This is a genomic window from Olleya sediminilitoris (genome assembly GCF_016785945.1).
GTDB lineage: Bacteria > Bacteroidota > Bacteroidia > Flavobacteriales > Flavobacteriaceae > Olleya > Olleya sediminilitoris.
Genome location: NZ_JAEMEF010000011.1, coordinates 57672 through 115342 on the forward strand (window position 1 = coordinate 57672; position 57671 = coordinate 115342).

General features: G+C 32.0%; 45 protein-coding genes and 1 tRNA gene (2 of these 46 cut by a window edge). 15 read left to right on the plus strand and 31 right to left on the minus strand.

What is annotated here, in order from left to right; genetic code table 11:
* The 11 genes from JAO71_RS12175 to JAO71_RS12225 all read right to left on the minus strand — a co-directional run.
* Positions 1–185, minus strand: partial view of a DUF1801 domain-containing protein gene (locus JAO71_RS12175; protein WP_203001047.1) — the 5' portion only. Its footprint begins 271 nt before the window's first position; the window shows 185 of its 456 coding nt (coding positions 1–185); its start codon is at positions 183–185; the stop codon falls past the left edge of the window.
* A gap of 13 nt (positions 186–198) precedes the next feature.
* Positions 199–1140, minus strand: coding sequence for a 2-hydroxyacid dehydrogenase (locus JAO71_RS12180; protein ID WP_203001049.1), 942 nt, complete (start codon positions 1138–1140; stop codon positions 199–201).
* 232 nt (positions 1141–1372) lie between these two features.
* Entirely contained in the window at positions 1373–2743 is a 1371-nt protein-coding gene (mgtE, locus tag JAO71_RS12185; protein ID WP_240324222.1) for a magnesium transporter, read from the minus strand.
* 7 nt (positions 2744–2750) lie between these two features.
* A complete protein-coding gene (rsmA, locus tag JAO71_RS12190; protein WP_028289704.1) occupies positions 2751–3551 on the minus strand; it encodes a 16S rRNA (adenine(1518)-N(6)/adenine(1519)-N(6))-dimethyltransferase RsmA in 801 nt (266 codons plus the stop codon).
* A gap of 31 nt (positions 3552–3582) precedes the next feature.
* Positions 3583–3906, minus strand: a complete 324-nt coding sequence (locus JAO71_RS12195; RefSeq protein ID WP_028289705.1) for a DUF4286 family protein — start codon at positions 3904–3906, stop codon at positions 3583–3585.
* Between the two features lie 3 nt (positions 3907–3909).
* A complete protein-coding gene (locus JAO71_RS12200) occupies positions 3910–4422 on the minus strand; it encodes a GNAT family N-acetyltransferase (RefSeq protein WP_116823979.1) in 513 nt (170 codons plus the stop codon).
* 5 nt (positions 4423–4427) lie between these two features.
* Positions 4428–6212 (minus strand): tetratricopeptide repeat protein, encoded by a 1785-nt coding sequence (locus tag JAO71_RS12205; RefSeq protein WP_317193481.1) that lies wholly within the window; start codon positions 6210–6212, stop codon positions 4428–4430.
* A 306-nt stretch (positions 6213–6518) separates the two neighbouring features.
* Positions 6519–7790, minus strand: coding sequence for a serine--tRNA ligase (gene serS / locus JAO71_RS12210; protein ID WP_054852084.1), 1272 nt, complete (start codon positions 7788–7790; stop codon positions 6519–6521).
* 199 nt (positions 7791–7989) lie between these two features.
* On the minus strand, positions 7990–9309 hold the full coding sequence (locus JAO71_RS12215; protein ID WP_203001051.1) for an HTTM domain-containing protein: 1320 nt from the start codon (positions 9307–9309) through the stop codon (positions 7990–7992).
* The gene (locus JAO71_RS12220) at positions 9299–10213 is read right to left on the minus strand and encodes a bifunctional riboflavin kinase/FAD synthetase (RefSeq protein ID WP_116823982.1); all 915 of its coding nucleotides are present in this window, start codon (positions 10211–10213) and stop codon (positions 9299–9301) included. The genes JAO71_RS12215 and JAO71_RS12220 overlap by 11 nt, the downstream gene beginning before the upstream one ends.
* Before the next feature lie 83 nt (positions 10214–10296).
* Positions 10297–13101 (minus strand): M43 family zinc metalloprotease, encoded by a 2805-nt coding sequence (locus tag JAO71_RS12225; protein ID WP_203001053.1) that lies wholly within the window; start codon positions 13099–13101, stop codon positions 10297–10299.
* Positions 13102–13238: 137 nt separating this feature from the next.
* Between JAO71_RS12225 and JAO71_RS12230 the strand changes: the two genes are divergently transcribed.
* Positions 13239–16262 carry a reprolysin-like metallopeptidase gene (locus JAO71_RS12230; RefSeq protein ID WP_203001055.1) on the plus strand — a complete coding sequence of 1008 codons (3024 nt, stop codon included), beginning with the start codon at positions 13239–13241 and terminating at the stop codon, positions 16260–16262.
* A gap of 52 nt (positions 16263–16314) precedes the next feature.
* On the opposite strand, the gene pth is transcribed toward JAO71_RS12230, so the two are convergent.
* The 3 genes from pth to JAO71_RS12245 form a co-directional block, all read right to left on the minus strand.
* Positions 16315–16881 (minus strand): aminoacyl-tRNA hydrolase, encoded by a 567-nt coding sequence (gene pth / locus JAO71_RS12235; protein WP_236011271.1) that lies wholly within the window; start codon positions 16879–16881, stop codon positions 16315–16317.
* Positions 16882–17027: 146 nt separating this feature from the next.
* The gene (locus JAO71_RS12240) at positions 17028–17651 is read right to left on the minus strand and encodes a 50S ribosomal protein L25/general stress protein Ctc (protein WP_028289714.1); all 624 of its coding nucleotides are present in this window, start codon (positions 17649–17651) and stop codon (positions 17028–17030) included.
* Between the two features lie 46 nt (positions 17652–17697).
* A complete protein-coding gene (locus JAO71_RS12245) occupies positions 17698–18639 on the minus strand; it encodes a ribose-phosphate pyrophosphokinase (RefSeq protein ID WP_054852078.1) in 942 nt (313 codons plus the stop codon).
* A 143-nt stretch (positions 18640–18782) separates the two neighbouring features.
* Here JAO71_RS12245 and JAO71_RS12250 point away from each other — a divergent pair.
* Positions 18783–18864: transfer RNA gene (locus JAO71_RS12250), tRNA-Leu, on the plus strand.
* Between the two features lie 35 nt (positions 18865–18899).
* Here the strand turns inward: JAO71_RS12250 and JAO71_RS12255 are convergent.
* Complete coding sequence (locus JAO71_RS12255) at positions 18900–19910, minus strand: LacI family DNA-binding transcriptional regulator (RefSeq protein ID WP_116823986.1); 1011 nt, start codon at positions 19908–19910, stop codon at positions 18900–18902.
* A 190-nt stretch (positions 19911–20100) separates the two neighbouring features.
* Between JAO71_RS12255 and JAO71_RS12260 the strand changes: the two genes are divergently transcribed.
* The 3 genes from JAO71_RS12260 to JAO71_RS12270 all read left to right on the plus strand — a co-directional run bounded on the left by JAO71_RS12260 (position 20101) and on the right by JAO71_RS12270 (position 22836).
* Positions 20101–20691 carry a HupE/UreJ family protein gene (locus tag JAO71_RS12260; RefSeq protein ID WP_203001057.1) on the plus strand — a complete coding sequence of 197 codons (591 nt, stop codon included), beginning with the start codon at positions 20101–20103 and terminating at the stop codon, positions 20689–20691.
* Positions 20692–20809: 118 nt separating this feature from the next.
* A complete protein-coding gene (locus tag JAO71_RS12265) occupies positions 20810–21241 on the plus strand; it encodes a deoxycytidylate deaminase (protein ID WP_028289718.1) in 432 nt (143 codons plus the stop codon).
* Positions 21241–22836, plus strand: coding sequence for a S41 family peptidase (locus JAO71_RS12270; RefSeq protein WP_116823987.1), 1596 nt, complete (start codon positions 21241–21243; stop codon positions 22834–22836). Before JAO71_RS12265 ends, JAO71_RS12270 begins: the two co-directional genes overlap by 1 nt.
* A 1-nt stretch (position 22837) precedes the next feature.
* Here JAO71_RS12270 and JAO71_RS12275 read toward each other — a convergent pair whose 3' ends face one another.
* From JAO71_RS12275 to JAO71_RS12285, 3 genes are read right to left on the minus strand one after another with little or no spacing between them, the layout of a single operon-like run.
* On the minus strand, positions 22838–23449 hold the full coding sequence (locus tag JAO71_RS12275) for an FAD-dependent oxidoreductase (protein WP_116823988.1): 612 nt from the start codon (positions 23447–23449) through the stop codon (positions 22838–22840).
* The gene (locus JAO71_RS12280; RefSeq protein ID WP_028289721.1) at positions 23449–23646 is read right to left on the minus strand and encodes a hypothetical protein; all 198 of its coding nucleotides are present in this window, start codon (positions 23644–23646) and stop codon (positions 23449–23451) included. The genes JAO71_RS12275 and JAO71_RS12280 overlap by 1 nt, the downstream gene beginning before the upstream one ends.
* 30 nt (positions 23647–23676) lie before the next feature.
* A complete protein-coding gene (locus JAO71_RS12285) occupies positions 23677–24258 on the minus strand; it encodes a MarC family protein (protein WP_028289722.1) in 582 nt (193 codons plus the stop codon).
* A 149-nt stretch (positions 24259–24407) separates the two neighbouring features.
* Here JAO71_RS12285 and JAO71_RS12290 point away from each other — a divergent pair, with 149 nt between their 5' ends.
* From JAO71_RS12290 to JAO71_RS12310, 5 genes are all read left to right on the plus strand, one after another.
* The gene (locus JAO71_RS12290; RefSeq protein ID WP_028289723.1) at positions 24408–24977 is read left to right on the plus strand and encodes a DUF3109 family protein; all 570 of its coding nucleotides are present in this window, start codon (positions 24408–24410) and stop codon (positions 24975–24977) included.
* Positions 24978–25660: 683 nt separating this feature from the next.
* Positions 25661–26935 carry a ribonucleotide-diphosphate reductase subunit beta gene (locus JAO71_RS12295; RefSeq protein ID WP_028289724.1) on the plus strand — a complete coding sequence of 425 codons (1275 nt, stop codon included), beginning with the start codon at positions 25661–25663 and terminating at the stop codon, positions 26933–26935.
* Between the two features lies 1 nt (position 26936).
* Positions 26937–28733 carry a ribonucleoside-diphosphate reductase subunit alpha gene (locus tag JAO71_RS12300; RefSeq protein WP_203001059.1) on the plus strand — a complete coding sequence of 599 codons (1797 nt, stop codon included), beginning with the start codon at positions 26937–26939 and terminating at the stop codon, positions 28731–28733.
* 156 nt (positions 28734–28889) lie between these two features.
* Positions 28890–29399 (plus strand): zinc ribbon domain-containing protein, encoded by a 510-nt coding sequence (locus tag JAO71_RS12305; RefSeq protein WP_203001061.1) that lies wholly within the window; start codon positions 28890–28892, stop codon positions 29397–29399.
* A complete protein-coding gene (locus JAO71_RS12310; protein WP_203001062.1) occupies positions 29399–30145 on the plus strand; it encodes a CPBP family intramembrane glutamic endopeptidase in 747 nt (248 codons plus the stop codon). Before JAO71_RS12305 ends, JAO71_RS12310 begins: the two co-directional genes overlap by 1 nt.
* 53 nt (positions 30146–30198) lie before the next feature.
* Here the strand turns inward: JAO71_RS12310 and JAO71_RS12315 are convergent, their stop codons facing one another.
* The 3 genes from JAO71_RS12315 to JAO71_RS12325 all read right to left on the minus strand — a co-directional run bounded on the left by JAO71_RS12315 (position 30199) and on the right by JAO71_RS12325 (position 34216).
* A complete protein-coding gene (locus tag JAO71_RS12315; RefSeq protein WP_054852071.1) occupies positions 30199–31050 on the minus strand; it encodes an OmpA/MotB family protein in 852 nt (283 codons plus the stop codon).
* Between the two features lie 65 nt (positions 31051–31115).
* Positions 31116–31835, minus strand: a complete 720-nt coding sequence (locus tag JAO71_RS12320) for a DUF6503 family protein (RefSeq protein WP_203001064.1) — start codon at positions 31833–31835, stop codon at positions 31116–31118.
* Between the two features lie 83 nt (positions 31836–31918).
* A complete protein-coding gene (locus JAO71_RS12325; protein ID WP_028607510.1) occupies positions 31919–34216 on the minus strand; it encodes an inorganic phosphate transporter in 2298 nt (765 codons plus the stop codon).
* 284 nt (positions 34217–34500) lie between these two features.
* Between JAO71_RS12325 and JAO71_RS12330 the strand changes: the two genes are divergently transcribed.
* Positions 34501–34857 carry a toxin-antitoxin system YwqK family antitoxin gene (locus JAO71_RS12330; RefSeq protein ID WP_203001066.1) on the plus strand — a complete coding sequence of 119 codons (357 nt, stop codon included), beginning with the start codon at positions 34501–34503 and terminating at the stop codon, positions 34855–34857.
* An 85-nt stretch (positions 34858–34942) separates the two neighbouring features.
* Here JAO71_RS12330 and JAO71_RS12335 read toward each other — a convergent pair whose 3' ends face one another.
* Entirely contained in the window at positions 34943–37795 is a 2853-nt protein-coding gene (locus JAO71_RS12335; RefSeq protein WP_203001068.1) for a TonB-dependent receptor, read from the minus strand.
* 85 nt (positions 37796–37880) lie between these two features.
* Positions 37881–39158 (minus strand): hypothetical protein, encoded by a 1278-nt coding sequence (locus JAO71_RS12340; protein WP_203001070.1) that lies wholly within the window; start codon positions 39156–39158, stop codon positions 37881–37883.
* A 221-nt stretch (positions 39159–39379) separates the two neighbouring features.
* Here JAO71_RS12340 and dgt point away from each other — a divergent pair, with 221 nt between their 5' ends.
* From dgt to JAO71_RS12355, 3 genes are all read left to right on the plus strand, one after another.
* Positions 39380–40723 (plus strand): dGTP triphosphohydrolase, encoded by a 1344-nt coding sequence (dgt, locus tag JAO71_RS12345; RefSeq protein WP_054852068.1) that lies wholly within the window; start codon positions 39380–39382, stop codon positions 40721–40723.
* A 90-nt stretch (positions 40724–40813) separates the two neighbouring features.
* Positions 40814–44812, plus strand: a complete 3999-nt coding sequence (locus tag JAO71_RS12350; RefSeq protein ID WP_203001072.1) for a thrombospondin type 3 repeat-containing protein — start codon at positions 40814–40816, stop codon at positions 44810–44812.
* Positions 44813–44818: 6 nt separating this feature from the next.
* Entirely contained in the window at positions 44819–45520 is a 702-nt protein-coding gene (locus JAO71_RS12355) for a hypothetical protein (RefSeq protein WP_203001074.1), read from the plus strand.
* A gap of 40 nt (positions 45521–45560) precedes the next feature.
* On the opposite strand, the gene JAO71_RS12360 is transcribed toward JAO71_RS12355, so the two are convergent.
* From JAO71_RS12360 to JAO71_RS12370, 3 genes are all read right to left on the minus strand, one after another.
* The gene (locus JAO71_RS12360) at positions 45561–47333 is read right to left on the minus strand and encodes a 1-deoxy-D-xylulose-5-phosphate synthase (protein WP_203001076.1); all 1773 of its coding nucleotides are present in this window, start codon (positions 47331–47333) and stop codon (positions 45561–45563) included.
* A gap of 22 nt (positions 47334–47355) precedes the next feature.
* On the minus strand, positions 47356–48336 hold the full coding sequence (locus JAO71_RS12365) for an energy transducer TonB (protein WP_203001078.1): 981 nt from the start codon (positions 48334–48336) through the stop codon (positions 47356–47358).
* Between the two features lie 128 nt (positions 48337–48464).
* The gene (locus JAO71_RS12370) at positions 48465–48794 is read right to left on the minus strand and encodes a hypothetical protein (RefSeq protein ID WP_028289739.1); all 330 of its coding nucleotides are present in this window, start codon (positions 48792–48794) and stop codon (positions 48465–48467) included.
* 64 nt (positions 48795–48858) lie between these two features.
* On the opposite strand from JAO71_RS12370, the gene JAO71_RS12375 reads away from it, so the two are divergent.
* A complete protein-coding gene (locus JAO71_RS12375) occupies positions 48859–49308 on the plus strand; it encodes a nucleoside deaminase (RefSeq protein WP_054852062.1) in 450 nt (149 codons plus the stop codon).
* A 140-nt stretch (positions 49309–49448) separates the two neighbouring features.
* Here JAO71_RS12375 and JAO71_RS12380 read toward each other — a convergent pair whose 3' ends face one another.
* The 5 genes from JAO71_RS12380 to JAO71_RS12400 all read right to left on the minus strand — a co-directional run.
* Positions 49449–49688, minus strand: coding sequence for a hypothetical protein (locus JAO71_RS12380; RefSeq protein ID WP_203001080.1), 240 nt, complete (start codon positions 49686–49688; stop codon positions 49449–49451).
* A 42-nt stretch (positions 49689–49730) separates the two neighbouring features.
* Positions 49731–51512: a chloride channel protein gene (locus JAO71_RS12385; protein WP_203001082.1), complete on the minus strand. Its 1782-nt coding sequence runs from the start codon at positions 51510–51512 to the stop codon at positions 49731–49733.
* A gap of 47 nt (positions 51513–51559) precedes the next feature.
* Positions 51560–53314, minus strand: a complete 1755-nt coding sequence (aspS, locus tag JAO71_RS12390; protein WP_203001084.1) for an aspartate--tRNA ligase — start codon at positions 53312–53314, stop codon at positions 51560–51562.
* 93 nt (positions 53315–53407) lie between these two features.
* A complete protein-coding gene (locus JAO71_RS12395; protein ID WP_054852058.1) occupies positions 53408–56920 on the minus strand; it encodes an efflux RND transporter permease subunit in 3513 nt (1170 codons plus the stop codon).
* Positions 56921–56932: 12 nt separating this feature from the next.
* Positions 56933–57671, minus strand: partial view of an efflux RND transporter periplasmic adaptor subunit gene (locus JAO71_RS12400; protein WP_203001086.1) — the 3' portion only. Its footprint extends 431 nt past the window's final position; 739 of the gene's 1170 nt are visible here — the last part of the coding sequence; its start codon lies beyond the right edge, outside the window — the gene reads right to left on this strand; it ends in the stop codon at positions 56933–56935.

Genomic DNA, 57671 nt, shown 5'->3' on the forward strand with positions numbered 1-57671 from the left:
CAGTGGTATCCTGCAGGATAAATAGATTTTGGTACATAATACGCTAACATACTATAACCCATACCAGCCTCTAAACCTTCAGGCATATTCTTAACAATTAAGTTATGCAGTTTTGTTATAGGTGTTTTTCTATCTTCAGGAAGTTGGCTAATATATTCTTCTGCTGTTTTTGCTTTTGATGTCATTTAAATTTGGAATTTAATTAACAAATTGTGCTTTTATTTTGTCCACTATGGTTTGTGCTAGTTTAATTTTACTTTCTACAGTCCAACCAGCAACATGTGGTGATAAAATAACTTGATCTGATTGTATTAAATACTTAAAAGCTTCAGGCATGTTATTATCGCTAAAAAGATTTTCAAAAGATGATTTTTCATACTCTAACACGTCCAAACCTGCACCTAATATTTGTCCAGATTTTAAAGCCGACACCAAGTCTTTTGTAACAACACTTTTACCACGTGCAGTATTAATTAACCAAAAGGGTTTTTTAAATGCATTAATAAATGCTGTATCTAGCATGTTAATTGTTGTTGGATTTTCTGGTGTGTGTAAACTTAAGACATCTGCTTTTTCTTGAAGTTGTGTTAAGCTTACTTGAGTTGCATTTTGATCTTCTTGGTTAGGTTTTAAATCGTAGCACAAAACATTTACATCAAAACCACGTAACTTTTTAGCAAACGCTTTACCCATATTACCATAACCAATCAAGCCCACTGTTTTTCCGTCTAATTCTAAACCACGATTAGCTTCGCGCAACCATTTACCAGCTCTAACTTCTTTGTCTGCTTTATTAAGTTTATTAAATAAAGACAACAGCATTGCTAAGCTATGCTCTCCAACAGCATTTCGATTACCTTCTGGCGCTGCTATTAATGTGATGTTTTTGCTTTGTGCATAATTACAATCAATATTTTCTAATCCTGCACCAACACGTCCAATAAATTTTAGGTTTGTTGCTGCATCTATAAAATCTTTATCTATACTAAACCTACTTCTGATAATGAATCCATCATAGTCTTTAATTTTTTGCTGAATATCTGCTTTAGAAGAGGCGTAATCTTCATGATTAGTAAAGCCTAAATCGTTTAACTGATTAAGTAATAATGGATGATTGGAGTCTATATGAAGTATTTTCATAAATGTAGAGTCGTATTTAATTGTTTGATTTTGATTTAAATGTACGGATTTTAAGCGTTAGTGGTAGTAGTGGCATCCTTTTTTGCTTACTTTTTTGAAAGTATAATGTTTACTTAAAAGCGTACTTTTAAACAAAAACAGAAGGGTAGCTAGATAGAAGCAAAAAAGATATAACTGATGACACGACGCTTATTTACTTAGTAAAAAAGTAAATAAGAGTAACGCCCAAATTTTAAAATCCTAAAATAGATTTAGCTATTACAAAGTATAGTAATATACCAAATACGTCATTACTTGTGGTAATAAAAGGACCTGTTGCTACTGCTGGATCTATGCCTCTTTTATCTAAAAAAATAGGTATAAATGTACCAATTAATGCAGCCATTATTATTACAGCAACCAATGCAATGGATATGGTTATTGATATAATATATGGTGTTTTAAAAGCAAAATGTGTAATGGCTATTGCGACTAGGGCTAGCGCTAGACCATTGACTAAACCTAGAATAGACTCTTTTAATAAGCGTTTTAAAATGTTGCCATCTATACTATTATTGGCTAGACCTTGAACAACAATTGCAGAGGATTGTACACCTACATTACCTGCTGTGGCTTGAATTAAAGGGACAAAACTAAGTAGGACTATAAACTCACCCATTGAGCCATTAAAACCCTCAATAATACTTGCAGCACCTAAACCACCAAACATCCCAATAAATAACCATGGTAATCTTGCTTTGGTAAGTTTTATAATACTATCATCTGCCTCTACATCTTGAGATATACCAGCAGCCATTTGGTAATCTTTATCTGCTTCTTCACGAATTACATCGACGATGTCATCAATAGTAATACGTCCTAAAAGTGTTTTGTTTTGGTCTACAACAGGTATGGCTTCTAGGTCATATTTTTGCATGACTTTTGCGACTTCTTCTGCATCTTCGTCTACATAAACATAGTCTACGTTTGAGTTAGAGAGTTCGGCTATTTTTTGTTCGCTTTTTGCGGTAAGTAAATCTTTTAAAGATAAACGACCAAGTAGTTTTTCTTGCTTATCTACTACGTAAATGGAATGTACACGACTGACGTGTTGTGCTTGACCACGTATGCGACGTAAACATCCAGCAACTGTCCAAGTTTCATAAACTTTAACAAGCTCTTTAGCCATAAGTCCTCCAGCTGTATCTTCATCATAGGCTAAAAGCTCTTGGATTTCGGCTTTATGCTCTTGGTCTTCTATTTGTGATATTACTTCTGCTTGACGAGACTCTGGTAGCTCTGCAATAATATCTGCAGCATCATCTGTGTCAAGTTCTTCAATTTCTTCTGCAATTTCTTTAGCAGAAAGATTTTTAAGCACTTTTTCTCGGTTATCCTCATCTAATTCCATTAAGACATCAGACGTGGTTTCAGAATCCAAGAGTTTGATAACATACATAGCGTCATCTAGATTAACTTCATCTAAGATTTCTGCAATATCTGCGTAATGAAACTCTTCTAAAACTTTACGTAATGCTTTATCGTCTTGTTGCTCGATAAGCAATTCTACTTGTTCTATAAGTGCATCTGTAAGCTGAAACTGTATGTTTTTATTGTCTTCCACTAATGCTTTATTTGTCGTTTTCTATTAGACTAGTTAACTCTAAAAATTGTGCTACTGAGATTTGTTCTGGTCGCTTGTCAAAGATACTATTTGCTTTTAGATTATCAGACAAATCAAATGTTTTTAAACTGTTACGCATGGTTTTGCGACGTTGTTGAAAAGCTTGTTTTACAACCCTAAAAAACAACTTTTCATCACAAGGTAATGTGTAGTTTTCTTTACGTATTAAACGCAATACTCCAGAGTCTACTTTTGGTGGTGGATTAAACACTGTTGGAGGAACTGTAAATAAATATTCGGCATCATAAAAGGCTTGCGTTAAAACCGATAAAATACCATACACCTTACTGCCTTCTTTAGAGCAAATACGTTTTGCTACCTCTTTTTGGAACATTCCAGAGAACTCAGGTATTTGGTCACGAAGCTCTAAGGTTTTAAATACTATTTGCGTCGAAATATTATATGGAAAATTACCAATTATTGCAAAAGGCTCTTGGTTAAAAGTTTGACTTAAATCATACTTTAAAAAGTCTTTTTCTATGATTCTTGATGCTAAATTTAAATAGTTGTTTTGTAGGTATTCTACACTTTCTGTATCAATCTCAATCACATAAGTTGTGATCGGTTTTTTTAGTAAGTACTTTGTTAAAACACCCATTCCTGGACCAATTTCTAGGACGTTTTTATAACCGTTTAAAGTTAAGGCATCAGCAATGTCTTGAGCAATGCTTTCATCTTCAAGAAAATGTTGTCCTAAAAACTTTTTTGCTTTGACTTGATGGTCATTATTTTGTTTATGTTTTGCCATGATACTGAGGTTTTTTCGGCTTAAGCCGAAATTATTTAAAGGTTACAGAATACTCATCTACAATTTGAAGCTCTGTCCTGAAGGCTAACATTTTGTCAGCGAATTTTTTTAATCCTTCTGATCTTAATTTTTCTGCATCTTCTCTGTAATATGCATCTAGTGCTTCTCTTGAATATGATTTGTATTGTATAGAGTAGGTTTGTCCACCCATTTCCTCTTCCACTAACACTTTTGTTAGTGTTGCTTTTTCAAACTTACCAGTTGCTAAAACTGTTGGAATGTGCTGCTTTATCCAAATTAACCACTCGTCATGAGCACTATCATCTATATTTACTGTGACGTTATATATGTACATTGTCTATAAGTTTTTTGCAAATAACATAAGTTCTGAGTCGTCCTCAAAGGGTTTTACCTTTTTTGTGAAGCTAAAACCTAATTTTTCTATTAATTTTATTGATGCTTTGTTGTTAGGTTTTGTTATAGCTCCAACTTTTTTGAGATTAAACGTGTTTTTGGCTAAATCTAATATTGCTAATGACGATTCTAATCCGTAGCCTTTACCTTCATATTCTGGTAACATTGCAAATCCAATATCAGGTAACTCTAAGGTAGCCCTTTTTGTTAGTCCATTTGTACCTATAAGCTTATTGTTTTCTGCTTTTAAATGCAGTTTATAAAAACCATAACCTAATTGTGCGTAATTTTTAAGGTGTCCATTTTTTATACGCTCTTGCGCTTGCTCAATAGTCTGGACTTTACGATCACCAATAAATTTTTTGAATTTTGGAGTGTTAACTAACTCTATAAAAAACTGAGCATCGTCCAATGTAAATTTAGAAATTAAAAGACGTTGGGTTTCTGCTACTATCATAATTTTTAATTTATTGCATCACCACGAAGTGCTCTAAACTTTTTTCTTGCGTCAACAGCATAAATACTATCAGAATAATTGAATAACAAATTTTCATACAGTGCTTTTGCTTCTTCTGGGAGTGCTAATTTATTTGCAAATATTTCGGCTAAATAATATAATGCATTATCTATAAGGATACTGTCTTTATAGTCTGAAATTATACGTTGATAATTAGCTTTGGCTTTTTGGTAATTATGTTGTTTTTCAAATAATAAGGCTTGTTTAAGTAAGGCCTGAGGTATAATAACTTCGGTTTTATGGTCGTCTAAAATCTGATTTAAAAGTTGTATAGCTTCAACATTTTTGTTTTGAAATGCTAATAGGTCTGCTTTTGCATATTTTGCTAAAGCTATTTGTAATGAGTCTTCAGCTTTGTTATCGCTAATTAATAGTTTTAAATCTAAGGCATCATTAGCTGTAAGTTGTGATGTAGATGATTTAAGGATTTTTAACTGAGATTCTGCCCATTTAAAATCACCTTTATAATAACTTGTTTTAGCTACTCTAAACCTTGCTTCTTGAGCAAGTGTACTGTTTTTTAAATTACGTTCTATTTGTGTGTAGTAAATCAAGGCTTCGTTAAATTTTTCTTGAAGCACTAAAATGTCTCCTAATTCTAGTTTTACGTTAGCTAGTTGTAATCTTGATGCATTATATTTTAAAGTGTCCTTAAGTAGTTTAATAGCTTCTGTTTCTTGATTTAAATAAAAAGCTAAAAAATGAGCGTAATTAATCTGTAAATCTAATGTTTGGGGTGTTTTACCAAAAGTGTCAAGTACTTCAATATATTTATTATTAATAGATTGATAGTCTTTAGCTGTAGCAATTTCAGTTTTAATTTCTAATACTTTTTTTAATGCAGATAACTGCATAGACATATCTTGTGTGGTTTCTGTTATGTAGTCAAATACTGTTAGTGCGTCTTGATATTGTTTTTGGTCTTGAGCAATCAACCCTAATTCAACTAATCTTGAGAGGCTTTTTTGTTCACGTTTATAAATAGCCTTTTCTTGTACAAAAGCCTTATAGTAGTCTTTTTGCTGTATAAATAGCCAACTTAACATTTCATTCCAAATGACATCTTGTGTAGTTTGGATTTTTTTTAAGAGAATTTTCCTTAATAATATGTTGTATTCATTATTACTATCTTCAGTAATAAATTCGCTTACGTTTCTTTTAATAGTATTGAGGTAGGCATAACTGTCTTCTACTAGACTGATGTAACTATTAAACATTTTTTCTACATCACCTTGTGCACCATAAATTTTTGCTAATTGAAAATTAAAATTTAGTGATGGTTTTAGTTCCATTGCTTTAGTATAAGTCGTAATGGCTTGATTTAACAAGGAATGTTTTTCAAAAGCCTGACCAACACGAAAAGCATAGATAGGTTTTGTATCTAGGCTAGTGATTGCTTTATTATAATATAAATTAGCATTTATAGTGTCTTTTTTTAATTGATAATTAAATCCTAATTCGACTAAAAAATCTGGCTTATTGTTGTTTTCAAGATATTTTAATATGCGGTTTTCTGCACTATTGTATAACTCTAATTGCTGTTCGATTGCAATAATTTTTAATAAGTAGCTTTCGGAATTTTGATTTTTTATGTATAATTTTTTGTAACTAGATAAAGCTTTTTCAAACTGGCCTTCTTTGAAATATTGTTTAGCAAGAAATTCTTCTTGAGCTTGTGTGGACCAAGCTAAAAAAAAGAGAAATAATATAATTAGGCGTTTAAGCATCATAACTGTAAATATAAAAATACAAAATCTACTATTTGTAAATATTATGCAAAAAAAATGCCTAAACAAAGTTTAGGCATTGAGCCAATCTAATAAATGTGCTATTAATCATATATATTCAATATAAGATTCAATTACTTGATTGGAGTTTATCTACAATAATTTATTTATTGTAAACAAATTATATCTAAAATAAAGGTTGTTTTAAAATGGAAACAAAATTACAATGCAAAAAAGACGTTAAACAACGTCTTTTTTAAATTTTTGTCGGTAAACTAGCGTTTTTAGTAAGTGATAATTTAATTAAGTTTAGTTAATGTAATCAAAACCAGTGTATGGCACTAAAACTTCTGGTATTTTAATTCCGTCTTCAGTTTGATAATTTTCTAATATTCCAGCTAGTACTCTAGGTAACGCTAAAGAGCTTCCGTTTAAGGTATGAGCTAATTCATTTTTACCATCACTATTTTTAAAACGTAGTTTTAAGCGATTGGCCTGAAAAGTTTCAAAGTTAGAGACACTAGAAATTTCTAACCATCTATCTTGAGCAGTTGAAAACACTTCAAAGTCATAGGTTAAAGCGGAAGTAAATCCAGTATCACCACCACATAAACGTAAGATTCTGAAAGGTAATTTAAGTTCGTTTAAAATCTCTTTGACATGATCGACCATAGTATCTAATGCTTGGTACGATTTGGTTGGGTGTTCTACACGAAGGATTTCCACCTTGTCAAATTGATGTAAACGGTTTAAACCACGTACGTGTGCACCATAGCTACCAGCTTCACGTCTAAAACAAGGAGTATAACCAGTTATACCAATTGGCAAATCTGCTTCGTTTAGTAAAACATCTCTAAAAATATTTGTTCCTGGTACTTCTGCAGTTGGTATTAAATAAAGGTTGTCTTCTGTAACATGGTACATTTGACCTTCTTTATCTGGTAATTGTCCTGTTCCAAAACCTGATGCTTCATTTACTAAATGTGGTAATTGGTACTCAGTATAACCTGCAGCTGTATTTTTATCTAAAAAATAGGCGATTAAAGCACGTTGTAATCTGGCACCTTTTCCTTTATAAACAGGAAATCCAGCTCCTGCAATCTTATTTCCTAATTCAAAATCTATAATGTCGTACTTTTTAGCTAATTCCCAGTGTGGCAATGCGCCATCGTGTAATTTTGGAATATCACCTTCTGTATATACTTCTTCGTTGTCTTCTTCACTGTTACCTTTTGGTACAGATTCATGTGGTACGTTAGGGATTTTGTAAAGTAATTGGTTTAAAGCTTCGGTCTTGGTATTTAAAGCTTCGTTTAAAACTTTAGACTCTTCTTTAAGCTCTGATGTTTTAGTTTTTAAAGCATTTGCTTTTTCGGCTTGACCGGATTTATATAAAATACCAATTTCTTTAGAGATTGAGTTGGATTCTGCCAATACAGCATCTAATTTAGTTTGTAAAGCACGACGCTCTTCATCTAAATTAATTACATCTTCAATCATTGCTGTTGCATCCAGATTTCTAACCGATAATCTGTTAATAACTAGCTGTTTGTTTTCTCTGATAAATGGTACTTGTAACATGTGTTTTTGTTTTTTGGCGTTACCTAAAGGTCAGGCTTTTTGTTATATTTTTTTACTGATTATTTCAGTAAAAAACGATGCCACTTCAAAAACAAGTATTTGTTTGTAAAATGGAATTTAACGAGTAATGCTTGACGCAATAGTATGACTACAAATTTATGATGTAAAAGTAGTAAGATTTTGCGTAGCTAAAAATATTTTATTTATCTAATTGAGATGGTAATATCCAGTCATTATGTTTAAAGACGTTCCATTTGGCATTAGCCAGATCAACTTTAGGATCTATAAGTGTTTTGTAGGGTCTGCCATTAACGCTTGCTTTGGCATTAACGTACACAGCAATGTCTTGACCTTTAGTTTTGTAATCGCGCTTTAAATGTTGTGCAAACTGCCAAATAACATCGGGTTTTGTGGCAATCATCCGTTTTTGTTTTCTTGACAAATAATGGTCTAAATTGACGATAGTTGTTTTGTTAGTTTTTTTATTAACGACTTTATATGTTGCGTAACCAGATTTAGAGCGCAGCATCATGCGCCAAGATAGTCTGTGACCTTCTTCTGTCCACAGTACATTGTCGGTTATAAAATGATGTCTTATTGGTAAAATAATTTGAACGATAAAGTAAATACCAGCTATTGTAAGTAAGTAGGGTTTATAGTTAAGTGGTTTGATTTGGTTTATAGAATAAAATTCTTTTTTCTTTAAAAAGAGATTTTTAATAATTTTAGCATCAAAAAAGAATAACGAAAATGCTAATGCTAGATATGGGAATATTCCAACTCCAAAGACAATAGAGTTAAATAAATGAAAAAAGATTGAACCAAAGAAGGCTAATCGTCTTGTTGGTTTAAACAATAATAGAGGTATAATTAAACCATCATATAAAATACCACCATAACCAACTAAATATGGTACAAAAGGATGTTGTAACCCACTTCCAATAATAGGGTAGTTAGCTTTACCTTGCATGAGTTGTGTTGGGACTGTTAGGTCTAACCAATCTGGATATATTTTTGCGACAGCTGCATAAGTATACATTATAAATAACTGAAGTACAAATACCCATTTACACCAACTAGGCATGCTTATAGTTTTAATTTTAGGATTTAATTTTACATCAATTGATGCATAGGTGTTGGCTGGTAAAAATACCATAATCCCGCTTAATAAGCACAATAAGTAATAATGATTGTTATAAGAGGCTTTTTGTGTTAGATATATACTTGTCCATAATACGGTAAATGCAATTATACTAAACCTGTATTTGTAACCTAGCATAATTCCTAAACCAAATATTCCCATAACGATATAATACACATATATCCATGGAGTAGGTAAGGGTTGTAAAAAGTCTAAGCCTATAAAATTAAAAGTAAATTTTGAGTCTATTAAAGTATATTTTACCCAACCTGTAAAAATTGCGCCAACGGATTCTAAAAAACAAAGTAGTCCAAAAATAATCCTGAATACTATTAATGCACTATTGTCTATTTGTTTAAATAAAATTTTATTTAGCATAGTCTTGTATATACTGTAAAGCTTGGGTTTTATCTTGGTCTAATTGTGTTGTTAATTGTTTTAATCCATCAAATTTTTGTTCATCTCTTAAACGTTCTAGTAATTGAATACTAATGTTTTTATCATACAAAGAGTTGTTGAAATTAAAAAAATGAGTTTCTATGGTTTGTGATTGTCCATTGACGGTTGGGTTGTTTCCAATATTCATCATGCCATATTGGATAGTATCATCAATTAATGCTTTGACAACATAAACCCCTTGTTTTGGTATTAGTTTATAGGTTTCTTCAATATGTAGATTAGCTGTTGGGTATTGTATGGTTTTGCCTAAACCTTTACCTTTAACTATCGTACCAGTAAGCATAAAATTATAACCTAAATAAGTATTAGCTGTTTTAATATCTCCTTCATTTAAAGCGGTTCTTATTTTGGTTGAAGATATGGCAACGTCGTTAATATCTTGCATAGATATTTCTTCAACTTCAAAATTAAAATCTTCTCCAAATTGTTTTAAATTATTGATGTTAGCATTTCTGTTTCGGCCAAAATGATGATCATAACCAATGATGATATATTTAGATTTTAACTGATTAACTAGTAGGTTTTCAACATAATCTAGAGCAGTCAATCTTGAAAATTCTTTTGTAAATTTTTTAACAACCAAATTAGTAATGCCAAAGTGTTTTAAAAGTTGTTCTTTCTCGCTTATGGTATTTATTAATTTAATATTAGCATCTTTTTGCAAAACCATCCTAGGATGAGGAAAAAAAGTTAATAATGACGGTTGTAAACCTTTTATATTAGCCACTTCAACTAATCTTTTGATAATTTTTTGATGACCAATATGTACACCATCAAAAGTTCCGATGGTTAATACAGTATGTTGTTTAGGATTTGTTTTCAATGCCTTGTAGTTATTTTACAAAAGTAAAAAAAGCCAATTGAATTAATTCAATTGGCTTTTAAGTTATTTAAAAAATTACCGTCTTATTTTTTTATAAAAGGAAATGTTGCTGCATTACCATCTTTAGATATTTTAATAAAATACATACCATTGCTAAATGGAGTAGTGTCTATTGTTAAATCTTGAGTAGAATTTATAGCTTTTTCTAAAACTAATTGACCTAGCATGTTATAAACTTTATAAGTATTTGGTAAATCGTTACTATTACTTGTTTTAATATTTAATGAACTAACCGTTGGGTTAGGGTAGATGCTGATTGAGTTTTCTAGTTCAAAATTATTAACTGATAAAAAGGCTAATTGAGAGCCAAAGTAATATGTGCCTGTTAATCCATTTGTGAAAGTGGCAGATAGTTTAGAGTCTGATCCAAAAGCAGATATTGTTACAGGTAACAACTCATTTGTTGTATTATTTTTAACAAATAATGATGATCTGTTTTGACCAGTCATATTTTCCCAAGCAGCAAGTTCAGCTTCTGTAAAATAGAAGTTTACTGTTGCAGTACCAGTTGCTGTATTAGTGGTTGTGATATCGTATGTTTTTGCAGTTACAAAACCAGAAGTATCAGTTCCTCCATTATAAGCTACAGCTGCAGCTCCAGCAGTTGTAATGTCTCTAGATACCGATACGGTTGTACAACCGTAATCATCACCACCAATGTTGTCTATATCAGTCATAATATTTCCAGAAGTTGCATCTGTACAAAATGATTGGCCTTGACCTAATATATTAATTTGATTTACAGTACCTGAATTTTCAGTTGTTTGAACATTAGTTGTAACATCAGCAGTTACTGATATATCGTCAAGAAGGAAAACAAACTCGTCTGCAGACACAACGTGTATTGCAATGTATATGTCTTGACCATCATAGGCTGATAAATCATAGATATACTCTGTCCAATTTAAAGGAGGTATAGTATATGGTGCTGGACTTATAGTTGTAAAACTTGTTGCATTAGTGTTCGTAGTAGACACCTCTACTTTAAAACGTTCACCTCCATTGTAATTATTAGTAAGAGATTTTGCCCAAAGCGATAATTGACTATTAGTGCCGTTTAATGATATTTGTGGAGTAATAGCGTAGTCATCATTTAATGGTGTACCACTTACAGACCCTGTTGAATTAAAGCAATAGTATCCCTTGTTTCCTGTATGTGGTTCCCAACCAGTCCCTGAAGCAGGTGTTGTTTGTGATGGATTAAATACGATAAAAGAACCTGTGTAAGATTCATTTAAAAAATCACTACTATCGGATGAATATGTAGAATCTCCATCATTATCTATCAAAGTCCATCCTCCAACTGGTGTTATTGCAAAATCTGTATATGTTTCAAAACCATCATTAAAAATTTCGGTATTACCTTGTGCCATAAGAGATATATCATCATTCTCAATTGTAATTTGATACAAACCATTTCCAGCTATTGCATCACCAGTAGTATTTACGCCAATTGATAGCTCTATTGTTTCATCCAATTCTACAGCATTGTCATTATATAATCTTAAAGTTATAGTGTTACTTGGTGTTGTAGATCCTGCAGTAAATGTTACGGAGTTATTAATTAAAACAAAGTCTTCATTTTCTATTCCAGTACCATTGTTTATTAGCTGTGCAGTAGCGTTTGCATTAGCAGGAATATTCATGTTTAAATCAATAGTGTAATCAGTAAAATCACAATTGTTTCCTTCTGCTACCTGTCCTGGAGATATGGATCCAGATGAGAAGTTGATGTAAGGAGTTGTTGGTGAGTTGCAAACGTTTGATGACGTTAAAGACGCTCGATTAGTAAAAGTAGCTAATACGGCTTGTACTCTAGATTTTTGATCTTGAGTGAATGTATCCATACAAGAATCGATACTATAATCCATGTAATTTTCTACCATATCTAAACCAGGATCTGCTGGACAAGAATCATTCCCAGTATTACAGGTGCTTCCGTTTGATGATGAATTTGCTACAGCAGGAGTGTCAGCACAAAAATCACCAGCATTTGCTCCTGTTCCAGCACAACCACCCTGAAAGGTATGGAACAAACCTAGAAAGTGTCCTACTTCATGTGTCATAGTTCTTCCTAAGTTAAATGAGCCTGGAATATTAACTCCATCTGCATCATTAGAGCCAAATGATGAGTGTCTTGATACTACTCCATCTGTACTAGCATCACCTCCGGGGAACTGAGCATAACCAAGTAAGCCACCGTTATTAAATTTTACCGACCACATATTCATGTATAATGATGGATCCCATATGTTATTAGGTTTTAACGCTTCTACTTGAGCTATAAGGTCGTTTGAAATCGCATCTGCATTTGCTCCTGTTCCTGTTAGTCCATTTTGTCCAATGTTAACACGATTAATACCATTTGTTGGACTACCGTCTGGGGCAGTTTGTGCCATACAAAATTGAACTTCTACATCAGCTCCAACCGGATTTGTATTATATCCCCTAGTTCCAAACATTCTTCTAAAGTCTTCGTTTAAAACTTCTATTTGTGATAAAATTTGTTCTTCAGAGATATTAGCATTTGAGCCTATTTGTTCTCCATTATTAAATACATGTACTACTACAGGTATATTTAAAACAACCATTTGGTTAGAATTTCTTTGCTGGCTCAATTCATTTATTTTGGCAGCAATTTTTTTCTCAAAATTAACACTTCCCATCATTTCTGGATTGTGTTTTAATAATTCTTTGTTATGTTCATCAGCATGGCATCTGATGACTTCTTCTATGTTTGATATTTGTTTTTGTTTTGGAATTTGTGATATTGCTGTCAAACTTGATATAAAGAAAGCAATAAAAAGGTATAAAGTAATTTTTTTCATTAATTAGGAAGGATTTATATTATTCGGTAAAATTATGTTTTTTTTCATAATTAATCTGTTAATTTTTTAAGTTATATGTTGTTTTGTTGAGAATTCTTATTAAATTAGATATAATTAACCCTTAACTATTTATTAGTATGAAAAAACTATTACTTAATTTAACTAAAATTATCACAATGATGCTTTGCGTTGTTGCTTTTGGTCAACAAGATTATTGGACATTAAGTTCTGAAGACAAAGTTGCAAATTTGGATAAAGTCAGACGTGCATCTTTTCCTTCTGATTATCAGATTTTTTCTTTAGATATCGAGAAGTTTAAAACTCAAATAATTAATGCTCCTGTAAGAGGGGAGAATATCGGTAAATCAAATATTATTGTCTATTTTCCAAATGCTAAAGGCGAGTTAGAGCGTTTTAGTGTAACTGAAGCTCCGATTATGCAGTCTGAATTAGCAGCAAGATACCCGATGATTAAAACATACAAGGCTGCTGGATTGGATGACCAAACTGCCACTATGAGTTTTAGTGTTACGCAATTTGGATTACACACTATGTCTTTGTCAGGTAAACGAAGCTCGTTGTTTATTGATCCCTATACAACCACTAACGACTTTTATATTGTATATGAAAGAAATGCCTTAGGTCAAGATTTACAGGGTTTTGAATGTTTAACTGATAAAGATGTAGAATTATCTTCATTAACTAACGAAAGAGCAAGTCAATTAGCTGATACAGGTGATATGCAATTAAGAACCTATAGGTTAGCCCAAACTTGTAATAGTAGTTATGGAGCTCTTTTTGCAGGAACTGGTACTGACGCTCAAAAGAAACAAAATATTCAAGCTCAAATGGCTATAACTATTAATAGAGTTAATGAAGTTTATGAAAGGGATTTAGCAGTAACGTTAGTTTTTATTAATCAAAATGATCAATTAATTTATTATGATCCAGCTTCAGATCCTTGGACTAATGAATTTAATACCAAAACTCAAGAAGTTATATCAACAACTTTAAATGATGAAAGTTTATATGATATTGGTCACAATTTCAATACTTCAGGAGGTGGTAGTGCAGGTTGTTTAGGCTGTGTTTGTTTGGATGGAGCACCTCCATATACTGGAAATCAAAAAGGAAGAGGATATACAGGAAGAGCAAATCCAACAGGTGACGCATTTGATATTGATTATGTGGCTCATGAAATGGGTCACCAATTTGATGGCTGGCATAGTATGAATACATGTAGTCGTTCAGGAAATGGAATGACAGAAGTTGAGCCTGCTTCAGGAAGTTCAATAATGGGTTATGCAGGTATTTGTGCTACCAATGTACAATCTAATAGTGATGCACATTTCAATTATGTCAATATAAGAGATATTTCGGCAAATATTCAACCAGGTGGAACAAGTGATTGTGGAGCTACTATGGCATTAACAAATCAGCCTCCAGTTGCTAACGCTGGTTTAGATTATTCAATTCCGCCAAGTACAGCTTATGTATTAAGAGGTACCGCTACTGATCCAGATGGATTAGCAAGTTTAACTTATAATTGGAGTCCTAATGACCCATCTCAAGCCCCTTCAAATGGTGCACCTCAGCCTACTTGGACGACAGGTCCAATGTATAGATCTATATTGCCTTCAGATTCGCCTGATAGATACATGCCTAGCTATAGTGATGTAGTTGCAGGTAATTTAACACCAACTTGGGAAGTGACACCATCAGTAGCTCGTACTATGAATTTTTCTTTTATAGTTAGAGATAATGCTAGTGGTTTTGCTAATGGAATAGGTCAAACAGATGCTGATTTAATGACTGTTGATGTAGTAGGTGATCAGCCTTTTACTGTTGTTACTCCTCCAGCTTGGGCTTCAGGAAGTAATCAAACGTTAGTTTGGAATGTTGGTGATACTAATGGTGCTATAATTAATTGTCAATCTGTTAATATCTTATTTTCAACAGATGGAGGATTAACTTTTCCAACAACTCTTGCTTCTGGAGTTTCAAATGATGGCTCAGAAACGGTTACAATTCCTAGTATAGCAGATACCAATAATGCTAGAGTAATGGTAGAAGCTGCAGATAATATATTTTATGCTTTATCAGAGGTCTTTCCAATAAATAGTACACCTTCATTTGTTTTAAGCAATTCATCAGGAGATCGAACAGCTTGTGCTATTGATGAGGTTGAATATACTGTTGATATGATAACTGCTAATGGTTTTTCAGAAACAACAAATTTTACATCTTCAATTAGTCCAGCGTTAGCTGCTACTGTAACATTTACACCTTCAAGTTTAAATTCTGACGGTTCAACTTTGGTTAATGTGTCTGGTTTAACAGGAGCTTCAGCTGGTGATTATACTATCACAGTAACTGGTACTTCTACTTCGCAAACTAAAGCAGTAGATTTAGAATTAACAGTTGTAGATGGTTTATGCACTTCAGTTGCAAATACTACTTATGATACAAGTACAACTTTAGTGCAGTTTGGAGATATTGATAATTCATCTGGGAAACCATCTGGTTATAGTGATTATCGTATTGCACCAACAGCTACTCAAACTACAGATGTAAATAGAGATGCATCTTATACTTTAACGGTTAATCAAAATACAGATGGTAATTACCTTTGTACTTCTAGTGTTTGGATTGATTGGAATCAGAATTGTATTTTTGATTCTAATGAGTTTTACGACTTAGGTACTGCGACAAACGTAGTAAATGGACCTACTAGTAATTCAGGTTTAAATGTAGTTGTTCCTTCTGATGCAGTTATAGGAGCTACAACAATGCGTATAACCACTAAATATTCATCAGCTGCTGGGTCTTGTGATAACAATCATGATGCAGAAGTTGAAGACTATACAGTTAATGTGCAAACCTCTCTATCTATATCTGAATTTGATTTTGCGAGTAGTTTTAACGTATATCCAAACCCTAATAATGGGGAATTTACTATTGAATTAAAAAATAATAATTTAAATAATAAATTGAATGTAGTTGTTTATGATGTTAGAGGAAGAAAAGTTTACAATACTTCGTTTGTGAATTCAAATGATTTTAAACAAAGAATTAAATTGAATAACGTTGAATCAGGTTTATATTTATTAAATGTTTCTGACGGAAATTCAGCAATGACCAAAAAGCTTGTAATCAAGTAAATTTAGTAAAGTGTTTATTAATGAAAAAAGGAAGCTATTAAGCTTCCTTTTTTTATTTACCGTTAAATGAATTCATGGTATTGTTAATACCTGCTGTACCAAATGATTTGACTATTTCAGCAGATTTTTCTAATCGTTCAGGAAGTTTTTTGTTCTCTTCTTCTTCCCATTCACCTAAAACATAATCAACTTGTCTTCCTTTTGAAAAAGCATCACTTATTCCAAATCTAAACCTATTGTATTTTGAGGTGTTTAATTTGTCTTGTGTGTCTTTTAAACCATTATGACCTCCATCACTTCCTTTGGTTTTTATTCTTAGACTACCAAATGGCAAATTTAAATCATCAGTAATTACTAGTAGGTTTTCTAAAGGAACCTTTTCTTTAGTTAACCAATATAATGTAGCTTTTCCGCTAAGGTTCATATATGTACTTGGTTTAAGTAATATAAAGGTTCGACCTTTAAATCTAAAGGTTGCTACGTCTCCTAGTTTTTGTGTTTCAAAGGTGATGTCTTCCTTTTTAGCTAAAAAATCTAAAATTTTAAAGCCTATGTTGTGACGTGTGTTCTCATATTTTTCGCCAATATTACCTAAGCCAACAATTAAAAATTTTTTCATGGGATCTTGTGTTTCAGTAGTATTTGATGAGTTATTGTTTTTTAAGAATTTAATAAGCCATTCAAACATAATAAGTGTTTTTTGTAAAAATAAAAAAGCATCCTGAATTAACAGGACGCTTTTATAAAATTATGGTAATATGATTATTACTTAACAGCAGCTACATCATCTGTTTCTGTTGCTGGTACATCTTCATCTTCATCATCTTCGTCAACTGTAATAGCAGCTCTAGAACGTCTTACTAAACATACTACAGTGTTATCAGGATGCATGAATTTGTATCCTTCAGTTTCTAAAGCTGTAATGTAAAGCTTGTTTCCAATTTTAAGATCTGTAATGTCAGCATCGATAAAATCTGGTAAGTTTCCTGGAATAGCTTTAACTCTTAAGCTACGTCTGTTTTTACGTAAAACACCACCACTTTTAACACCACGAGAATTTCCTGTAAAATTAAGAGGAATATCCATTGTGATTTCTTTATCTGGGAATGTTTGGTAAAAATCTACGTGTAAGATTTTGTCTGTAACTGGGTGAAATTGGATGTCTTGTAAGATAGCATCAAATTTTTCTCCACTTTCTAACTCAATAACAACTGTATGCGCATTTGGAGTGTATACAAGTTTAGAGAAAGCTAATTCTGGTGCAGAGAAATGCACTTGGTTGTCTCCTCCGTATAATACGCAAGGAACCTGACCAGCATTACGTAAGGCTTTAGTTACCTTTTTACCCACGCTTTCTCTTTTAGATCCGTTGATTGTAATTGATTTCATTTTTATTTATATTTATTTATTAATATACTTGATTGTAAGCTTTAAGTTACATTAAAAATTTAGAGCTTATTGATTTATTAAAGTGTACATTTTGCATAACTTCAGCAAATAAATCGGCACAACTTAATACTTTTATTTTTTTACTTTCTTGTTTTAAAGGAATTGAATCTGTAACAATTAATTCTTCTAGTTTAGAATTTTCTAGACGCTCATAAGCATTACCTGATAAAATTGGGTGTGTACATATTGCTCTTACGCTTAAAGCACCACGTTCCATCATTAAATCTGCTGCTTTTGTTAAAGTTCCTGCAGTATCGACCATGTCATCTACTAGCACAACATTTTTGCCTGTAACGTCTCCAATTAATTCCATATGCGAAATGACATTGGCTTTAGCACGTTGCTTATAACATATAACAACATCACTTTGTAATGCTTTAGAGTAAGCATATGCACGTTTCGATCCTCCCATATCTGGAGAAGCAATGGTTAAATTATCAAGGTTTAACTCTTTTAAGTATGGTAAAAATATAGTTGAAGCAAATAAGTGATCAACAGGTTTTTCAAAAAACCCTTGAATTTGATCAGCGTGTAAGTCCATTGTTATAATTCTAGTGGCTCCTGCTGTTTCTAACATTTTAGCAACTAATTTAGCAGCAATTGGTACTCTAGGCTTGTCTTTTCTGTCTTGTCTAGCCCAACCAAAATAAGGTAATACAGCTGTTATGTGTCTTGCAGACGCACGTTTTGCTGCATCAATCATTAATAACATTTCCATTAAATTTTCAGAACTTGGATTTGTAGATCCAATAATAAAAATTCTAGAACCTCTTATAGATTCTTCATAAGAAGGTTGGAACTCTCCATCACTATAAGTTGAGGTAATAACTTTACCTAATTCAGATCCATAAGCAGCAGCAATTTTCTCTGCTAAAGCTTTACTTTGCGTAATCGAAAATATTTTAGCTTCAGGCTTTGTGTTGGGCATTGTTAAAATGTTGTTATGTAGCTTTTTAGGCTACGTGATTTTTTATGAGGTGCAAATTTACTATAATTTTTGAGCTTTAAAAGATATTAGATGTTATTTTTAGATGATTTATCCAAAATATATTTACTTTTGCAAGCGTAATTGCTCAAATGGCGGAATTGGTAGACGCGCTGGATTCAAAATCCAGTTCTTTCGGGAGTGTGGGTTCGATTCCCACTTTGAGTACTAAGCTTTAAAATAGTAATGTTTTAGAGCTTTTTTTATTTTGAAGAATCTCTGATTACAATATCAGTTTCTACAGTTTCTGAAGTTGTTGTTTTAATTTTGTTTTCTAACTTGTTAATTAATAGTGTGACAGATTTTTCACCTATAATCTCTCCGTGTTGACTAACTGTACTTAATCTTGGGTTAGAATGTCTTGCTAAAATTCCGTTAGAAAAAGCAATTACAGATAGGTCTTCAGGTATTTTGATACCTTTGTCTTTGGCTACTCTTAAAGCTGCAATTGCTACGGACTCGTTTGAGGCTATAATTGCATCAAAAGATTGATCAAATAATGGCTTTACGATGGCTTCATGTTTTTTATAATACATTTCATGAGTAGTAATTATAATGCTATCGTCTTTATCTAGATTATTGTTTTTTAGACCAGCTAAATAACCATCACACCTAAGTTTACCAACACTTAAATCCATATTGGCTGCTGCAAAAGCGATTTTTTTGCAACCTTTATTTTTTAAATAATTTACAGCATTTACTGAAGCCATAAAATCATTGGTGATGACCTTATCGCAATCAATATCTTCAACAACACGATCAAACATTACTAAAGGAATCTCTTTAGCAATACTTGATTTAAAGTGGTTGTATTCTTTTTTTGCTTCTGTTTCTTCTGCTACAGATAAAATAAACCCATCAACAACTCCAGAGGATAACATTTCAATAGTTTCAATTTCTTTTTGAAGAGAATCGTTTGAAATACAAGTAATAATTTTATACCCTTTTTTTGTAGCTGTCTTTTCAATACCTTTTAAAACTTGCGCAAAATAATAGTTAAGCATGTTTGGTATTATTACACCAATGGTTTTTGTGCGTTGGTTTTTTAAACTTAAGGCATTAAAGTTTGGTGTGTAGTTTATTTGTTTAGCATATGCTTTTATTTCTTCAGAAGTAGTTTTACTAATTTCGGGACTGTCGTTTAAAGCTTTTGATACAGTTGATATTGAAACGTCAAAATGATTAGCTATATCTTTTAATGTGGTTTTTTTCATAACAATACTTGTAATTTAGCATCAAACAACTTTCGTTTTTTGAAATAATATTTGTGGCAAATTTACCAAACTATCATTATATATAATAGTTTTTTGAGTATTCCTTTTTTTTGTAATGTATTTCGTTTACAATTTTGGTTAGCATTTTTGTTTTTATGTATATTTACAACAACCCTAAAACTGATTTTTTATGTTCCAAGAATTTTGGATAAACGTACAATATGGTATGAACCATGTACTAGATATTAACGCTTATGACCATGTTTTATTTTTAATAGTATTAGCTGTTCCGTATTTGTTTAATGACTGGCAGCGTGTGCTTTGGTTAGTAACAATGTTTACGGTTGGACACTCTATATCATTAGTGTTGGCTAGTTACGGAAAAGTAAAAGTTGATGCTAATTTAATCGAGTTTTTGATTCCTGTGACTATTATGATTGTTGCAATTTATAACGTGTTTACAGCAGGTAAAACTGCAAAAAGTCAGAAAATTGGTCTTTTATTTGTTTCTACTTTGTTTTTTGGACTTGTTCATGGTTTTGGATTTGCTAGAGAATTTAGAATGAGCTTAGATAAAGGAGATAGTAAGTTTTTAAGATTAATTGAATTTGCTTTAGGTATTGAGATTGCCCAAGTTATTATTGTTTTTATTATCTTATTTTTAGGTTATATTTTTCAAACTGTATTTAGGTTTTCTAAACGTGATTGGATTATGGTGATTTCTGCAATTGTTATTGGTTTAGTTATACCAATGTTGTTAAATAGTCCATTTTTAGGCTAGTTTTCATTAAAGTTTTCATAAATCTTAAGATTAAGAATTGTAATTAAAATATGAAGCGAGTATCTTCGTTAGTATTGTTAAGTATCTATTGATGCTTATTATTTCTATTTAATTAATTATGCCACAAGACAAACAACTTAAATACGATAAAGCTTACTTAAGGATTGCTACAGAATGGGGAAAACTATCGTATTGTAAACGAAAACAAGTAGGTGCATTAATTGTTAAAGACAGAATGATAATTTCTGATGGTTATAATGGTACACCTAGTGGATTTGAAAATTTTTGCGAAGATGATGAAGGTTACACTAAATGGTATGTTTTACATGCTGAGGCTAATGCCATTTTAAAAGTAGCTTCATCCACTCAATCTTGTAAAGGAGCCACATTATATATTACCATGTCGCCTTGTAAAGAATGTAGTAAGTTAATACATCAAGCAGGAATAATACGTGTGGTGTATAATCAAGGTTACAAAGATGATTCTGGCTTAAAGTTTTTAGAAAAAGCAGGAATCGATATTCAATTAATTGAAGAATTAGAAGATTAATGTCAAAAAGCAAAATTTTATTTCCGTTTATACTTGGTGCAGCAATTGCAGCTGGCATTTTTATTGGTGGAAAATTAGATTTTGCTGATACGTCTGACAGGTTGTTTTCTTCTAACAGTAAAAAGGATAAGCTTAATAGACTTATTGATTATATTGATTATGAATATGTGGAAGACGTTAATACAGACAGTATTGTTGATGTTACGGTTAATGGTATTTTAAATAATCTAGATCCACATTCGGTTTACATTCCTAAAGAAAACATGCAAGAAGTTGCCGACAACATGAAAGGAAACTTTGTTGGTATAGGTATTAATTTTTACACTTTTAAAGATACTATAACAGTTATAAAAACTGTAGAAAATGGTCCAAGTGCTAAAGTAGGAATCAAAGGAGGTGACAGGATTGTATCTGCAAACGGAGAGTCACTTTTAGGTGGAGGTTACAATAATGATACTTTAGTTGATAAATTAAGAGGCGAACGTTATTCTAAATTAAAGCTTAAAGTATTTAGAAAAGGAAGTCCTGAATTATTGACTTTTAATGTTACCAGAGACGTTGTGCCAATCAAAAGTATTGATGCTTCTTATATGTTAACCAATAATTTAGGATATATTAAAGTTAACCGTTTTGCCGAAAGTACTTACCAAGAGTTTAAAACAGCTTTAGATAAATTAAAACGACTAGGAGCAACCAGTTTAGCTCTAGATTTAAGGGGTAATCCTGGAGGTTTTTTAGAAATAGCAGTAGCAATTGTAGACGAGTTTTTAGAGGATGATAAACTTATTGTTTATACAAGAAATAAAAAAGGAAAAGAAGACCGCAGTTATGCAACTACAAAAGGTGATTTTGAAAAAGGTCACGTTTATGTCATGATTGATGAAAACTCGGCTTCTGCTTCCGAGATTATTGCAGGTGCATTACAAGACAATGATAAAGGTACCATAGTAGGAAGACGATCTTACGGAAAAGGTTTAGTCCAAAGAGAAATGAATTTGGGTGATGGTAGTGCTGTAAGATTAACGGTTTCTAAATATTATACACCAACAGGTCGATCTATTCAACGCTCTTATGAAAACGGAAACCGAGATTATTATGATGATTATGCTGATAGATTAAATAGAGGTGAATTGTTAGATGAAAATAAAATTGAAGTAGCAGACTCATTAAAGTTCACAACACCTAAAGGTAAAGTTGTGTATGGTGGAGGAGGAATTATTCCTGATGTTTTTGTGCCTTATGATACGCAAATGCAAAACGAAACCTTAACATTTCTAGAAAGAAGAGGCTTTTTAGATAATTTTGTTTTTGAAGAATTAGAAAAAGATAGAAATAAGTTTAATGATATTTCTAGACAAGAGTTTTTTGAAAACTTTACAGTAACAGATAGTGTTATAAAGTCTTTAGAAGATTTTTTAAAGCTAAAAACACGATCTAATATTGTATTTGTAGCTTATAAAAACGAAGTTAAACATTATTTAAAAGCAACACTTGCTGAGCAATTATATGGATATGGAGCTTATTATAAGATACTAAATAAGCATGATATTATGATTGATAAAGTAATATCGTTAAGCCAAGTTCAGAGCAATTAATTTAGCTATGTGTCTTATCGTGTACTTTGGTATGCTTACCGTTATTCCATAGTGTTAAAATATCTGTTGCGACATGTGCACCACTTCCTGACGCAATAGCAAACTGACTTCTCCAACCGGCTAACGTACCAGCTACATATAAGTTATCCTTAATTAAATGATCTGTGTTTTTTAACCAGATGCGGTCTTTTTCAATAGCAGATTTTGGATGCGGTTTAATATAGTTTTCCAAACCTGTAATGTTTAATAAGTTTGTATAGCCAACAGCTATAACTACACGTTGTGCAGTATATGCTTTTTTGTTTGTTGTAACTTGATAATGTTGCTCAACTTCAGCTATAGCTTCAACTTTTTCTTTATCAATTTGTACAACTTCAGGATATAAATGGGTTAATTGTTGTTTGCCATCTTCTAAAATATCTTTACCTAAAGTCCCTGGAGTTAATCCTAAAACATTATTAAATAAAGCATTTTGTAGGTGAGAAGTCTTTTGGTGTGTAATAATACCAACGGTTTTGTTTTTAGCAAAAGGTTTGCTTAATCCAGAGCCCAAAACTAAAGCGCAAGACAATCCTGCAGCTCCACCACCAATAATTAAAGTGTCAAAATCCATTACAACCTTGATTTAGCTTCAATTTTTTTAGAAATTCGTAAAATCTGTAATAATGCTATTGCGCATAATGATGCTAAGATCGTGATTAAAGCTACAATACTTTCGTTTGAAAATAAAGCAGAAAAGTCAATCTTAGTAGAGTTATAAACAATTAAAGCTATTGCTAAAACAGTAACGATATAGGTAAAGATTTTCATTGTAATAAATGTTTGTGCAAAAATACAAAATTAGGCTAACAGTATCTTGATATTATCAGTAAACAACTTAACTGCTATTGCTAATAATATTACCCCAAATACTTTTCTAATAATACTAATTCCGTTTTGTCCGATAAAGCGCTCAATACGTCTTGATGTTTTTAGTACAATATATATGACAATAACATTTAATATAACAGCAATTATAATGTTTTTAATATCATATTCAGCTCTTAAAGCTAATAAGGTTGTTAAACTACCTGGACCAGCAATTAAAGGGAATGCTAACGGAAAAACAGACGCTGTAATTGGGTTGGTGTCCTCTTCTTTATATAAGGTGATCCCTAAAATCATTTCTAAAGCAATAAAAAATAGTATAAAAGAACCTGCTACTGCAAAAGAGCTAACATTAATACCTATAAGGTTTAAGATGCTTTTTCCTAAAAATAAAAAAGCAATTAATATCACTCCAGCAATTATTGCTGCTTTCTCACTTTGTATATGACCTACTTTTTTACGTAAATCAATAATAATCGGGATGTTTCCAACAATATCTATTACAGCAAAAAGCACCATAAAAACAGTAAATATTTCTTTAAAATTGATAGCCATAGTTAGTATAAATTAAAGGTTCTTAATTTTTGGTAAAAGTAGTTTTATTCATCTAAAAAATAATAATATATAAAATTACTTTTTGGTTTTAATCGAAACAACTTTTTACTTTAGTAAGATAATTTATATTTGCTAAAAAATAAAACTTTATGTTTCAATTAGGTAAAACCATTGTTTCAGAGGAGATAATAGAAAAAGATTTTGTGTGTAATCTGTCTGCCTGTAAAGGGGCTTGTTGTATTGATGGTGATGCAGGTGCACCAATTAGTAAAGAAGAAGCGCAAATTATGAAGGAGATTTATCCTAAAGTAAAACCTTATTTGCGTAAAGAAGGTATAGAGGCAATTGAAGCTCAAGGCACCACTATTGTGACTCCTTTTGGAGATATTGAAACGCCTTTAATAAATGGTGCAGATTGTGCCTATGTGATTTTTGATAAGAAAAAAACAGCGCTTTGTGGTATTGAGGAAGCGTATAATCAAGGTGATGTAGATTGGAAAAAGCCAATTTCCTGTCATTTATATCCAATTAGAACAAAAGATTACTCTGAATTTTCTGCAGTAAATTATGATAAATGGGATATTTGTGATGATGCTTGTTCTTTAGGAAAAGAATTACAAGTACCAGTTTATAAATTTGTAAAAGAAGCTTTAATTAGAAAATTTGGTGAAGATTGGTACTCTGAATTAGAAAAAGTAGCAGATAAAATGACAAAATAATCGATGAAATAACGCTTAGAAATTTTAGGTAGAATTTTTTAACTAAATAGATAAAATTAAAACGCTTTTTTTTAACAGAAAAAGCTTTTTTTTTGACGTTAAAATTTAAAGTTTTTTAAACTTTTATCATTTTTTTTGCTTAAAAAAAATAAGAATGAAATTTCTTGTTAAAATTTATCTTTAAGGCTCTTGTTTATTAAAAAAATGAGTATTATTTATAGTAAATTGTAAGCTTAAATACTATCATTTTTTTTCTTTTTTTCTAAATAAAAAAATGCTTAAAAAAGACTTTAAAATAAAGCGCTGACGCTTAATTTAGTAGCTTGTTTTTAGCTTTTTTTAAGTTAAAAAATCGCTGCAAATCAATTAGTTGTGCGGTTTTTTGTCAGAGTCCCCTAAAACAAAGGGATTACAAGCTTTGTTAAAAACTTGTTGACAACGTTTACAGAATCCCCTTTCATTTTAGAGGCTAAATGTCAATCTTTGCTCAAGGCAAAAACAAAATAGATTTTCAATATTTTTTTGAAAATAAAAAGTAAGGATAAATCCATTTTTTTTTAATAATACGCCCTTTTTTTATTCCCTCAAAAGGAAAATATAACACGTTTTTACAGATTTATTATTGTCGTTTTTAGAATGAGTTTTCATTCCGGAAAAATGACCAGCTATTTAACTAAAAGATTATGGAGATTACTCAGATTATTAAACGAGATTATGAAACAAGTCCCTTTGTTTTAAATAAAATTTCTAACGCTATTGAAAAAGCAATGCTTTCTGTTGGAAATGGATCAAAAGCAGATGCAAATACTATTTCTGGAAATGTATTACAAGCTTTATTAGACAGAAAAGAAAAAGATTATAGATACGTACCTACCGTTGAGCAAGTACAAGATCTTGTGGAAGAAAAATTAATGGGAAGCCAATTTCATGATGTAGCAAAAGCATACATATTATACAGAGATGAGCAAACCAGAAATAGAAAAACAAACATCTTTGAAAAGCGTATTAACTTAAAACCTTATGAGTATCCAGCACTTAATGACTATGTAGATGCTATTAGACACTCTTATTGGATTCATTCTGAATTTAACTTTACTAGTGATATTCAGGATTTTAAAACCAGGTTAACAGTTGTAGAGCAAAATGCGATAAAAAACACAATGTTAGCTATATCGCAAATTGAAGTTGCAGTAAAGAATTTTTGGGGAGAAATTTATAACAAAATGCCAAAACCAGAAATTGGATCTGTAGGAGCAACCTTTGCAGAGAGTGAAGTGCGTCACCAAGATGCTTACTCTCATTTATTAGAAATTTTAGGACTTAATAATGAGTTTAAAAACATTAAGAAAAAACCAGTAATAATGCGTCGTGTGCATTATTTGGAAACAGCATTAAAAAATTCTAAAAGCGAAGACAATAAAGAGTATGCAGAATCTGTTTTATTATTCTCATTGTTTATTGAGCATGTGTCTTTATTTTCTCAGTTTTTAATAATTATGGCTTTTAATAAGCATAAAAATATGCTTAAAGGAGTATCTAATGTAGTTGAGGCGACTTCTAAAGAAGAACAAATACACGGAGATTTTGGTATTGATATTATCAAAATTATTAAAGAAGAAAACCCTACATGGTTTGATGATGCGCATGCAAAACAAGTACAAGATCTATGTAAAGAAGCTTTTGCTTCTGAAAGCGATATTATTGACTGGATTTTTGAAGCAGGAGAATTAGATTTCTTACCAAAAGATGTGATTAACGAGTTTATTAAAAACCGTTTCAATAATTCTTTAGAAAGTATTGGTATTGGAAAAGTATTTGAAGTTAATGAAGCATTAATTGCACAAACCGAATGGTTTGATGACGAAATAATTGGAACAAAACACGGAGATTTCTTTGTTAAGCGTTCAATAAACTACAGTAAAAGAACAAAAAGTATAACTAGCGACGATTTATTTTAATATGAGTAATCAAACAAAACAAAACACTGAGGCTAATGTAAGCCAAGAAGCTACAGCTTCAAATTATGATCAATTAATTAACGCTAGAAAAGAAGCCAGAAAAGAAGCTCATAAAGATGAACCAGAAATAAAATGGTTAACAGAAAATAGTCGCAAATTTTTAGCGTCAGGTTACTTAACAGAAGGAACGTCTCCAGAACAAAGAATTAGAGAAATTGCTGAAAGAGCAGAATCTATCTTAAAAATTGATGGATTTGCAGATAAGTTTTACGGTTATATGGCAGAAGGGTACTACTCTTTAGCCTCTCCAGTGTGGTCAAACTTTGGTAAGAGAAGAGGACTGCCAATTAGTTGCTTTGGTTCTCATATTGATGATGATATGGGAGACATCCTATATACACAATCTGAAGTGGGAATGATGTCAAAATTAGGAGGTGGTACTTCTGGTTACTTTGGTAAGTTACGTCATCGTGGTGCTCCTGTTAAAAATAACGGAGAGTCTTCTGGTGCTGTACACATCATGCAATTATTTGAAAAAATGGTTGATGTTGTAAGTCAAGGATCGGTTAGAAGAGGACGTTTTTCGCCTTATTTACCAATAGAGCATGAAGATATACATGAGTTTTTAGAAATAGGAACTGAAGGTAATCCAATACAAGAATTAACGCATGGTGTTACTGTTGGTAACCAATGGATGCAAGAAATGATTGATGGAGATACAGATAAAAGAGCCATTTGGGCAAAAGTATTACAGCGTAGAGGAGAGATAGGATATCCTTATATTTTCTTTAAAGATAATGCTAATAACACTTCACCAGATGTGTATCAAGATAAAAATCATGAAATCTATGCCAGTAACTTGTGTTCAGAAATCATGTTGCCAACAAACGACAGATGGTCTTTTGTATGTGTATTATCATCAATAAACTTATTGCATTATGATAAGTGGAAAGATACTGATGCAGTAGAGACAATGGTATACTTTTTAGACGCTGTTTTAGAAGAGTTTATTACTAAGTTAGAAGATTATAGAGATTCGCCTAGTAGAGACGATAGACAGACGTTTATGTTTATGGAAAAAGCATACAACTTTGCTAAAGAAAACAGAGCTTTAGGTCTAGGTGCTTTAGGATGGCATAGTTTATTACAATCAAAAATGATGTCTTTTGATAGTCAAGAAGCTTTCAATTTAAATAGTGAGATTTTTAAAACCATTGGTGAAAAGTCTAAAAAAGCATCAGAAGAATTAGCTAAGTTATTTGGTGAGCCAGAAGTGTTAAAAGGATACGGTAGACGTAATACTACACTAAATGCTGTAGCACCAACAACATCATCTGCGTTTATTTTAGGGCAAGTGTCACAAGGTATTGAGCCAATTTGGTCTAATAGTTATGTAAAAGACATTGCTAAAATAAAGACAACTATTAAAAACCCGTTTTTAGTAGAATTGTTAGAAGAAAAAGGCATGAATAACGTAGAGACTTGGAAAAGCATACGTGATTTTGATGGATCTGTACAGCATTTAGATGGTTTGACAGAGCACGAAAAAGAAGTGTTTAAAACTTATTCTGAAATTGATCAAATGACAATCATTTATCAAGCAGCAAATAGACAAAATCATATAGACCAAGGTCAGTCTTTAAATATTATGGTGCATCCAGATATGCCTGTAAAAGAGATTAATAATATATATGTTACAGCATGGAAATTAGGAGTTAAGTCATTGTACTACCAACACAGTATGAATGCAGCTCAAAAATTTAAACAGAAAAAGGAATGCGCAAGTTGTGAAGGTTAGTATATAATTAGTTAACTTTCACCAGAAATAATGACAAGGTTGCTAGGGCTTGTCAAATTATAGTGTTATAATCTTAAAAGGCATCCAGAAATGGATGCTTTTTTTATTTAAAAACTATAATATTATAGTATATTACTACTCCTTAACTAATCAATAATGGAAGAAGCACCAAAAATTATAACCAATGCATTAGAGTGTAAACATTGCGACACACCTCATGATGAAGCCTCCCTTTTTTGTCATGAATGTGGTTACCCTTTAAAAGGAACAGAAGAAGATGTTGCTAAATTTTATGCAAAGCGTGTCATGGATAAAAGAAAATCTAAGGACGCCGAAAAAAAGATTAAGTCTGCTAGAACAACACTTTATGTGATAGCCGGAATTATAATGGTTTTTGGTTTCTTTATATTTTTAAGTAGTAAAGATGTTACCGCTTTAATTATTAATATTATTGTAGGTGTTATTTATATTGTTTTAGGGACTTGGTCTAAGCAAAAGCCTTTAATAGCATTACTTTTAGGTCTATTATTGTATCTTACCATTATTGTAATTACAGCTATTGCAGAGCCAAAGACTTTAGTGTCTGGTATTATTTGGAAAATTGTAATAATAGCTTATTTAGGTAAAGGAATTCACTCGGCATCTTCTGTTAATAAATTAGCCTAATGGATATAAACTGTAAGCACTGTAATAATTTATTAGAGCAAAAAGTCAAGTTTTGCTCGCAATGTGGGCAGTCTGTTGTAAAAACAGTAACCAATACTAAAATAAAAAATGTAAATATTATTATTAGTTTTTACATTGCTATGCTAGTGTTTATGGTAATAGTATATTTTATCGATCTTAATTTTCCTTTTAATTTAGAAGCCGATTTAATAGTAGAAACCGGTTTTGCTTGTATCGTGTTAGGTTTTGCTTCATTAAATTTTAAACCAGTACTACGTCTCTATAATATTAAACAATTAAACCTTAAGCTTATTGGCTTTGCTGTGCTTACGCCAATAATTACTAGCTTTTTTGTTTATTTTTTTATAGAATATGCTAATTATTTGTTTTCAGATGTTGAAGCAGCAAATTATTACGAATCTTACCAATACCTTGATTATCCATTATTTTGGTCCATATTGTTTATTGCTATTTTACCGCCAATTATAGAGGAGTTAGCTTTTAGAGGTGTTTTGTTTAATCAGTTGTTAAAAGTTACCAATCAAAAACTGACAATAATAGCAACAGCTTTTCTGTTTGCATTGATTCATTTTTCAATATTTTCTTTTTTGTGGATTTTTCCTTTTGGTTTACTGTTGGGTTATTTAAGATATAAATACAATACGCTTTGGTTAGGTATTATAATTCATTTTCTACATAATTTTATAATTCTTATGTTGGATTATTATAGTTTTTATTCGTTTTAAGACAAAAAAAAGCATCCATTTCTGGATGCTCTTAATAGTGTTATAAATGGGTTTTATTTAGATGCCATTAAAGCAAAAAACTTATCGATGTTAGGTAAGATAACAATACGTGTACGTCTATTTCTAGAGCGTCCATCTTTAGAATCATTTTCTGTTAATGGTTGATAGCTACTTCTACCAGATGCAATTAATTTTTCTGGAGCTACGCCAAAGTCTTTTTGAAGCTTTCTAACCACAGATGTTGCACGAAGTACACTCAGGTCCCAATTATCTGCAATCTTGTCTGTACTGATTGTTCTTGAGTCTGTGTGACCTTCAATCATTACATCAATACTTGGTTCAGAATTAATAACGTCCGCTAATTTTTTTAAAATCTTATCTGCTTTATTACTTATTCTGTAGCTTCCGCTGTTAAATAACATTTTATCAGAGATAGAAATCATAACAACCGTTTGGTCAATATTAATTGCGATATCATCACTTTCATCTAAATCTGTAGTGTCTACAAATTGCTTTAAGTTAAGTGATAAGGCCAAGTTCATAGAATCTTCCAAAGTAGTGTAATATTTCATTACTTCAGGATTAACGTCACTTAACGTTTTACGCATTTCTATTTTTGCTTTTTCAGAAACTACAGCTTTATTACCAACTGCATCAAATTTTGTTTGATTTTCTTCTGTAAGTACACCAACTTCTTCAGTTAGATTATTTATTTTAGAATTATACTCGGTAACTCTGGCTTCAATTTTAGCGAATTTAGCTTCCAAATCTTCTTTCTCAACTTGAGTTTTTTGTAGTTGACTAGCAATTTCTCCGTTTTTTTCTTCTAATGCAACGTATTTCTTTTTAGAAACACATGAGCTTAATAATACTAAAGCGATTAGTGCTATGGATGTTTTTTTCATAAATACTTAAAATTTTTAGTTATAGTATCTACGCAGAAAAAGTACTTTTAGATGTTTTATGTTAATTAATTTAGATTATCTGTTGCTAAATACTTGTCATCCTTATTGTAATACCATGTTCTGATTTTAGGAATTTTTATTCCGTTTACGGTTTTAATATCATTAAGTATAATGTATTCTCCTGTATTTGTATCCACTTGGCCTATATTATCTGTTTTATAAAACTGATACATTTCTATAGCATATGTTTTAGGATTAAAATAAAAATACCATACATCTTTACCGACTTCAGCATTATAATTTACCTGTAGTTGCAAATAGGTTTTACTTTTAAAGTTTACAGTTTTTGCTTCAGGACTTATTATTGTGCCTTTGTCTTTTAGCTTCATCGGTAAACCATATAAATACGTATAGTAGTTTTTATACAGCGTCGCACGATCACAACTTAGATTATTACTTTTTATTTGTTTGTTTGTTAATTTTTTATTTCCGTTTAGACTTATAGTACAGGAGTCTTTTATGATGGTATATTGCGTTGTAACTGTATCTTTTTTTGCTGTAACAGAAAAATATTCTTTAGGAATATTTATTACAATTTGGCTAGTTCTAGCGTTGCTTTCTGGCATAGTCATAGTAATATTTAAGGTGTCATTAAATGTAGACCAATGACCTTGTGGATCATGATATTGTATTGCTTTATCAAGCAATTGAGGACCTGATATTTGTTGTGCAATTGTAATTGATGTTGATGTTAAAATGAATGCTAGTATGTAAAATGATTTCATGATAATGCTTGTGTTTGATACTAATGTATAAAAAAACCATCAGTTAAACTGATGGTTTTAGTGTTTTGTAATCTATATATGATTTATTCTGACTCGTCAATTATTGATGCTGGCGGAACGGAACTATCATGTGCGTTATGATATTCTTCTAATAAATTCATTGTAGCACTAAGTAAGTCTTTAGTTTCGGATAATAGACTAAAGTAAAGTGTTGTGTTTTTTGGACTAGATTCTTCAGTTCTAGTTCGTTCCACTTGCTTTTGTATTTTAGACGTTACAAGTCCTATAATCTCATTCTTTTTAGTTAGTAGTCTGCCAATATCTTCAAAAGATCTTGTGTCAAAAATGACATGAGTATTTTCAAACAGACGCTCAAAACGCTCGTCAATTTCTTTTAATTCTTTAATTTGACTAAACTTTAGCTTTTTGTGGTTGTTATGTACATGTTTATGACTGACTTTAGAAATGTATTCTAAAGATTGTGTCATGTCTTGTAAATAGCTTAAAATATTTATATAAAAATTACTAGCACTTAAACTAGACTCGTCTAAATTTTTAATAAAGTAGAAAATGTTATCACGTAAATCATCAACTTCACTTGATAATTTGGTGATTTGTTTTTTGTTTTTCTTTAATAAATCTAAATCTTGTTTTGCTAATCCATTAATTGCATTTGTATAGACTTTATTACCACGTCTTATTACATTAGCAATATTTTGAGCGCTTTCTTGAATTACACCTTGTACAGAACTGCTTTCTGCCTTTATTAAACTATCTTCTTCTTTATTTTTTTTGTTTTTCTTGTTGTGTGATACGTAATTTCTAATTAACAAACCAAAGGCAACAAGTAGTAATATTGGTGTCATTAACCTAACGTTTAGACTTAATAAGTAAGCAATAAGTCCAGCAGCAACAAAAGCTATTAAAGCAGTAAAAAACCATCCTCCTATAACATTTATAACTCCAGCAACACGATACACTGCGCTTTCTGCTCCCCAAGCTCTATCGGCTAAAGAAGTACCCATTGCAACCATAAAAGTTACATATGTGGTAGATAATGGTAGTCCCATTGATGTTGCTATTGATATTAATACAGCAGCAACCATTAGGTTAACAGCAGCTCTGACTAAATCAAAAGCAGGTTTTTCATCTTCTTTATATACTATGGTTTCAGCTGGTTGTTCAAACTGTTTGTCAATTTTTTTCTGCCATTTTTCAGGTATAATGTAGCTACTCATTTCTGATGCTGCTACAGCTAGACGTACAAATCCACGAGATAAAAAGTTAGGTTCAAAACGTTCTTTGGTGTCACTTTGACTAGATAAATCTAATGAGGTCTTTACAACGTCCTTTGCTTTACTAGAAAACCATAAAGTAACAACCATAATCATACCTGCTATAAATAATAGTAAGGTAGGTGTCTCTACTGCTTTTGATAAAAATGCCATAGATAATTGGTTGGCAGGAATACCTTGCGCAGCGTATTCTTGAAATGCTTGCCAAGCAGCAATTGGTACTCCAACAAAATTAACCAGGTCATTACCAGCAAAAGCTAATGCTAATGCAAACGTACCTACTAAAATGATTATTTTGTAAATATTAGTTTTTAAAGCAGTCATAATTAAAAATGAAACAGCTGTCCAGAGTATTAAACTAATGCTAACAATTTTAAAAACATGAGCTTCTAGATAGTCTTTAATCTTTAAACCGTCAGTAAAATCAAATTGTTGATTTGCATATGGTGTTCCTTTTATTCCTTTTATAAAAATGAAATATGTTATAGATGTCAATGCAATACCACCAAAAAGAGCACCAACCCAATTAGCTTTATCTTGAAAGTCGTAAGACATTAATACTCTTGTAAACCATTGTACTATTGCTCCAATTGAAAAGGCTATAGCGACCGAGAGTAGGATACCAACAACAATATCTGTTGCTGTAGACGTATTTATGTATTGGATAACTTCTGAAGAAGAACCGCCTTCGCTCCATATTTTTAATAACGAAACAGCTACCGCAGCACCAAGTAATTCAAAAACTATTGAAACAGTAGTTGATGTTGGCATTCCAACCGTATTAAAAAAGTCTAATAATAATATGTCAGTTATCATAACTGCCATAAAAATTATCATAATCTCACTGAACATAAATTGTTCAGGATTAAAAATCCCTTTTCTAGCAACTTCCATTAATCCGCTAGAAAATATTGCTCCAAGCGCCACACCAATACTAGCAACTAACATTATGGTTTTAAACGAAATAGCTTTGGATCCAATAGCGGAGTTTAAAAAGTTTACCGCATCATTGCTAACACCAACAACTAAATCTGCAATAGCTAAAATAGCTAACGCAATAATCATAAATAGATAAATGTTTTCCATTGAAAAAAATGTAATATTCGAGCACAAATTTCTTGTTTTAAATCGAACGCAATGTTAATTTAATGTTATGTTCTAATCATAAAAAATCCTAATATTTCTTATTAAATTCCTATTTATATACTTAATAGCATTATAATGTTACTATAAATGGTTTGAAGGTTTTAAATTAAACATCTAAAAACCAGATACTTGTATTTCTAATGTTAATTTAATGTTACGTAATTGTTTGTATATTGTAAAATAAATGTTATCTTTGTTATGTAATCATTAATACCCAAACGAATATGAAAAAGATATTTTTAGCATTAGCTTTATTATTTACAGCTTTTGTATCAGCACAGGACACTAACAATCCAATTATAGAGAAAAAAGGAAATTTACTTGAAGCTACTTTTTTTCATGACAATGGTCAAGTTGCACAGACAGGATTTTTTACTAAAAACAACAAATTACAAGGTGTTTGGACTAAGTATGATATTGTAGGAAAGAAATTAGCTGTTGGTAAGTACAACAAAGGCGTAAAGGTTGGAAAGTGGTTTTTCTGGTCAGACAATAACTTAAGCGAAGTAGATTATTCTAATAACGCTATTGTAACGGTTAATACTTGGAATAACAAGTCAACGATTGCTACAAGAGATTAAATTATACAAAAGTATAAAACACAAAAAAAGAGCTTTTATATTTAATGTAAAAGCTCTTTTTTATTAATGATAATTAAATCTATATCTAGAATTTGTAGCTGTAACCTAAAGAGATTTCAGTTCCTGGATTTCTAGAAGAAAATAATTGATCTTCAGTTCCAAAAGATTGGTAAACACTTTCTCTTTTATCACCTAAGATGTTTTTAACCTTAAAGTCAATTGCAGAGTTTTTGTTTTCGCCAAAAGTTTTGTTTAAAGTAAAATTGAAACTGTTAAAAGGTGATGTGTAAACATCTGGTACATCTCCTGTTCCAACTACTTCTAAAGTTTCTCCTTGTACATTAAAGAATAAACCAGCTCTAAAACCTATTTCAGAATTATTATAATCTAATCCAGCGTTAATTAAATATGGAGACTGACCTTGTAAATCACGAGTGTCCTCAATAGTTTCTCCATCTCTAGCATTAGTGACTCTTCTGTTGTATTCTTGGTCAGTCATTTCTAATCTAGACTCTATTACAGAGGCATTAAAATTAAAGTTGAAGTTACTAAAGTCTTCAGATATAAATCCTAAATTTTGTCTAAACTCTACCTCAGCACCAAGTACTTGTGCATCACCAAAGTTAGCAGCAGTCATTTGTCTTGGAGCAGAAGGGAAAAATGTTAACTCGATTGGATCCGTAAAAGTTTTGTAAAATCCACTAAAAGCAATCATTTGACCTTTTTCTCTAAACAACTCATAACGTACATCAAAGTTATTTACATATGTAGGTCTGATTGGGTCAAAAGTTTTGTTGTCTAAACCTCCAATAAAGAATCTGTTTGTAATTGGATCAAAAATTTGTGCAGTCGAAGCTTCCTTAAATGAAGGTCTTGCAGTTGTTCTAGAATAAGAGGCTCTTAAGTTAGAGTCATCATTTAAAGCAAATATTAAGTTTGCCGAAGGAAATAAATCAAACTCATCTATAGTTTTTTCTCCGGTAACAGACTCGCCATCAATTTCACCTGTGTAAAATAAATAGTATTGTTCTGTTCTAAGACCTAAGATAGCTTTTAATTTTTCACTTACATTAAACTCGTTAGAGATGTACATTGCAGCAACGTTAGATTCTCCTTCATATGAGTTAGCAGGTTGAAAAATGTTATTTGAATCTAAATATGTCCCTTCACCAGTGGTTGGTGTCCAGATATTTTCATCAGCTAAAATGGTATTAACGTCTCCGTTTTCTACAACAGAAGATGTTGTTTCAAAAATATATTGATCAGAATTAAAATCACGATATTTATAAGTGTATGCAGCTCCAAATTTTAATTTAGCAGCTCTGTCAAATAGCTTATAATTTTTAGTGATGTTTCCTTTTAACACCCAACTTTCTTCAGATAAATTTCTCCAGATACGCGTTGGGTTACCAACAGAACTTGGGTCAATTTGATACTGAATATCATTTCCTATGTCAACAATTCTTAAAGTGGTTGTTCTGTGGTCTTTGTCTTGTACAGTTGAAAAAGATGGAGATAAAACCCAGTCAAACTTTAAATCAGAATCACCATTTAACGAGTGATCTCCTTCTAGAGCAAAATTTGTAATAGATCTTTGTGTATATAAAATCTCGTCTCCTGTAGCATCTAGTAAAGCACCTCCAGCATTATCTTCACTTATAACTAAGTTATAACGTCCACCTGTAGATTCTCCATTTTGAATATGTAAACCGGTTAATTTATATTTAGAACGATTTGTTTTATAAGTTAAACCTAATAGTCCATTTACAAGTACCTCTTCATGACCAGATGTACCAGTTACAACTCTGTTAATACCTAAGTCTGTTACTGAAGAGTCAAAACGGTTTTTTATATAAGTTCCATCTACTCTGTCTTCATAAAGAGTAGTGTTACTTTTATAAGAGAAAGAAGCTTGATAACCTAATCTGTTATCGTTACCAACATCATATTGATTACCTAGAGTAAATCCAAAGTTATAATTTGGATTGCTAGTTGTAACGTCTGCACCAAGTTGTGAATCAAATCTTTTAGTTAAAGATGTAAGTAGTATTTTGTTTTCAAAAGTTCCAGGTATGTTTTGGTACCTGTTAATTTTTCTGTTGCGTTTACCATTGTCATATCCTAAAAAGTCTGTATTACTTCCGCTATAAGATAGGAAGTTGTCTTTAAAGTGCATGTCAGGATTGTATGCTGTACCAACAGATAATGAATATTCTGCTTTAGTAGGAAAATCTTTAGTTACAATATTTACAATACCTCCTGTGAAATCTGCAGGATATTCTGCAGAAGCAGATTTTAATACAATTACATTATCAATGATGTTTGTAGGAAATATATCCATTGGTATTGTGTTACGATCTGGATCTAAACCAGGAATATCAACACCATTTAAAATAGATTTTGTGTAACGGTCTCCAAGACCTCTAACATAAACGTATTTACCACCTTGAACAGAAACTCCTGGAACACTTTTAACTGCAGCTGCAATATCACCAGCACCTGTTTTTTTAATAGATTGTGCAGATAGTCCATCTAGCATTACAACAGATTTTTTCTGTATGCTTAATAACGCACTTTCTGTATTTCTTTTAGTTGAAGTTGTTATAACTACTTCATCAAGGCTGTTAGCAGGATTTATTGTTACGTCAACAATTACTTCTTTATTGGCAGAAATAACAACATCAGTGATTTCTTTAGTTTCATAACCTAAAAAAGAATACTCAATGGTATAAGTACCTTCTTCTAGTTCTAAACTATATCTACCATCAAAGTCTGTAGTTGTCCCTTTTGTTGTGTTTTTAACGACAACATTAGCAAAGGCTAATACGTCGTTTATGTCACCATCTATTACTTTACCTGTAACATATCCTGATTGTGAAAAAACAGAAAAGGTTACAAGAAAAAGAATAAAAGGTAATATGTGTTTAAGTTTTTTCATTTTAATTAAGAATGAATGAGAGATAAAAAATAATGCTCACTCCAGTATATTTCAAAAGGATGTGAGCATTTAATATTTAATGTTTTTAGAATCCTAAACCACCAGCAACATTAGAGTATGTCCAGCTTAGGTTAGCAGTGTTAGCTCCTGTAGTTTGGCTTCCTTGTGTAACAGCAGTTGCTTCAGATCCAAAACCTGTAACTGTAACAGTCGTTGCTTTGTTTACAAAGATGTCTTCAACAGCAGTGATACCAGTTGGTAAAACAACTTCCCAGTTACTAAAGCTAACTAAACCGTTGTTGTAGTTTGTTGCAACACCATCATTATCTAATTCTACATCAGAAGAAGGGTCAAATCCATAAGCGTAAACATTGTTAGTTGAAACTTGAGCATTACTTCTGTAATCAGCATATTCTGATCCAATATCACCATTTCCAATTAAAGTTAAGTCGTTTAATATACAAGACCCGTTTATTGATCCTTCTGGTCCATCAATTTCTAAAGCGTGATCAGAATCGTCTCCTAATACTACAACAGCGTTTGTAATTGTACCTGACCAAGCTTGGTCAACATCTAATGCATCATCACCTTGAGCCCAAACCAATAAATTAGAAGCGTTAACTGTACCTCCAAAAAATTCGATACCATCATCTTTATTAGCAACAACTTCAATGTTGTCAATAGTTGTTCCAGATCCAACACCACCAAGTGTTAATCCGTTAATTTCATTACCTTCTCCTAATAAAGCTCCACCATGACGAATAGAAACATATTTTAAAACTCCTGAATTTTCATCATCAACAGCTGGTTCATCACCAGGACCATATAATCCAAAAGTATCACTAGCAGGAATTCCTTCAATTTGAGCTTCAGTAACATCACCAGGTAAAGAAGAAGTAGCTCTTCCTAAGATAATAATTCCTCCCCAAAGACCAACGTTAGTTTCGTTTAAGTTAGTACCTGTAGTAGCTCCAATTTCGATATTGTCTGCTTCAGCAGTAAAGATAATTGGTTGGGCAGCTGTTCCTTCAGCCATGATTTTACCTCCTCTAGCAATGATTAATGCAGAAGATAAAGATTGTTGTCCAGCACGACCTTTGATGATAGTTCCAGGCTCAATTGTTAAAGTTACACCTTCTTGTACAACTACTTTTCTGTCTATAATATAACAGTTGTCTGCGGTCCAAGTTTCGTCAATTGCTATACCACCAGATTTTACTATGCAAGAAGTGTCTTCAGTAGAAGAGTTATTGTTATTTATTATAGTTGTTTCTTCAATAACAATAGGAGTGTCATCATCCTGAATACAAGATGTAAGTGCCATAGATAATGAGACAATCGATAGTAATAATACTTTTTTCATTTTATAAAATTTAGTTGTGTTTTTTTGTTTTAAATATTTTCACAAAGAAACTTCTAAACTGTAAAGTCTATGTTAACTAGAAATTAACTGTTAATCACTAAAAGGTTAGATTAATGTTATGAGGTATTTGTATTTTTTAGGTTTTGAAAACATTTAGTTAACATTAAAATATGTGCAAGAATTTATTGCATTTACTTATCTTGCCATATAAAATAAATGATATGAATTGGGAACAGCTGCTATCCTTGAAGCGTTTTGGAGATACTAATAAAAGATTAAGAAAAGAACAAGACGAAACACGTTTAGGTTTTGAGGTAGATTATGATCGTATAATCTTTTCTTCAGAGTTTAGAAGTCTTCAAGATAAAACACAGGTAATACCCTTGTCTAAGACAGACTTTGTACATACACGATTGACGCATAGTTTAGAGGTTAGTGTTGTTGGACGATCTTTAGGACGTAGTGTGGGTCAAAAAATATTAGCTAAATACCCACATTTACAAACTGTTCATGGTTATCAACCTAATGACTTTGGTGCTATTGTAGCAGCAGCAGCTTTAGCACATGATATTGGGAATCCTCCATTTGGGCATTCTGGAGAGAAAGCTATTGGTGAGTATTTTATATCTGGAGAAGGACAAAAGTATAAAGAAGATTTATCTAAAAAAGAGTATCAAGATTTATGTGATTTTGAAGGTAACGCCAATGGTTTTAAAATTGTTACACAAAGTAGGGCTGGTCGCGAAGGTGGTTTGCGTCTAAGTTATGCAACTTTAGGTGCTTTTACAAAATATCCAAAAGAATCCTTACCTAAAAAACCAACAAAGCATATTGCTGATAAAAAATATGGTTTTTTTCAATCTGAAAAAGAAGCATTTATTGATGTAGCAAATGAACTAGGTATGTCTAGTAGAGGTGATGGTAATTCAGTAAGCTATTCTAGACATCCATTAGCTTTTTTAGTTGAAGCTGCAGATGATATATGTTATACAATAATTGATTTTGAAGACGGAATTAATTTAGGGTTAATAGAAGAAGAATACGCTTTAGAGTATTTGATTAATCTGGTTAGAGATACTATTAATACTAACAAATATCATCAATTAACTAATACCAAGGATAGAATTAGTTATTTAAGAGCTTTAGCTATTAATACTTTAATAAATGAAGCTGTTAGTATATTTATGGATAATGAAGAAGCTATATTAAAAGGAGAATTTAATATAGGTCTGTTAGATAAAAGTAAATACGAAGCACAAATCAACGATATAATCAAAGTTAGTGTTCAGAAAGTTTATCAATCTAAAGAAGTTGTTGATAAAGAAATTTCTGGTTATCAAGTCTTAAATACGCTTTTGCATACTTACTCTAAAGCTGTAAACAATAATTATTTAGTACTTAGTTCTAATTATGATGCTTTAATTTTAAAAGGTTTGCCAAAAGTCTTAGATTTTAATAATGATAGCCTGTATCACAGGCTATTAAATGTTTGTCATTACGTTTCTTTAATGACGGATAGTCAAGCTATTTTAGAATACAAAAAAGTTAGAGGATTTAATTTATAGTGTTTTTTTAAGCTTTGTTTTGTTTTTTTAACAAAAAATCTCTTAAATAAATGTTAAAAATGTTTATTTTTGACGTCCTAAATATAACTAATGAAAAAGAAAATCACTATTCTAGCAACATTTGCGATTGCATGTGTTGCGTTTTTTGGTTTGTTTAATTTTGAACAATCAGAAACTTCCAAACAACTTAGCGTAAAAGAAATTCATAAAAAACACCTTGAGGCAAGCCCTTATAAGGAAGTGTTGAAACTGTCTAAGCCAGAACGAAAGGCAGCAGGTCTTACTCCTAATAAATACTATGAGCAAGAATGGGAACTAACAATGAATCCTGTTTTAGGTAGGCCAACATCAGAGAATTTAAAACAAATTAGAGCTGATCAAAAATTAAAACGACAAAACTTTTTAGCTTCGGGAAGAGTACCTGGAGACGCTATAGATAATAATTGGATTGAAAGAGGTCCAAATAATGTTGGTGGACGTACTAGAGCTATAATGTTTGATCCTAATGATACAACAAACGAAACTTTATTTGCAGGTGGTGTAAGTGGAGGTTTATGGAAAAACACAAATATATCTAATCCTGAATCAGGTTGGCAAAGGGTTGATATTTCAGAGAATTTAGCTGTAAGTTGTATAACTTACGATCCAAATAATTTAAATACTTTTTATCTAGGTACAGGAGAGTCCTATGTAAATGGAGATGTAAATGGAGATGGAGTATGGAAATCAGAGGATGCAGGAACGACATGGACAAAAGTTTTTGGTGGTATATCAGGACCTACAACATCAGATGCTATTACAAATAGTATAACAGTTAATTCACCAAGTGTAATTGCAGGAGATTATATTTCTAATCCTACAACCATATTTGGTGGTACAATTAATAATGTTATTACAGGAGAGTTTGTACTCGCAAATGGTGCGGTACCATTTACAGGTACTAATGGTCAAACTTCCGATATTCCTGAAGAAGGATGTGGTCCATCAGTTATAGATATGACTGGTAAAATAGCCCTAGTTAGAAGAGGGGTTTGTACATTTGTTGAAAAAGTAAAATCTGCTCAGGATGCTGGCGCTGTAGGAGTGATTGTGATGAATAATGCGGATGGTGCGTTAATCAATATGTCCGGTGATGATGACTCAATAGTTATTCCAGCTGTAATGATATCTAAAGCTGATGGAGATCTTATTGAAGCAGCACTAAGTACAGGTGCTGTAACAGGTTCTTTAAACCCTCAGACAGGTGTGTTTAATGGTCAATTAGTTCCAGGTATACAATTTGTTAACGATATTAAAGTAAGAGATAATAATGGTGTTTCTGAGATTTATGTGGCTGCAGGAGATGGTTTCTATAGTGCAGCTAGCTCTGCAACATTTCTAACTGGTCCAGATTATGGATTATATAAATCAATTGATGAAGGCTCGTCTTGGAATGAAATCAATATGCCTTTAACATCCAACGGTAATAAATTTTGTCCTAATGATATTGAAATAGGCTCAGATAATAAACTTTGGCTGTCAACAACTAATAGTGTTATTTTTGGAGATGGAGGTGGAACTATACTTAATTCAGTAGATGGAGTGAATTTCGTTGTAAAAAGGATTATTCCAAATGCCGATAGAACTCAAATAGCAATTTCTACATCTAACCCTGATTTAGTTTATGTTTTAGCAGAAGGTAGCGGTTCAGCTCCTGTATTAATGGAAAAAACATCAGATGCATTTGCCTCTAATAACTCTATGACTTTGCCTAATGATGCGGATACAGGAATTGACGCTAATGATTTTACTAGAGGACAAGCTTTTTATGATTTAATGATTGAGGTAGACCCTAATAACGATCAGATAATCTATGCAGGTGGAATAGACTTATTTAAATCTACCACAGCTGGCGCTAATTGGACTCAATTTACTCATTGGTATGGTGGCTTTGGTTATCAAGACGTTCATGCAGATCAACATGCTATGACTTTTGCTAATGGATCATCAACAACTTTTGCTTTTGGAAATGATGGAGGAGTTTATTATTCAGCAAATGCTGGTGCAACCACTACTTCAAGAAATAAAGATTTTAATACTTCTCAATTTTATACACTAGGTGTAGCGCCGACTACAGCCTTTGAAGGAGATTATTTTGCAGGTGGTTTACAAGATAACGGAACACATTTGTTTCAAGATGCATCACCGAATCAAACCTCTGCTTCAGTTGAAGCTTATGGAGGAGATGGAGCTTATACCTTTTTTGATCAAGATGGAGTTGATCAATACTTCATAAGAAATTACGTATATAATTCAGGAATAGAATTGTATAATTTCGCTACTAATTCTAACATAACCATTAACGGAGAGTCAAATTCAAATGGGGCATTCATAAATCCTCAAGCACTAGATTCAAATCTAGATATTTTATATTCAAATTATTCTTCTGGTGGTGCATTTCTAATAAGAAGATACACAGGTATTAAAGCTCAAAATACATTAGACGCCTCTAATATTACAAACCCTCAATTAAATAGTGCTCCTACTGCTTTTAGTGTTTCTCCCTATACTACTTCATCTTCAACCTTGTTAGTTGGAACTGTTTTAGGAAGTATTTTTAAAGTTGAAAATGCAGATACTTCTCCTGTGTTTATTGATTTAGATATTAATAATGTTATTGTGGGAAGCGTTTCTGATCTTGAATTTGGAATATCAGAAAATGAAATATTTTTAACAGTACATAATTATGGTGTTCAAAGTATTTGGTATACAAACGATGGAGGTACAACTTGGTTAGAAAAAGAAGGTGATTTACCAGATATGCCTGTGAAAACAATTTTACAGAACCCTTTAAGTCCTAATGAAGTTATAATTGGTACAGAATTAGGTGTATGGTTTACTAATAATTTTTCAGATGCAAATCCTAACTGGAATCAAGCATTTAATGGTATGTCTAATGTGAAAGTTACAGATTTAGATGTACGTGATGACAATATGGTTTTTGCAGCTACTTATGGACGTGGAATATTTTCTGGAGAATTTAAAATAGATGGAAATGGAGACGAAGATGGAGATGGTGTCATTAATGATTTAGATAATTGTTTGAATACATCTAATCCAGATCAAGCAGATGTCGATGGAAATGGTATTGGAGACGCTTGTCAAGATACAGATGGTGATGGAGTTTTAGATATTGATGATAATTGTCCATTAATAGCTAACCCTAATCAATTAGATTCCGATGGAAACGGAGTAGGTGATGCTTGCCAAGATGATGATGGTGATGGAGTCTTTGATGATGTTGATAATTGTTTAGAAACAGCAAATCCAGATCAAGAAGATACTAACGGAAATGGTATTGGTGATGCTTGTGATACAAGTTATTTAAATGCTGATAATATTTCATTAGAAGTTATTTCTGAAAGATGTGAAAATCAAAACAATGGATCTGTAGTTGTCAATGTAAACGAAACCTACGTAACGTACACAGCAACTGTTGTAGGTAATGGGGTCAGTTTATCAGAACAAATTACAGCTGACTCATTCACTTTTGATGATTTAGCAGTTGGTGCGTATACTGTTTGTGTCTCTGTTAATGGAACATCTCACGAGCAATGTTTTGAAATTAATATTGATGAAGCTGATGTTATTGATTTACAAATAGTAAACAACAATATTGATAGTGATACCACTTACGTGGAAGTGAGTAGAGGTACAGCACCTTATACAGTACTATTTAAAGGTGAGATTGTTAAAATCACTAGTGATCAAAATTTTGAATTGGACCTAGTAGGTTCAGGAGAACTAGAAATTAAAACAGCTGAAGCTTGTGAAGGAACATTTAAAACTTCAATAGAAAATACATTAAGTATTATCGCTAGTCCAAATCCAGTGATAAATGATTTAAAAATCACATTGCCTAATGCTGTAACTCAACCAGAAATAATTGTTCAAGTTTATGATGTTACAGGTAAAATGGTTGTCAATAAAAACTACGTAAAAGGAAATTCAAACTTTATTAAAGTTCCTTTTGCAAACTTAAATCCAGGTATTTATTTCATTAAATTAAATGTAGATTCTCCTGAGGTTATTAAAATTATAAAAAAATAAAGACATATGAATAAGTTAATAAAAATAGTTCCTGTAATGCTAATAGCAATTACATTTATGGCTTGTGGAGGAAGTGATGATGGTGGTTCAGCTCCTCCAACTCCAAATACAGCACCAACAGCTGTATCAAATTTAATTTATCCAAGTTCTGATTTACTTTGTATTGATACTAATATTGAATTTGAATGGGCAGCAGCTACAGATGCAGATAATGATAATTTAGAGTACACAATAAGAGTAGCAACAGATAGAGACCAAACTAATATTGTAGCTCAACAAACAACTAGTAATACTTCTGTATTAATTACTTTAAATCCAGGAATTGCATATTATTGGAATGTTGTGGCTTCTGATGGTGAAGATGAAGCAGAAGCGTCTCCAACCTTAGCGTTTTATACAGAAGGAGAAGGTGTTTCTAACTATGTGCCCTTTGCAGCTTCTATTATTGCTCCAGAAATGGATGCATTTTTAGATTCCGGAAGTGTATCTTTACAATGGTCAGGAAGTGACGTTGATGTAGATGATACATTAACTTACGATGTGTTTTTTGGTACAACAGATACTCCTGATTTACTGCAATCAGATGTTACAGCAACAACTTTAGATGTAACAACAGTAGCTGGTACAACTTATTATTGGAAGATAGATACTAAGGATAATAATGGTACTAAAAGTATAGGGCAAGTTTGGACGTTTACGACAAATTAATCTACATAAATATATAACTACTTATAAATGACAGGCTAATTTAGTCTGTCATTTTTTTTAGGAACAAACTCAAATTTTTAGAATCCAAATTAATTGTTTTCTGTAATTCTAAAACCGTTCCATGTTCTATGAAGTGATCAGGAATGCCTTTTAAAATTAATTTGTTAGGGTAATTGTATTTAGTTTTAAACTCTGCAATAGCACTTCCGAAACCTCCTAATAAGGTCCCATCTTCAATTGTAACTACAGTGTCATGAGTTTTAAATACTTCATGTAACATAGTCTCATCTAATGGTTTTATAAAGCGAAGGTCATAATGAGAAAATGCTGAAGCCTCTTCTAAAAATTCTAAAGCTTCAACAACATTTTTATACATATTACCTATTGATAAAATGGCTGTTTTTGTTCCTTGTTTTAAGCATTCACCTTTTCCGATTTCTAATTTACTAAATGGTTGTTGCCAGTTTAAGTTTTCACCTCGACCTCTTGGGTATCTTATAGCAATTGGATGCTTAAGTCCTAATTGAGCTGTATACATAATATTACGTAGCTCTATTTCATTACGTGGAGCTGCGATAATTAGATTTGGGATGCAGCGTAAATATGCTAAATCAAAAACACCATGATGGGTTGCGCCATCTTCACCAACTAAACCTGCACGATCCAAACAAAAAATAACAGGAAGATTTTGCAAGGCTACATCATGTATAATTTGATCATAAGCACGTTGTAAAAACGTAGAGTATATGTTACAAAACGCAATCATACCTTGAGTTGCTAATCCTGCTGCAAATGTCACAGCATGCTGCTCTGCTATACCAACGTCAAAAGCACGATCCGGAATTTGTTCCATCATATATTTTAACGAGCTTCCAGTAGGCATTGCTGGTGTAATCCCAATTATTTTTTTATTTTGTTTTGCTAATTCAACAATAGTATGTCCAAAAACATCTTGATATTTTGGTGGTTGTTTAATGTTTGATTTAGGATTTAATTCGCCTGTTTCTTTATTAAATTTTCCAGGTGCATGATAAGTAACTTGGTTTTCTTCGGCTTGACGTAAACCTTTACCTTTGGTTGTAATTACATGTAAAAATTTAGGGCCTTTTGTATTTTTAAGACGCTTTAATTCTGTGATTAATAATGGTAAATCATGACCATCTATTGGTCCAGAATAGTCAAAATTAAGAGCTTCAAAAATATTGTCTTGCTTTTCTGTACCTTTTTTTACGTTTGTTAAATATTGTTTTAAAGCACCAACACTTGGGTCTATACCTATTGCGTTGTCATTTAATATTACAAGTAAGTTTGCATTTGTAACTCCTGCATGATTTAAACCTTCAAAAGCCATTCCGCTAGCTATAGATGCATCACCAATTACAGCAATATGTTGTGTGTCAAAATCTCCTTTTAGTTTAGAAGCAATAGCCATACCTAATGCAGCAGAAATTGAAGTGGATGAATGTCCAACACCAAAGGTGTCAAAATCACTTTCTAACCTATTAGGAAAACCGCTCAATCCACCAATTTGTCTGTTAGTATCAAAGGTGTCTCGTCTTCCAGTTAAAATTTTATGTCCATAAGCTTGATGGCCAACATCCCAAACTAATAGATCTTTTGGTGTGTCAAATACATAGTGTAAAGCAATAGTAAGTTCTATTACTCCTAAACTAGCGCCTAAGTGTCCCTCTTTTGTGGCTACTATATTTATAATAAAATCGCGTAAATCTTTAGCAAGAAGCGGTAATTTTTCTTGACTTAAAAGACGAAGTTCCTTTGGGGAATCAATGGTATTTAAAAGTTTATTTTGCACTTAGCAAAAATACAAGATTTTATTAGTCTTCTGTATTAAAAATTATGGGTAAAGTATATAAAACGGAAACGTTTTTACCATCCTTTTTTGCAGGAATAAATTTTGGTAATTTTTTCATTACGCGTTCTGCCTCCTTTTTAAGTGATGGATGAGGTGCTCTAATATTAAGTATTTTAATAGAACCATTATTTTCAATTTTAAAATTTATGAAAACACGTTGTTTCCCTTTTAACTCTAAATTAATAGCTGAATCTTTAGTGAAATTGGCTTTTGTAAAAGTGCTTAATTGTGATTCAAAGTAGTTTAGTTCTTCGTTTTTTGATAAATTTTGAGTCGTGTTTTGAAACTTTGGTAGTGTTTCTACATTATAAATTGAAAAAGGTTCTGTTGTAGGATATTCTATAAATTCTACATCTCCCATAATATCTATTATTGGAGGTTCTATTTTTACAGGATCGGGATCCATCATAATTTCGCCAGTAGTAACGTTTTCCACGATTAAAATACCATCAACAGGAGGGATTGGAGCTTTAATTATTTGTGGAGCTTTACAATTTTTCTGTTTTGTAATTAAACTATCTGTCTCAATAGGCATCTTGATTAATCCTAAAACATCAATAACTTCATTTTTAGTCGAATCAATAACTTCTATAGTGTCAATTTTTTTTGGTGTTCCGTTTTTAGAAGAGCAGTTAAATAAAGTTGTTCCCATAATAATCATGGCTGCTAAAAAGAACGATTTATAAACACTATGCTTTTGCTGTATTAAGCTTAACGGAATTGTTAAGTTTATCGAGTCTAGTTGTGTTTGCTTGATATGACCACAAATGCGTTTGTCTTTATTTTCTTGTAAAAAATCTTGAATTTGATAGGTATCCATTTTAGTAAAATCAATAACCGTTTTATTACATGATCCACAAAAGCGACCTTTATCTTGTGGTGACATTGTATCCCAATTTTCATGACATGGTTTTGGGATTTTAATAGAGTAGTAGTTGGCCATATTAAAATAGTTTTTTAATAGTTATCAAAAGCCTTGCCGAACCGTTTGTTATTGAGTTTTTTATGTAAAAAAAATGGGAACTGTTTTTTGACAATTCCCACTTTTAAGTCGTTTTATGTTATTAAAACTTATTCCATTCCCATTGCTTTTGCAACATCAGGACATGATTCAGCTACTAACGCTTTCATTTTTTCTCCATAAGCTTTTTTCTCTTCTTCGTTCATGGCATCTTCTTTCTTTTTCATTTCGCCATCTGGATCTACACATTTCTGAAAATCTTCCATCACTTTAGTGTATTTAGCAAAATCCATCGCTGCAGGATCTTCTTTCATTTGTTTTGTAAGTTCAGCCATATCACCTGAGCATTCACAAAAACGTTTTGCAGCTTCTTCTTCAGGAGTACCTGCGCAAGACATAAACGATAATGCTATTCCTGCTAATAATAATTTGATTTTCATTTGTTGGTTTTTTAAAGTTGAAATCAAATATATAGTTTTATTAATAATTTGTAAGTTTGAATTTATGATAAATCCATACGACGACACTTATTTTATGAAAAAAGCACTTCAGGAAGCTGAGGATGCTTTTGATAAAGGCGAAATTCCGGTTGGTGCTGTAATTGTTATAAAAGACCGCATTATTGCTAGGGCACATAATTTAACCGAACTTTTAAATGATGTAACAGCACATGCAGAAATGCAGGCAATTACTGCTGCTGCTAATTTTTTAGGTGGAAAATATTTAAAAGACTGTACGTTGTATGTCACTTTGGAACCTTGCCAAATGTGTGCAGGAGCATTGTATTGGAGTCAGATATCTAAAATTGTTTATGGAGCAAGAGATGAGGATCGTGGGTGTATTGCATTAAATACTAAATTACATCCTAAAACAAAAATGGTTGGTGGAGTGTTAGCTGAGGAAGCTTCGGCTTTATTAAAACGTTTTTTTATAGAAAAACGAAACTTAAATTAAAAGACCAGTGTTGGCGGTTTAGTGCATTAGGGATAGTAACGACATCCTTTTTGTTTTACTAAAAAAAACAAAAAGATATAGTGGATAGCGCGACCCTTTGTAGCTTTTCAGCGGAAAAAGGGTAATGCCCAAATAAAATACTAAAAGCGTCTCTTATCGCCTTCTTTTTTACGCATGTCTTCTATTTTTTCTTTAGTTAACATGTATTCTTTGGCATCTCTGTCTTTCCATCTGTGATACGTAAATAATGGGATGACTACAAAAAACAATCCTAAAACACCAAAACCTATTAGTTTTTGTCCGTAATCAACTTCTAACCAATAGCCACAAATTATGCTTGCTACAGATGTGATAAAAGATAATGCGATAAGGTATTTCATGTTTTAAAATTAGATTTTTTTGTAAAGATATAAAATGCTTAGTTAAGTGGTCGTGTAGTTTATTAATTGACGTCTGTAAGCGGTTAATAATTTAGATTTTGAAACAAAACCTATGTACTTACCGTCTTTAATTACTGGTAAATTCCAGGCGTTAGAATCTTGAAATTTTGCCATTACTGTTTTCATAGAATCTGTTTTGTAATCTATAATATCTGGTGGATTGTGCATAAGGTCTTCTACCAAAGTGGTGTCGTAAAGTGCTTGGTTAAACATGATTTCGCGTACGTCATCCAAAAGTATAATTCCAACTAGCGCTTTGTTTTTGTTGACTACAGGAAATAAATTTCGTGTAGATTTTGCTACACCTTTATGTAGCATATCACCTAAAGTTATGTTTGGGTTAAGTCTAACAAAATTGGTTTCTATCACACTATCCAAAGACATTAAAGTTAATACGCTTTGATCTTTATTGTGGGTTAATAATTCGCCTTTTAAAGCTAGCTCTTTAGTGTAAATGGTAAAATCTATTGCGTTTTTTTTGATAATGAAAGACATGCTTACTGCTATCATTAACGGAATAAACAACTCGTAACCACCAGTAATTTCAGCAATTAAGAAAATAGCTGTCAAGGGAGCATGCAATACACCTGCTATCAAACCAGCCATACCAATTAAAGTGAAATTGGTTTCTGAAACATTAAAACCTAAACCTAAATTGTTGATTATTTTGGCAACTACATTACCTAAAGCACTACCCATTACCATAGTCGGTATAAAAATTCCTCCAGCTCCTCCAGCTGCAAATGTAGTGGTCATGGCTATGGCTTTAAAAACAGTTATGCCAATTAGTAATGCTATAACAACCCAAATATTGTCGTTAAAATGATCAAAAGGTGTCGTGCCTAAAGCAGCCAAATGGTTTCCGGCTAATAGGTTATTTATAAAACCAAAACCTTCTCCATATAATGGTGGAATAAAATATAACATTACACCAATAGCCAATCCACCAATAATTAATTTAATGAGTCTTGATCTAAACCGTTCAAAGAATTTTAAAATGAAGAAATACATTTTAGTAAAATAAATCGAAGCAAATCCAGTACCTACACCTAATACTACGTAAAATAAAGTGTCTTTAATTTGAAATTTATCTGAAAAATTAAAGTTGAATAATAAGTCGTCACCCAGAAAGAAATAAGAGGTTAACACCGAAGCAACTGAAGCTATAAGTAATGGTAGTAATGAAGCAAAGGTCAAATCCAAACTAAAGACTTCTACTGCAAAAATAATAGCTGCAATTGGTGATTTAAATATAGACGAAATGGCTCCTGCAGCTGCGCAACCAATTAGTAAAGTACGTGTTTGCTGATTAACATGAAAAAGCTTGCCCAAGTTAGAACTAATTGCAGATCCTGAAGCAATAGCTGGTCCTAGTAATCCAACAGATCCTCCAAACCCAACAGTTAAAGGTGCGGTTATTAATGGTATGTATATTTTGGAGCGCTCTATTAACCCACTACGTTTTGATAACTTAAACAATATGGAAGGTATGGCATGTTCTACCTTTTTTTTAGTGACGTATTTTGTAAATAAATACACTAAAAACAATCCAAAAACAGGTAGTATAAAATAGATTTGATTTTTAGAAAACACGACTAAATTATCTAAAGCGCTTTCTATGGTAAATGTTATGTTTCTTAATGTTACTGCTGCTAATCCAGCAAATAGTCCAACCAATCCGCTTAAAATATAAGTGAAGTTTTTTTCTGAGATGTTTTTAATTCTCCAGATAAAAAAACGTTTATGTAGTGGTTGTTTAGGCATTAATTAAATGTAATAAAAAATCCTGCGATTTGCAGGATTTTTTATTTTTATGATCGTAAATCTAGTTTAAGATTTAATTCTTTTAATTGTGCATCATCAATTGGAGCAGGAGCATCAATCATGACGTCTCGTCCAGAATTGTTTTTAGGGAAGGCAATAAAATCTCTAATGGTTTCTTGTCCACCTAAAATAGATACTAATCTATCTAGTCCAAAGGCTAATCCACCATGTGGAGGTGCGCCATATTCAAAAGCATCCATTAAAAAGCCAAACTGAGCTTTAGCGTCTTCTTCGCTAAATCCTAAATGTTTAAGCATGATTGCTTGTGTTGCTTTGTCGTGTATACGTATAGATCCACCACCAATTTCGTTTCCGTTAAGGACTAAATCGTATGCGTTTGCTTTTACATCTCCTGGGTTAGTGTCTAATAATTCTATTTGACCAGGTTTTGGTGAAGTAAATGGGTGGTGCATAGCATGGTAATGACCTGTTTCTTCATCAAGTTCTAATAACGGGAAATCTATAACCCATAATGGAGCAAATACTTTAGGATCTCTTAAACCTAAACGCTCTGCTAATTCCATACGTAAAGCACTTAGTTGTGCACGTACTTTATTAGTGTCTCCAGATAATATACAAACTAAATCACCAGCTTTGGCTCCAGTTACTTCTGCCCATTTTGCTAGATCGTCTTGGTCGTAAAATTTATCTACAGAAGATTTAAATGTTCCGTCGTCATTACAACGTGAGTAAACCATACCTAAAGCACCAACTTGTGGACGTTTTACCCAATCAATTAATTTATCTATTTCTTTACGTGTATAACTGTTTCCTCCAGGAACAGCAATACCAACTACTAATTCGGCATTATTAAAAACACCAAAATCTTTGTGTTGCGCTACAGCGTTAAGCTCTCCAAACTCCATTCCAAATCTAATGTCTGGTTTGTCGTTTCCGTATAAACGCATGGCATCATCATATAACATACGTGGAAATTTGTCAACTTCTACACCATTAACTTCTTTAAGTAAGTGACGTGTTAAACCTTCAAAAATATTTAATATATCTTCTTGCTCAACAAATGCCATTTCGCAGTCAATTTGCGTAAATTCTGGTTGTCTGTCTGCACGTAAATCTTCGTCTCTAAAACATTTTACAATCTGGAAGTATTTGTCCATTCCACCAACCATAAGCAATTGCTTAAAGGTTTGAGGTGATTGTGGAAGTGCGTAAAACTCACCTTCATTCATTCTAGAAGGTACTACAAAATCTCTTGCTCCTTCTGGCGTAGATTTGATTAAGTAAGGTGTTTCAACTTCAATAAAGTCATTATTTGATAAAAAGTTTCTAACTTCCTGAGTCACTTTTGCTCTGAAAATTAAATTGTTTTTAACAGGATTTCTTCTAATATCTAGATAACGGTATTTCATTCTGATATCTTCTCCACCATCGGTCTTATCTTCGATAGTAAAAGGAGGTAAAAGCGCTTCGTTTAAAATAGTTAATTCTGATACTAAAATCTCTATATCTCCTGTTGGAATATTTGGATTTTTAGAAGCACGCTCAATAACAGTACCTTTTACTTGTATTACAAATTCGCGACCTAATTTTTGAGCTTGTTCAAGAATGTCTTTTGAGGTACGCTCTTCATCAAAAATAAGTTGAGTAATACCATAACGATCACGAAGATCGACCCATATCATAAATCCTTTATCTCTTGATTTTTGTACCCAACCTGAAAGGGTAACTTCTGTATTTATATGTGATGCGTTTAGCTCACCACAGTTGTGACTTCTGTACATAATTATCTATTAGAAATGCAAAAGTAAAAAATCCGAAGTAAAGACTTCGGATTTTTTGTTTAAATCATTTAATTGTATGTTGTAAACTGAAAATTATTCTTCAATTACAGTGTCTATTACAATTTCTTCTTCATTTACATTAGAAGAAAATTTATTTTTTAACCACATTTTAAATCTTATGGTTAAGAAAAATAATATTGGAACCACAATTAATGTTAAGAAAGTAGCGATAAGTAATCCGTAAATTACAGTCCAAGCTAATGGACCCCAAAATATTACGTTATCTCCTCCCATATATATGTTGGCATTAAAATCTGCAAATAAAGTAAAGAAGTTAATATTTAGTCCAATAGCTAACGGTATTAATCCAAAAATGGTAGTAATTGCAGTTAATAATACTGGTCTTAAACGTGCTTTTCCTGCGTTTACAATACTTTCAAATAAATCTTCATTTGTAAGATAGTCGTCTTCATCTAAATCTAATTTAGCTTTCTTTCTGTCTATAAGAAGTTGAGCATAATCTAATAATACCACACCATTATTTACAACAATTCCGGCTAGAGATATTATACCAACCATGGTCATCATTATAACGAAAGAGCTTCCTGAAATTACAATACCACCAAATACACCAATAAAACTAAGGAAAATAGCAATCATGATTATTGTTGGTTTTGAAACCGAATTAAATTGGAATATTAAAATGAAAAAGATTAACCCAAGTCCAGTAAAAAAGGCGCCAACTAAAAATAGCATTTGTTTGTTTTGCTCTTCAATTTGACCAGTGTAATCTATTTTGATGCCTTTAGGTAAGTTTTCATAACTTTTCATTTCGTTTTGAATTTGACTTACAATAGCAGCTGCATCTGTAAAACCTGGTGATAATGCAGAATAAACAGTTACGACACGTCTAGTGTCTTTGTGTTTAATAGCACTAAAACCTGAGTTGTTCTCGTATTTAATTACAGCAGAAACTGGTACGCTTTTTATTTGGCCAGTATTGTCTCTAAACGTTATGTTTTGATTAAACAAAGCACTTTTGTTGTATCTGTTTTCTTTATTAAAACGAACATAAATATCGTAATCGTCACCATCTTCTTTATAAACACCAGCTTTAGATCCAAATACAGAGCTACGTAATTGTTGTCCAACTTGTGCAGCACTAATACCTAACTCACCAGCTTTTTCTCTGTCAATAGTGACACGCATGGTTGGTTTAGCTTTATTTACATCAATCTTAAGCTCGTCAATACCTTGAATACTTTTAGTGTTAATAAATTCTCGCATAGATTCTGCAGTAGCGATTAACTCGTCGTAATCTTCGCCTTCAATTTCAATATTAATAGGAGGTCCAACAGGAGGTCCATTAGCATCTTTTTCAACCGAAATTAAAACTCCAGGATAAATACCAACTAAAGCGGTTTGTACTTTTTGTCTAAGCGCTTCACTGTCTTCGCCACGTCTAAATTTATACTCACGCATTGAAGCTGTAATCTTGGCCTTGTGTGGCATTTCTGCAGCAGATCCACCATCGGTTTGAGGGTTTCCTGCACCTTCACCAACTTGAGATACTGTACTTTCTACTAAATAATTATAACCATCATCCATGTAATGGTCATCATTTAATACTGTGAATACACGTTGTTCTATCTCTTTGGTAATAGCATTTGTTTTTTCTATGGCTGTACCTTCAGGATATTCTATGTAAACAATAATCTGATTTGGTTTATTATCTGGGAAAAACTCTACTTTGGTTCGTTTTGCGCCTAATGACATACCAAATGCTATAAACGATGCAATTAATAATAAGAAGGTCCCAACACTTAATAAATAAGGTTTTCTTCCTGAAAGAGCAGCACGAAGTTTACGTTCGTACCAGTTTTCTAATGAAACTAAAGTTTTGTTCTGGAAATAATTAGCTGCTTTTCTAATAAAGAAACGGTAAGCCCAAAGCATTACAGCAGTAAAAATCATTACTGTACCTAAGCCTCTGTAAGCGCCTCCAAACATTAATATTAAAATACCGATAATAGCAATAATAGATGAGGTTTTAATGATTTGCTTTAAAGGCATATCCTTGTCTTCAATAGTCATGTATCTTGATACTAAAACCGAATTGAAAAAGATAGCCACAAATAATGAAGAACCTAATACTACAGATAATGTTATAGGTAAAATTTTCATGAATTCTCCCATAATTCCTGGCCATAAACCTAACGGAATAAAGGCTGCAACTGTAGTAGCTGTAGATATAATAATAGGAAAAGCAATTTCGCCAATACCTTTTTTAGCAGCTTCAATTCTGCTCATACCTTCAGATTCCATTAAACGATACACGTTTTCAACTACAACAATACCATTATCCACAAGCATACCAAGTCCCATAATTAGACCAAATAATACCATTGTATTCAAACTTTGCCCTAATAATTGTAATATCATTAAGGACATAAACATAGACATTGGGATTGCAAACCCGACAAATAAGGCGTTTTTAAATCCTAAAAAGAACATTAAAACGGTTACTACCAAGATAACCCCAAAGATGATATTGTTTACTAAATCATCGACTTGACCAATAGTTTTTGAAGATTGATCGTTGACAACTGTTACAGTTAAGTCTGGAGGAAATACATTGTCTATTGCATCTGCAACTATAACTTGAATTTGCTCTGCTGCAGCAACCATGTTTTTACCAGCACGTTTTTTAACATCTAGCATTACTACAGGATGTCCATACTCTCTTGCAAAAGTTGTTTTGTCTTCTTCTTTAAAAGTTACCGTTGCTAGGTCTTTAAGGTATATTGCATTTCCTTGTTCTGATTTAACAACAAAATTTTCAAGTTCTGAAGGTTTTTCAATTTCACCTAAAACTCTTATAGTACGACGTTGTCCACTTGCTTTTAAGTTACCAGCAGACATGGTTAAGTTACCATTGTTTATTGCTGCGATAATATCGTTAAAAGTAACTTGAGCAGCCATCATTTTATAAATGTCAACTGCAACTTCAACTTCTTTTTCTTGAGCACCTCGAATATCTGCTTTCTTTATTTCTTGAAGATTTTCAATTTCATCTTGAAGATATTCAGCATATTCTTTTAGTTTCTGAATAGGATAATCTCCAGAGATATTAATGTTTAAGATTGGCATTTCTTCAGATAAGCTTAACTCAAACACATCTGGTTCTACTTTTGCTCCATTAAAGGTTGGCCAATCTTCGCCAGAAGTTTCAGTGTCAATTTCATCTTTTACCTTTTGTTTGGCTTGATCAACAGTTAAACCATCATCAAACTCAACAATTAGCATCGAGTAATCTTCTTGCGATGTTGAAGTAATTTCTACAACATTACTAACTGTTTTTAATTTATCTTCTAAAGGATCGGAAATTAGTTTTTCAATATCCTCTGCAGTGTTTCCTGGATATATTGAACTAACATATATTTTAGTTTCGTTTACTTCCGGAAAGTTTTCTCTTGGCATGTCAAAAAACGCAGAAATCCCTAAATAAAAGATTACTGCAATTAGTACATACATCGTGGTTTTATTATTAATTGCCCACGACGACAAACCAAATTCTTTATCGACTTGTTTTTTCTTTTTAGTCATTATTTAGTTGGTTTAGTATTTAATTACTTTAACAGTTTGTCCGTCTTTTACACTACGTGCACCTTCTTGGATTAATTCGGCTCCACCTGCAATACCTTCTAAAACTTCAATAACATCACCTTGTGTTTTTCCTGTTTTAATAATGACTTTACTGACAGTGCCTTTATTGTCGTCTTTTTTGTCTTTTACAACGTAAACATATTGTTCGCCTTCTGCATTTTCAGATATAATACTTTGTGGTATTAAAATCGCTTTTGGGTTGGTATAATCGTTTATTTTAAGTTTTGCAGTTAAGTTAGGCTTAATTGTTTTGTCTTTGTTTGGTACATCAACCTCTACTTTAAAAGTACGGTTAGCAGCATTAATTACATCTCCAGCTTGACGGATTTTAGTGTCTATTGTTGTTCCTAAAACAGGAAACTCTACAGTTACTTTTTTTCCTTTTACTACAAATGGTATGTAGCTTTCTGGCACATCAGTTTCAATGTACATGTCGTTTAAGTTTACAATACGCATTAATGGTGTTTGTCCTGCACCTACAACACTACCTTTTTCTGTAATAACATCATCAATAGTTCCTGAAAAAGGCGCTCTAACTGAAGTTTTGTTTAGTTGCTGTTGTAATTGATTTATAGCCTCTTCTTGAGCCTCAAAAGACGATTTTGCTTGAAGATATTGTATTTCGCTACCAATTTTTTGATTCCATAATCTTTCTTGACGTTCAAATGTAGTTTTGGCTAAAGCAGACTGT

Bases quoted from the DNA above. Each gene is read 5' to 3' on its own strand.
- JAO71_RS12305 (WP_203001061.1), top strand. From the start codon at position 28,890: ATGGAAGAAGCACCAAAAATTATAACCAATGCATTAGAGTGTAAACAT.
- JAO71_RS12335 (WP_203001068.1), bottom strand. From the start codon at position 37,795: ATGAAAAAACTTAAACACATATTACCTTTTATTCTTTTTCTTGTAACC.
- JAO71_RS12380 (WP_203001080.1), bottom strand. From the start codon at position 49,688: ATGAAATACCTTATCGCATTATCTTTTATCACATCTGTAGCAAGCATA.
- JAO71_RS12325 (WP_028607510.1), bottom strand. From the start codon at position 34,216: ATGGAAAACATTTATCTATTTATGATTATTGCGTTAGCTATTTTAGCT.
- JAO71_RS12270 (WP_116823987.1), top strand. From the start codon at position 21,241: ATGTCAAAAAGCAAAATTTTATTTCCGTTTATACTTGGTGCAGCAATT.
- JAO71_RS12330 (WP_203001066.1), top strand. From the start codon at position 34,501: ATGAAAAAGATATTTTTAGCATTAGCTTTATTATTTACAGCTTTTGTA.
- JAO71_RS12395 (WP_054852058.1), bottom strand. From the start codon at position 56,920: ATGACTAAAAAGAAAAAACAAGTCGATAAAGAATTTGGTTTGTCGTCG.
- JAO71_RS12275 (WP_116823988.1), bottom strand. From the start codon at position 23,449: ATGGATTTTGACACTTTAATTATTGGTGGTGGAGCTGCAGGATTGTCT.
- JAO71_RS12385 (WP_203001082.1), bottom strand. From the start codon at position 51,512: ATGCCTAAACAACCACTACATAAACGTTTTTTTATCTGGAGAATTAAA.
- JAO71_RS12365 (WP_203001078.1), bottom strand. From the start codon at position 48,336: ATGGCCAACTACTACTCTATTAAAATCCCAAAACCATGTCATGAAAAT.
- JAO71_RS12245 (WP_054852078.1), bottom strand. From the start codon at position 18,639: ATGCCCAACACAAAGCCTGAAGCTAAAATATTTTCGATTACGCAAAGT.
- serS (WP_054852084.1), bottom strand. From the start codon at position 7,790: ATGTTACAAGTACCATTTATCAGAGAAAACAAACAGCTAGTTATTAAC.
- JAO71_RS12225 (WP_203001053.1), bottom strand. From the start codon at position 13,101: ATGAAAAAAATTACTTTATACCTTTTTATTGCTTTCTTTATATCAAGT.
- JAO71_RS12370 (WP_028289739.1), bottom strand. From the start codon at position 48,794: ATGAAAATCAAATTATTATTAGCAGGAATAGCATTATCGTTTATGTCT.
- JAO71_RS12280 (WP_028289721.1), bottom strand. From the start codon at position 23,646: ATGAAAATCTTTACCTATATCGTTACTGTTTTAGCAATAGCTTTAATT.
- pth (WP_236011271.1), bottom strand. From the start codon at position 16,881: ATGAAAAAATTTTTAATTGTTGGCTTAGGTAATATTGGCGAAAAATAT.
- JAO71_RS12230 (WP_203001055.1), top strand. From the start codon at position 13,239: ATGAAAAAACTATTACTTAATTTAACTAAAATTATCACAATGATGCTT.
- JAO71_RS12340 (WP_203001070.1), bottom strand. From the start codon at position 39,158: ATGAAAAAAGTATTATTACTATCGATTGTCTCATTATCTATGGCACTT.
- JAO71_RS12265 (WP_028289718.1), top strand. From the start codon at position 20,810: ATGCCACAAGACAAACAACTTAAATACGATAAAGCTTACTTAAGGATT.
- JAO71_RS12290 (WP_028289723.1), top strand. From the start codon at position 24,408: ATGTTTCAATTAGGTAAAACCATTGTTTCAGAGGAGATAATAGAAAAA.
- JAO71_RS12195 (WP_028289705.1), bottom strand. From the start codon at position 3,906: ATGTACATATATAACGTCACAGTAAATATAGATGATAGTGCTCATGAC.
- JAO71_RS12355 (WP_203001074.1), top strand. From the start codon at position 44,819: ATGAATAAGTTAATAAAAATAGTTCCTGTAATGCTAATAGCAATTACA.
- JAO71_RS12255 (WP_116823986.1), bottom strand. From the start codon at position 19,910: ATGAAAAAAACCACATTAAAAGATATAGCTAATCATTTTGACGTTTCA.
- JAO71_RS12285 (WP_028289722.1), bottom strand. From the start codon at position 24,258: ATGGCTATCAATTTTAAAGAAATATTTACTGTTTTTATGGTGCTTTTT.
- JAO71_RS12300 (WP_203001059.1), top strand. From the start codon at position 26,937: ATGAGTAATCAAACAAAACAAAACACTGAGGCTAATGTAAGCCAAGAA.
- JAO71_RS12240 (WP_028289714.1), bottom strand. From the start codon at position 17,651: ATGAAATCAATTACAATCAACGGATCTAAAAGAGAAAGCGTGGGTAAA.
- rsmA (WP_028289704.1), bottom strand. From the start codon at position 3,551: ATGGCAAAACATAAACAAAATAATGACCATCAAGTCAAAGCAAAAAAG.
- JAO71_RS12295 (WP_028289724.1), top strand. From the start codon at position 25,661: ATGGAGATTACTCAGATTATTAAACGAGATTATGAAACAAGTCCCTTT.
- JAO71_RS12310 (WP_203001062.1), top strand. From the start codon at position 29,399: ATGGATATAAACTGTAAGCACTGTAATAATTTATTAGAGCAAAAAGTC.
- JAO71_RS12350 (WP_203001072.1), top strand. From the start codon at position 40,814: ATGAAAAAGAAAATCACTATTCTAGCAACATTTGCGATTGCATGTGTT.
- JAO71_RS12260 (WP_203001057.1), top strand. From the start codon at position 20,101: ATGTTCCAAGAATTTTGGATAAACGTACAATATGGTATGAACCATGTA.
- JAO71_RS12180 (WP_203001049.1), bottom strand. From the start codon at position 1,140: ATGAAAATACTTCATATAGACTCCAATCATCCATTATTACTTAATCAG.
- JAO71_RS12315 (WP_054852071.1), bottom strand. From the start codon at position 31,050: ATGAAAAAAACATCCATAGCACTAATCGCTTTAGTATTATTAAGCTCA.
- JAO71_RS12215 (WP_203001051.1), bottom strand. From the start codon at position 9,309: ATGCTAAATAAAATTTTATTTAAACAAATAGACAATAGTGCATTAATA.
- dgt (WP_054852068.1), top strand. From the start codon at position 39,380: ATGAATTGGGAACAGCTGCTATCCTTGAAGCGTTTTGGAGATACTAAT.
- JAO71_RS12375 (WP_054852062.1), top strand. From the start codon at position 48,859: ATGATAAATCCATACGACGACACTTATTTTATGAAAAAAGCACTTCAG.
- aspS (WP_203001084.1), bottom strand. From the start codon at position 53,314: ATGTACAGAAGTCACAACTGTGGTGAGCTAAACGCATCACATATAAAT.
- JAO71_RS12200 (WP_116823979.1), bottom strand. From the start codon at position 4,422: ATGATAGTAGCAGAAACCCAACGTCTTTTAATTTCTAAATTTACATTG.
- JAO71_RS12205 (WP_317193481.1), bottom strand. From the start codon at position 6,212: ATGATGCTTAAACGCCTAATTATATTATTTCTCTTTTTTTTAGCTTGG.
- JAO71_RS12320 (WP_203001064.1), bottom strand. From the start codon at position 31,835: ATGAAATCATTTTACATACTAGCATTCATTTTAACATCAACATCAATT.